Annotated in this window: 46 protein-coding genes, 1 tRNA gene and 2 pseudogenes; 23 read left to right on the plus strand and 26 right to left on the minus strand. The window is 70.6% G+C overall.

Going from position 1 to position 48,144, the window contains the following annotated elements:
• Positions 1 to 217 precede the first annotated feature (217 nt).
• Positions 218 to 442 (plus strand): annotated as a pseudogene (locus tag AB0H81_RS19910) (transposase); the annotation flags it as partial.
• A 180-nt stretch (positions 443 to 622) separates the two neighbouring features.
• Here the strand turns inward: AB0H81_RS19910 and AB0H81_RS19915 are convergent.
• Positions 623 to 1,441, minus strand: a complete 819-nt coding sequence (locus tag AB0H81_RS19915) for an ABC transporter permease (protein ID WP_358376305.1) — start codon at positions 1,439 to 1,441, stop codon at positions 623 to 625.
• On the minus strand, positions 1,438 to 2,382 hold the full coding sequence (locus AB0H81_RS19920; RefSeq protein ID WP_358376307.1) for an ATP-binding cassette domain-containing protein: 945 nt from the start codon (positions 2,380 to 2,382) through the stop codon (positions 1,438 to 1,440). The genes AB0H81_RS19915 and AB0H81_RS19920 overlap by 4 nt, the downstream gene beginning before the upstream one ends.
• Before the next feature lie 83 nt (positions 2,383 to 2,465).
• On the opposite strand from AB0H81_RS19920, the gene AB0H81_RS19925 reads away from it, so the two are divergent.
• On the plus strand, positions 2,466 to 3,251 hold the full coding sequence (locus AB0H81_RS19925) for a TetR/AcrR family transcriptional regulator (RefSeq protein WP_358376309.1): 786 nt from the start codon (positions 2,466 to 2,468) through the stop codon (positions 3,249 to 3,251).
• A gap of 1,491 nt (positions 3,252 to 4,742) precedes the next feature.
• Here AB0H81_RS19925 and AB0H81_RS19930 read toward each other — a convergent pair.
• Both AB0H81_RS19930 and AB0H81_RS19935 read right to left on the minus strand, forming a co-directional pair.
• The gene (locus AB0H81_RS19930) at positions 4,743 to 5,174 is read right to left on the minus strand and encodes an ATP-binding protein (protein WP_310707317.1); all 432 of its coding nucleotides are present in this window, start codon (positions 5,172 to 5,174) and stop codon (positions 4,743 to 4,745) included.
• Between the two features lie 2 nt (positions 5,175 to 5,176).
• Entirely contained in the window at positions 5,177 to 5,527 is a 351-nt protein-coding gene (locus AB0H81_RS19935) for an STAS domain-containing protein (RefSeq protein ID WP_101786510.1), read from the minus strand.
• Between the two features lie 357 nt (positions 5,528 to 5,884).
• On the opposite strand from AB0H81_RS19935, the gene AB0H81_RS19940 reads away from it, so the two are divergent.
• Positions 5,885 to 8,731, plus strand: coding sequence for a DEAD/DEAH box helicase (locus AB0H81_RS19940; protein ID WP_358376397.1), 2,847 nt, complete (start codon positions 5,885 to 5,887; stop codon positions 8,729 to 8,731).
• A gap of 581 nt (positions 8,732 to 9,312) precedes the next feature.
• Here AB0H81_RS19940 and AB0H81_RS19945 read toward each other — a convergent pair.
• From AB0H81_RS19945 to AB0H81_RS19985, 9 genes and pseudogenes are all read right to left on the minus strand, one after another.
• Complete coding sequence (locus tag AB0H81_RS19945) at positions 9,313 to 10,014, minus strand: Rv3654c family TadE-like protein (RefSeq protein ID WP_358376310.1); 702 nt, start codon at positions 10,012 to 10,014, stop codon at positions 9,313 to 9,315.
• Positions 10,015 to 10,299: 285 nt separating this feature from the next.
• Positions 10,300 to 10,680 carry a TadE family type IV pilus minor pilin gene (locus AB0H81_RS19950; protein WP_358376312.1) on the minus strand — a complete coding sequence of 127 codons (381 nt, stop codon included), beginning with the start codon at positions 10,678 to 10,680 and terminating at the stop codon, positions 10,300 to 10,302.
• Positions 10,677 to 10,967 (minus strand): DUF4244 domain-containing protein, encoded by a 291-nt coding sequence (locus AB0H81_RS19955; RefSeq protein WP_358376313.1) that lies wholly within the window; start codon positions 10,965 to 10,967, stop codon positions 10,677 to 10,679. Before AB0H81_RS19955 ends, AB0H81_RS19950 begins: the two co-directional genes overlap by 4 nt.
• A 417-nt stretch (positions 10,968 to 11,384) precedes the next feature.
• Positions 11,385 to 11,969 (minus strand): type II secretion system F family protein, encoded by a 585-nt coding sequence (locus tag AB0H81_RS19960; protein WP_358376315.1) that lies wholly within the window; start codon positions 11,967 to 11,969, stop codon positions 11,385 to 11,387.
• An 808-nt stretch (positions 11,970 to 12,777) separates the two neighbouring features.
• Complete coding sequence (locus AB0H81_RS19965; protein ID WP_358376317.1) at positions 12,778 to 13,494, minus strand: type II secretion system F family protein; 717 nt, start codon at positions 13,492 to 13,494, stop codon at positions 12,778 to 12,780.
• Between the two features lie 116 nt (positions 13,495 to 13,610).
• Positions 13,611 to 13,733, minus strand: a pseudogene (locus AB0H81_RS19970) (ABC transporter ATP-binding protein); the annotation flags it as partial.
• Between the two features lie 402 nt (positions 13,734 to 14,135).
• Positions 14,136 to 15,290 (minus strand): TadA family conjugal transfer-associated ATPase, encoded by a 1,155-nt coding sequence (locus AB0H81_RS19975; protein ID WP_358376319.1) that lies wholly within the window; start codon positions 15,288 to 15,290, stop codon positions 14,136 to 14,138.
• A 372-nt stretch (positions 15,291 to 15,662) separates the two neighbouring features.
• On the minus strand, positions 15,663 to 16,703 hold the full coding sequence (ssd, locus tag AB0H81_RS19980) for a septum site-determining protein Ssd (RefSeq protein WP_358376321.1): 1,041 nt from the start codon (positions 16,701 to 16,703) through the stop codon (positions 15,663 to 15,665).
• A 1,203-nt stretch (positions 16,704 to 17,906) separates the two neighbouring features.
• Positions 17,907 to 18,719 (minus strand): oxidoreductase, encoded by an 813-nt coding sequence (locus AB0H81_RS19985; protein ID WP_358376323.1) that lies wholly within the window; start codon positions 18,717 to 18,719, stop codon positions 17,907 to 17,909.
• Positions 18,720 to 19,013: 294 nt separating this feature from the next.
• Between AB0H81_RS19985 and acs the strand changes: the two genes are divergently transcribed.
• The 4 genes from acs (at position 19,014) to AB0H81_RS20005 (ending at position 23,174) form a co-directional block, all read left to right on the plus strand.
• Entirely contained in the window at positions 19,014 to 20,987 is a 1,974-nt protein-coding gene (gene acs, locus AB0H81_RS19990; protein WP_358376324.1) for an acetate--CoA ligase, read from the plus strand.
• A 357-nt stretch (positions 20,988 to 21,344) separates the two neighbouring features.
• Positions 21,345 to 21,815 (plus strand): phage holin family protein, encoded by a 471-nt coding sequence (locus tag AB0H81_RS19995; protein ID WP_358376326.1) that lies wholly within the window; start codon positions 21,345 to 21,347, stop codon positions 21,813 to 21,815.
• A complete protein-coding gene (locus tag AB0H81_RS20000; RefSeq protein ID WP_358376328.1) occupies positions 21,805 to 22,725 on the plus strand; it encodes an alpha/beta hydrolase in 921 nt (306 codons plus the stop codon). Before AB0H81_RS19995 ends, AB0H81_RS20000 begins: the two co-directional genes overlap by 11 nt.
• On the plus strand, positions 22,722 to 23,174 hold the full coding sequence (locus AB0H81_RS20005) for a DUF309 domain-containing protein (RefSeq protein WP_358376330.1): 453 nt from the start codon (positions 22,722 to 22,724) through the stop codon (positions 23,172 to 23,174). The genes AB0H81_RS20000 and AB0H81_RS20005 overlap by 4 nt, the downstream gene beginning before the upstream one ends.
• Here the strand turns inward: AB0H81_RS20005 and AB0H81_RS20010 are convergent.
• Complete coding sequence (locus AB0H81_RS20010; RefSeq protein ID WP_358376332.1) at positions 23,171 to 24,361, minus strand: MarP family serine protease; 1,191 nt, start codon at positions 24,359 to 24,361, stop codon at positions 23,171 to 23,173. The two genes, AB0H81_RS20005 and AB0H81_RS20010, sit on opposite strands and share 4 nt — an antisense overlap.
• An 81-nt stretch (positions 24,362 to 24,442) precedes the next feature.
• On the opposite strand from AB0H81_RS20010, the gene AB0H81_RS20015 reads away from it, so the two are divergent.
• Entirely contained in the window at positions 24,443 to 24,961 is a 519-nt protein-coding gene (locus AB0H81_RS20015; protein ID WP_358376334.1) for a HEAT repeat domain-containing protein, read from the plus strand.
• A 24-nt stretch (positions 24,962 to 24,985) separates the two neighbouring features.
• Here the strand turns inward: AB0H81_RS20015 and AB0H81_RS20020 are convergent, their stop codons facing one another.
• Together AB0H81_RS20020 and nth are read right to left on the minus strand one after the other, a co-directional pair.
• Positions 24,986 to 25,624: a CoA pyrophosphatase gene (locus AB0H81_RS20020; RefSeq protein WP_358376336.1), complete on the minus strand. Its 639-nt coding sequence runs from the start codon at positions 25,622 to 25,624 to the stop codon at positions 24,986 to 24,988.
• A gap of 73 nt (positions 25,625 to 25,697) precedes the next feature.
• Positions 25,698 to 26,399: an endonuclease III gene (gene nth, locus AB0H81_RS20025; protein WP_358376338.1), complete on the minus strand. Its 702-nt coding sequence runs from the start codon at positions 26,397 to 26,399 to the stop codon at positions 25,698 to 25,700.
• 11 nt (positions 26,400 to 26,410) lie between these two features.
• Here nth and AB0H81_RS20030 point away from each other — a divergent pair, with 11 nt between their 5' ends.
• Positions 26,411 to 27,142, plus strand: coding sequence for a Crp/Fnr family transcriptional regulator (locus tag AB0H81_RS20030; protein WP_358376340.1), 732 nt, complete (start codon positions 26,411 to 26,413; stop codon positions 27,140 to 27,142).
• A gap of 10 nt (positions 27,143 to 27,152) precedes the next feature.
• Here the strand turns inward: AB0H81_RS20030 and AB0H81_RS20035 are convergent, their stop codons facing one another.
• The 4 genes from AB0H81_RS20035 to AB0H81_RS20050 form a co-directional block, all read right to left on the minus strand.
• Complete coding sequence (locus AB0H81_RS20035) at positions 27,153 to 27,947, minus strand: MBL fold metallo-hydrolase (RefSeq protein ID WP_358376342.1); 795 nt, start codon at positions 27,945 to 27,947, stop codon at positions 27,153 to 27,155.
• A gap of 49 nt (positions 27,948 to 27,996) precedes the next feature.
• The gene (locus AB0H81_RS20040; RefSeq protein WP_358376344.1) at positions 27,997 to 28,809 is read right to left on the minus strand and encodes an NUDIX hydrolase; all 813 of its coding nucleotides are present in this window, start codon (positions 28,807 to 28,809) and stop codon (positions 27,997 to 27,999) included.
• A gap of 71 nt (positions 28,810 to 28,880) precedes the next feature.
• Positions 28,881 to 29,339 carry a RidA family protein gene (locus tag AB0H81_RS20045; protein ID WP_358376347.1) on the minus strand — a complete coding sequence of 153 codons (459 nt, stop codon included), beginning with the start codon at positions 29,337 to 29,339 and terminating at the stop codon, positions 28,881 to 28,883.
• Positions 29,336 to 29,491 (minus strand): DUF4177 domain-containing protein, encoded by a 156-nt coding sequence (locus AB0H81_RS20050; protein WP_217708645.1) that lies wholly within the window; start codon positions 29,489 to 29,491, stop codon positions 29,336 to 29,338. The genes AB0H81_RS20045 and AB0H81_RS20050 overlap by 4 nt, the downstream gene beginning before the upstream one ends.
• A gap of 77 nt (positions 29,492 to 29,568) precedes the next feature.
• Here AB0H81_RS20050 and AB0H81_RS20055 point away from each other — a divergent pair, with 77 nt between their 5' ends.
• The gene (locus AB0H81_RS20055) at positions 29,569 to 30,570 is read left to right on the plus strand and encodes an ArsA-related P-loop ATPase (protein WP_358376350.1); all 1,002 of its coding nucleotides are present in this window, start codon (positions 29,569 to 29,571) and stop codon (positions 30,568 to 30,570) included.
• Positions 30,567 to 31,715: an ArsA family ATPase gene (locus AB0H81_RS20060; protein WP_358376353.1), complete on the plus strand. Its 1,149-nt coding sequence runs from the start codon at positions 30,567 to 30,569 to the stop codon at positions 31,713 to 31,715. The genes AB0H81_RS20055 and AB0H81_RS20060 overlap by 4 nt, the downstream gene beginning before the upstream one ends.
• A 39-nt stretch (positions 31,716 to 31,754) precedes the next feature.
• Here the strand turns inward: AB0H81_RS20060 and AB0H81_RS20065 are convergent, their stop codons facing one another.
• Positions 31,755 to 32,051 carry a WhiB family transcriptional regulator gene (locus AB0H81_RS20065; protein ID WP_148036282.1) on the minus strand — a complete coding sequence of 99 codons (297 nt, stop codon included), beginning with the start codon at positions 32,049 to 32,051 and terminating at the stop codon, positions 31,755 to 31,757.
• 279 nt (positions 32,052 to 32,330) lie between these two features.
• On the opposite strand from AB0H81_RS20065, the gene AB0H81_RS20070 reads away from it, so the two are divergent.
• On the plus strand, positions 32,331 to 34,580 hold the full coding sequence (locus AB0H81_RS20070; RefSeq protein WP_358376356.1) for a transglycosylase domain-containing protein: 2,250 nt from the start codon (positions 32,331 to 32,333) through the stop codon (positions 34,578 to 34,580).
• 155 nt (positions 34,581 to 34,735) lie between these two features.
• Here the strand turns inward: AB0H81_RS20070 and AB0H81_RS20075 are convergent, their stop codons facing one another.
• On the minus strand, positions 34,736 to 35,191 hold the full coding sequence (locus tag AB0H81_RS20075; RefSeq protein ID WP_358376358.1) for a GatB/YqeY domain-containing protein: 456 nt from the start codon (positions 35,189 to 35,191) through the stop codon (positions 34,736 to 34,738).
• 89 nt (positions 35,192 to 35,280) lie between these two features.
• Here AB0H81_RS20075 and AB0H81_RS20080 point away from each other — a divergent pair, with 89 nt between their 5' ends.
• The 6 genes from AB0H81_RS20080 to AB0H81_RS20105 all read left to right on the plus strand — a co-directional run bounded on the left by AB0H81_RS20080 (position 35,281) and on the right by AB0H81_RS20105 (position 41,507).
• Complete coding sequence (locus AB0H81_RS20080) at positions 35,281 to 36,144, plus strand: metallophosphoesterase (RefSeq protein WP_358376400.1); 864 nt, start codon at positions 35,281 to 35,283, stop codon at positions 36,142 to 36,144.
• Positions 36,145 to 36,234: 90 nt separating this feature from the next.
• Positions 36,235 to 36,308: transfer RNA gene (locus AB0H81_RS20085), tRNA-Pro, on the plus strand.
• Positions 36,309 to 36,712: 404 nt separating this feature from the next.
• Entirely contained in the window at positions 36,713 to 37,504 is a 792-nt protein-coding gene (locus tag AB0H81_RS20090) for an alpha/beta hydrolase (RefSeq protein ID WP_358376361.1), read from the plus strand.
• Positions 37,505 to 37,523: 19 nt separating this feature from the next.
• Positions 37,524 to 38,693 carry a SpoIIE family protein phosphatase gene (locus AB0H81_RS20095; RefSeq protein ID WP_358376363.1) on the plus strand — a complete coding sequence of 390 codons (1,170 nt, stop codon included), beginning with the start codon at positions 37,524 to 37,526 and terminating at the stop codon, positions 38,691 to 38,693.
• Positions 38,694 to 38,763: 70 nt separating this feature from the next.
• Entirely contained in the window at positions 38,764 to 39,528 is a 765-nt protein-coding gene (locus AB0H81_RS20100) for an ABC transporter ATP-binding protein (protein WP_358376366.1), read from the plus strand.
• Complete coding sequence (locus tag AB0H81_RS20105; RefSeq protein WP_358376369.1) at positions 39,525 to 41,507, plus strand: FtsX-like permease family protein; 1,983 nt, start codon at positions 39,525 to 39,527, stop codon at positions 41,505 to 41,507. Before AB0H81_RS20100 ends, AB0H81_RS20105 begins: the two co-directional genes overlap by 4 nt.
• Before the next feature lie 16 nt (positions 41,508 to 41,523).
• Here the strand turns inward: AB0H81_RS20105 and AB0H81_RS20110 are convergent, their stop codons facing one another.
• Together AB0H81_RS20110 and AB0H81_RS20115 are read right to left on the minus strand one after the other, a co-directional pair.
• Positions 41,524 to 42,180 carry a response regulator transcription factor gene (locus AB0H81_RS20110; protein WP_358376372.1) on the minus strand — a complete coding sequence of 219 codons (657 nt, stop codon included), beginning with the start codon at positions 42,178 to 42,180 and terminating at the stop codon, positions 41,524 to 41,526.
• Positions 42,168 to 43,574, minus strand: coding sequence for a sensor domain-containing protein (locus AB0H81_RS20115; protein ID WP_358376374.1), 1,407 nt, complete (start codon positions 43,572 to 43,574; stop codon positions 42,168 to 42,170). Before AB0H81_RS20115 ends, AB0H81_RS20110 begins: the two co-directional genes overlap by 13 nt.
• Between AB0H81_RS20115 and AB0H81_RS20120 the strand changes: the two genes are divergently transcribed.
• Positions 43,555 to 44,079, plus strand: coding sequence for an AAA family ATPase (locus AB0H81_RS20120; protein WP_358376377.1), 525 nt, complete (start codon positions 43,555 to 43,557; stop codon positions 44,077 to 44,079). The genes AB0H81_RS20115 and AB0H81_RS20120 overlap by 20 nt on opposite strands.
• Positions 44,080 to 44,100: 21 nt before the next feature.
• Here the strand turns inward: AB0H81_RS20120 and AB0H81_RS20125 are convergent, their stop codons facing one another.
• Positions 44,101 to 44,598 carry an Lrp/AsnC family transcriptional regulator gene (locus AB0H81_RS20125; protein WP_358376380.1) on the minus strand — a complete coding sequence of 166 codons (498 nt, stop codon included), beginning with the start codon at positions 44,596 to 44,598 and terminating at the stop codon, positions 44,101 to 44,103.
• Between the two features lie 113 nt (positions 44,599 to 44,711).
• On the opposite strand from AB0H81_RS20125, the gene AB0H81_RS20130 reads away from it, so the two are divergent.
• From AB0H81_RS20130 to AB0H81_RS20140, 3 genes are all read left to right on the plus strand, one after another.
• The gene (locus AB0H81_RS20130) at positions 44,712 to 45,170 is read left to right on the plus strand and encodes a DUF2000 domain-containing protein (RefSeq protein ID WP_358376383.1); all 459 of its coding nucleotides are present in this window, start codon (positions 44,712 to 44,714) and stop codon (positions 45,168 to 45,170) included.
• Positions 45,171 to 45,346: 176 nt separating this feature from the next.
• Positions 45,347 to 46,072, plus strand: a complete 726-nt coding sequence (locus tag AB0H81_RS20135; RefSeq protein WP_358376386.1) for a glycosyltransferase family 2 protein — start codon at positions 45,347 to 45,349, stop codon at positions 46,070 to 46,072.
• A 139-nt stretch (positions 46,073 to 46,211) separates the two neighbouring features.
• Positions 46,212 to 47,183 (plus strand): 2-dehydropantoate 2-reductase N-terminal domain-containing protein, encoded by a 972-nt coding sequence (locus AB0H81_RS20140; RefSeq protein ID WP_358376388.1) that lies wholly within the window; start codon positions 46,212 to 46,214, stop codon positions 47,181 to 47,183.
• On the opposite strand, the gene AB0H81_RS20145 is transcribed toward AB0H81_RS20140, so the two are convergent.
• On the minus strand, positions 47,149 to 47,676 hold the full coding sequence (locus AB0H81_RS20145) for a DUF6886 family protein (protein ID WP_358376391.1): 528 nt from the start codon (positions 47,674 to 47,676) through the stop codon (positions 47,149 to 47,151). The two genes, AB0H81_RS20140 and AB0H81_RS20145, sit on opposite strands and share 35 nt — an antisense overlap.
• A 105-nt stretch (positions 47,677 to 47,781) precedes the next feature.
• On the opposite strand from AB0H81_RS20145, the gene AB0H81_RS20150 reads away from it, so the two are divergent.
• A partial coding sequence (locus AB0H81_RS20150; protein WP_358376394.1) for a hypothetical protein occupies positions 47,782 to 48,144 on the plus strand: 363 nt, incomplete at its 3' end.

Here is a 48,144-nt window from a genome sequence, read left to right on the forward strand (position 1 = left end):
TTGGTCGACTGCTGTCTTACCGGGAGCCTCTTCTCATGCCAACCGGTCCCAGCGCCGCCCCTGCTGACCTGCGCGATCAGGTTGGAAAAGCCTCAATCTTGCCTGAGCGATGCAATTCGGTAAGGCAGTCCAACTCCGGAGGCCAACTCCGGAGGAGATCCTGCCTCGTGAGCCGATCCGGTCTCGGGAGCGACGCGATGCCGAGGATGGCGCGGGCTGGCTGGCGTTCCTGCGCAGCCTTCTCGCCCGCGGCCTGCCGCAGTTGGTCATCTGCAACGCCCGCACCAGACTCGTCGCCGCCATCGGCGCCACCTCGGCCGGCGCGTCCTGGCAGCGCTGCCACACCCGCTACCTGCGCGACCTGCTCACCGTCGTGCCCAAGTCCGCCCAGCCGTTCGTCGCCACGTTGATGCGCACCATCTTCGACCAGCCCGACGCGGCCTTTGTCGAAGGGGTACGGCCGGAATACGCCAGAAAGACACCGCGCCCGGATGCCGACCGGACAGAGCTGCAGCTCTTTCCAGTTCTCGAAACCGCGTTGGCGCAGTTCAGGGCGCCGAGCATCGAACACGGACACATTCGGCGGCAACCTGACCTGCAGCGACACACAGCGCCTGGAGGTTCAGCGTCCTCTGCGCATATAGGCGCGGAGCGACAGGGGGACGAAGATCACCAGCAGCGCGGCCGACCAGAGCAGAACGGCTGTCACCGGATGCGTGAGTGGCCAGGCCATGTTTCCGGACGGGGCACCCGGGTTGCCGAACAGCTCCCTTGAGGCGGCGGTGAGCGCGCTGACCGGGTTCCAGTCGGCCAGGAAGCGTAGCCAGCCCGGCATGCCGTCGGTCGGGACGAACGCGTTGGACAGCATCGTGAACGGCAGGCCCAACGGCACCATCGCGTCGGCGACCTGGTCGTTCTTCACCGCCAGACCCACATAGACGCCCACCCAGCTCAGTGCGTACCGCAGCACGATCATCAGCAGGAACGCCTGGGCCGTGGGGATCAGGCCGCGGTGCGGCTGCCAGCCCACCAGCAGCCCCGCGCCCACCATGATGGCCAGCATCAGCAGGCCGGTCAGCAGGTCGGCGCCGGTCTGACCGAACGGCACCGCCAAGCGCGCCATCGGCATGGAGCGGAACCGGTCCATCACACCGCGGGAGGCGTCAGTGGCCATCCGCGTCATGACCCCCAGCCACGCGGAGAAGGTCACCATCGCGAACAGGCCGGGCATGAGGTACTCGCGGTAGTCGCCGCCGTTCGGCACCTGGATCGCGCTGCCGAAGACGTACCCGAACAGCACCACCATGATGACCGGGAAGACCAGCGCAGCGACGATCTGTCCGGGCTCTTGCCGCAGCCGGCCCAGTTCGCGGCCGACCAGGGTCAGGCCGTCGGTGAGTGTCCAGCGCAGGCGGCCCAGTGGTGAGGTGAGGGCGGTCATCGGACAGGCTCCATGCGGTTGGTGAGGCGCAGGAACACCTCGTCGAGGGTGGGGCGGCGCAGGCTCACATCGGCGGCGGCGACTCCAGCGTGGTCGAGCTCGCGCACGATGTCGGCGAGCCGGAGGCCGGTGGCAGGCAGGGCGACGCTGAGCCGGTCGGCGTCGGTCGTCGTGGGTTCGGTGCCGGCCAGGGTGTTCAGGACGGTCGCCGCCGCAGGCAGCGCGGCGGGGTCTTCGAGGGTGACGTCGAGGCGGTCGCCGATCGTGGCCTTCAGCTCGTCGGGCGTGCCGGTGGCGATCACCTGCCCGTGGTCGATGACGGCGATGGCGTCGGCCAGGCGGTCGGCCTCGTCCAGGTACTGAGTGGTGAGCAGGACCGTGGTGCCGTCCGTCACCAGCTCGCGGATGCTGTCCCAGATCTCGCCGCGGCTGCGCGGGTCCAGGCCGGTGGTGGGCTCGTCCAGGAAGAGCACGTCGGGGCGCAGGATGAGGCAGGTGATCAGATCGAGTCGGCGGCGCATGCCGCCGGAGTAGCCGATGACCGGGCGATCGGCGGCGTCCATCAGGCCGAAGCGTTCGAGGAGCTCGTCGGCCCGCTGGTGCGCCTGGCGCCGGGACAGGTGGTAGAGACGACCGAACATGCGCAGGTTGCCACGGCCGGTGAGCTTCTCGTCCACGGCGGCGTACTGGCCCGCGAGCCCGATCCTGGCCCGCACCTCGCCGGCGTCGCGGACGACGTCGTATCCGGCGATGCGGGCGTGCCCGGCGTCGGGATCGGACAAGGTCGCCAGGATGCGCACAGCGGTCGTCTTCCCCGCGCCGTTCGGCCCCAGCACGCCGCAGACCGTTCCCGGCGGGACGCTCAAGTTCAGGCCCCGCAGGGCGTGGGTGTCGCGGAAGGACTTGTGCAGCCCCTCGGCGACCACGATCGGATCCGTCATGACCACTCCATTGAGTACGTTGTACGCGGTCTCGGGAAGAGTAAGCGACTGGGTACTATGTACGCAACCAAGGGAGTGAAGCGGTGACCGACGCCGAGTACGTGAACATCTGGATGCGGCCCGAACGCCCGGCCTACGGGCCGAAGCCCACCTACAGTCGCGCGCAGATCACCGAGGCGGCGATCCGGATCGCCGACGCCGAGGGACTGGAGTCCGCCACCATGCGGCGGATCGCCGCCGAGATCGGCGCCGGCGCGATGTCCCTCTACCGGTACGTCCCAAGCCGCGACAACCTGATTGAGCTCATGGCCGACCAGGTGATGGGCGAGATCGACGTCACGGACATGCCCTCGGGCGACTGGCGCGCCGACCTGACCCGCTACGCCGAAGGGCTGCGGGCCATGTGGCTGAGGCACCCTTGGATCGCCGCCGTGCAGCGGTCACTCCCCAGCTTCGGCCCCAACCAACTGCTCTTGGTCGAACGGCTGATGGGAGTGCTCGACGTCTTCGTCCCCATCGACGAGAACCTCGGCCTCGTGGCCATGCTGAACGGCCACGTCGAAGGCACTGTCCGCGAGGAGATCAGCTCGGCCGAGGAATTCCGCCGCAGCGGGCTCAGCGAGTCAGAGTGGATGAAGCGGAGCTACCCGTACGTCGACCGGCTGGTGAAGAGCGGGGAGTACCCGATCTTCACCAAGATCGTGATGGAGGCGCGCCAGCCGCACCTGAGCCGCGAGGACCAGTTCCGGCACGGGCTGAAGCGCGTCCTCGACTGCATCGCCACAGCCCTCCCGTCAACGGCCGAGTCTCCGATGTCGGCGCACCAAGGAGGGCGGGAAGAACAGGACGGGCCGGGGGCAGGCTCGTAGTCGACCATCCGAGAGGGCGTCAAGAGCGATGCCAGGCGATACGCCCGCACTGCACGCCGGCAATCGTCCGGTTTCCGTGTCCCAGCCGCTTCAGGTCGAGGTCGACCTGCATCCGCCGCGCTCGGCAGACCCGGCCACCCTCGTGCCCGACGCCATCAGAGGCGGAGGCACCGTGGCGTTCAGCGCCGAGATCATGGCGGCCGCCTACGGCATATGCCAGCTCATCGTCGCGTTCACCCAGACCGGCCGCCAGCACCAGGGGCGCCCCCGCGCGGGCCGCCCTACGATCAACCGCCTACGCCATCTCTGCCGGGAGCGCGGCACAGAACATGTCAGGGCGTCAGCCCCTCGACTATGCCGCCCCGTAGTCGCAAGCCCTGACGTGTCCACCAGCCGGGCAAGTCCATCTCTTCTCTTACAACGCACCCCTCCACGCGCCGTACCGGACAAAACCGGAACGTGATCGTCATCCCGCCCTAGGAGGTCAACTCCTCCGTTCCCGCGGTGTCCGAGGAGCGTGCCCCTGGACCAGCCCTGGTCGGCGGGTGGGGCCCATCGTGCTGTGCCTGAAAGCTGGCTCGTCATGAGACGGGCCAGTCACAGAGCTAGCAGAGTCCCGTCCACACACACCCACACGCCAGCGTCGGCCCACCTACGTAGGCCCCAGCTGGGACCTTGATGCCAAGCCCACAAGCGCTCCCTACGCCCCCACACCCACCAAAAAGTCCTGTCAGCCCGCAACCACGTCCATGCTGCCCATACGTCGCCTATAGAGCAAAAGTGAGCAAGGGCCTCTCATGCGCACACCAACGAATCCCACCCTTAGGTGGTGTGCTGGACGGACGGGATGGGAGCGTGGGAGCGCGCAACCCCACGTACGCCCGAAGGCCGTACACACCCGAGCCCGCCCGCGCCCAGAACCTCGCGCCAGGGCAAGTCCACCCGTGCCCAAGAACCTGGGGCATGGCTGAAATCCAACCACGCAGGGGAACCTCGCGCACGGCGGCGCCCGGCCAGGCCCTGGGACCTCGCGCACGGCGGCACCCCGCCCAGACTCTGCGAGACCTCGCGCACGGCGGCACCCCGTCCAGGCATGGGAACCTCGCGCACGGCGGAAATCCGCCCGCGCCCGAACTCCAGCAAGCGCGAAACCCACTCACGCCCTCGCCGGCCGCCAGACGTTCAAGGACGACAGGCCGACGATCTAATGCAAACACCGCCTGGCTCGGATGACCACGTACCGCAAGCTCGGATGGCGGCGCAAGCGCTGCAAGCTCGGACGGCCGCGCAAGCGCTGCAGGCTCGGACGGCCACGCAAGCGCGTCGCAGGCTTGGATGACCGCGCCGCAGGTGGCGAGACGTGCCCGGCAGGCCGGCTGCCACGCCACATTGCGGGAAAGGCGATCGCGTGGGCACCGCACAATCGGTGCCCACGCGAAACACCAAGCATCACGCCGTCATGTGAAGCACCAGAAAGGGATCTACGGGGATCTACACGGGAAGGCGGCCGTTGGGGGCGGCAGGCCAGCTCATGCGGATGCGCATGCCCTTGGGACTGGGAAATACCTCGACATCGTCTGCCAGGCCCGCGATGACCGCGATGCCGAAACCCGTCGTGAACGAGTCGGAGAGCATCCCCAGGTCCAGGGGTTGCTCCGGCTTGATCTCGTCGCTGGGGGCCTGGTCGCTTACTGTTACCTCGAACCGTCCGGAGTCGTCACGCAGCTCGATGCGGATGGGCTCGCCCGGGCAGTGGGCGCGGTGGGCCTCCACCGCCCGAGAGCATGCTTCACCCACGGCGAGCCTGACCTCGTCCAGCAGCGACTCCTCCACGCCGGTGCGCCGGGCGATCGCCGTGGCTACCAGCCGGGCGGTCCGCACGTGCGCGGGGAGTGCACTGAACGTCAGCTCGACAGTGGCCATGACTACTTGTCTTTGCCGTGAGCTTCCTTGGCTTCGTCGACGGAAGCGTAGATCCCGAAGACCTTCGTCAGACCGGTGATCCGGAAGATCTTGAGGATACGCTCCTGCGTGCAGACCAGCTCCAGCGAGCCGTCGTGCGCCCGAACCCGCTTGAGCCCCCCGACCAGCACACCAAGGCCGGTCGAGTCCAGGAAGTCAACCTTCTCCATGTTGACGAGAAGGTGGAAGTTACCCTTGTTCACCAGATCGATGAGGAGCTCACGCAATCTCGGCGCAGTGTAGACATCGATCTCACCCTCGACCTCGACGATGGTGAGTCCGTCTTCGGTGCGGTGATCCAACTTCAGATCCACAGATCCTCCAGCGCCTCGCCTGCGAAAGTACCCTTATGAGCCTGGTCGTCCGGAGCATAGCCCCTGGCCGACCGACCCTGACGCGCGGCATTCAACCATGCGTCTCGCTTGTGTCTACACGAAATCACGATTCCCGACGACTTTGCCCACGGATGCAGACTGGAAACAGTGACTTCCACCGCTTCCTCCCCACACCGGCCAGGTCCACTCCTGCGGCACCTGCTCGGCGTTCCCGCACGTCACGAGCGTGTCACCCATGTGGAGCATGTTCCAGCACGTCAAGCCGGTCAAGCGGGATGGCCGAAATGGGCGCCGGAAGTCTTGGTTACGCGCTTGGCGAACCGTGGCATCACCGGCATGTGGCCCCATCAGCACGAAGCCGCCGACCTGGCCCATCGTGGCCGAAACGTGATCATTTCCACGGGCACAGCCTCGGGCAAGTCGTTGGCGTACCTGACTCCTGCGGTGGCCTCCTGTCTCGACGGCGGCACCGTTCTCTATCTGACGCCGACCAAGGCGCTGGCCGCCGACCAGCTCCGCGGGCTGCGCGAGCTGCGCATCGCGCAGGTCCGGGCGGCGACGTTCGACGGTGACACGCCGTTCGAGGAACGAACGTGGGTACGCCAGCACGCCAACTATGTCCTGACGAACCCCGACATGCTGCACCGGAGCATCCTTCCCCGGCACTCGCAGTGGTCGTCGTTCTTCCGCCGGCTGAGCCTCGTCGTGGTGGACGAGTGCCACGGCTACCGGGGAGTGTTCGGCTCGCACGTGGCCCAGATCCTGCGCCGCCTCCGCCGGGTCAGCACGCGGTACGGCTCTCGTCCGGTGTTCCTGCTGGCCTCGGCGACGGCCAGCGAACCCGGGGCGTTCGCCCGGCGGCTGACGGGGCTGGAGATGGACGAGGTGACCGTGGACGCCTCGCCCAAGGGCGCGACCACGTTCGCCCTGTGGGAGCCGCCCCTGACGGAGCTGCGCGGCGAGGGCGGCGCCCCGGTGCGCCGCACGGCGACAGCCGAGGCCGCCGACCTGCTGGCGGACCTGGTGCTGGCCGACATCCGCACGCTCGCCTTCGTCCGCTCGCGCCGCGGCGCCGAGACGGTCGCGCTGTCGGCCCGCGCCAAGCTCGCCGACGTCGCCTTCTCCCTCTCCACCGGGCGCCACGGCCTTCGCCCCGCCGGCTCCCACGGCCACCGAGCAGCCACCCCACCACAACTCCATGACCACCAGAACCTCCTGAACCCTCATGTGCACCTGAACGAGCTACCGGACCAGCGATCCCCAGAGGATGACTTCGCCCCGCTGTCGTCCACGACCGATCCCTCGACCGACCCCTCGACTGGTTCCTCGACCGATTCCTCGACCGATTCCTCGACTGGTTCCTCGACTGGTTCCTCAACCGATCCCTCGACGGACGGCCCGACCGCGGCCAGCTCATCCGCGCCAAGCTCGTCCGCACCCGGTTCGCCTGCACCCAGTTCACCCGCGCCCAGTTCGCCTGCACCCAATTCGCCTGCACCCAGTTCGTCCGCCCTGACTTCGTCTGCGGCCAGTCCGTCTGCGGCTGACTCATCCAAGGACGCCTCCTCCGCACGCAGTTCGACATCAGCCAATCCGCCCACGGCCAACTCGACGGCAGCTGGCTCGACGGCAGCCGGCTCGACGGCGGCCAGCTCGACGGCGGTCGGCGCATCCACTGGCAGCTCGACAACCGCGGGGGGACACCATTCCCCCGCACCAGATGTGAAGGGCCTCTCCTACCCGGCGGGCGCCCTCGGTTCAGCGGAAGGATCCACCGCCTCAGGGCCCCCTCGGGTGTCGTCCGGCACGCTGCCTGGCGCGTCGCCCGGCGTTGACGCCGACGTGGCGGATCTTCCGGGCAGAGTCGCCGCCTACCGGGCCGGTTACCTCGCCGAGGATCGCCGGGAGTTGGAGAAGGCGCTCCGTTCTGGCTCTCTCATGGGTCTGGCCACGACGAACGCCCTCGAGCTGGGCGTCGACGTCTCCGGGCTGGACGCCGTGCTGATCGCCGGGTGGCCCGGCACCCGCGCCTCCCTCTGGCAGCAGGCCGGCCGAGCCGGTCGCGACGGGCAGGACGCGCTGGCCGTCCTCATCGCCCGGGACGACCCGCTCGACACTTACCTGGTTCACCACCCGGAGGCGCTGTTCGGCCGGCCCGTCGAGGCCATCGTGCTCGACCCGGACAACCCGTACGTTCTCGGTCCGCACCTGTGCGCGGCGGCCGCGGAGATCCCGCTGACCGAGGACGACCTGACCATCTTCGGCCCCACGGCACCGGAACTTCTCGACGACCTGGCGGCCCAGGGCCTGCTGCGGCGGCGTCCCACAGGCTGGTTCTGGACCCGGCGCGAGAGGGCCACCGACCTCGCCGACATCAGAGGCGCGGGCGGCGCTCCGATTCAGGTGGTCGAGGCGTCCACCGGCCGGCTCCTGGGCAGCGTCGACGAACCGTCGGCGCACACGACGGTCCACACGGGCGCTGTGTATCTGCACCAAGGCGAGACCTTTCTGGTCGAACAACTCGATCTGGAAGCCGGGGTCGCGCTGGTCAGTAGCAGCGAGCCGGACTATGCGACGTTCGCCCGGGATGTCACTGACATCTCCGTGCTGTCCTCCCTCCGCTCACAAGCTCTGGGGCGCGGCCAGCTGCATTTCGGCGAGGTCGAGGTGACCCGCCAGGTCGTCTCGTACCTCAAACGACGTCTCCAGTCGGGTGAGACGCTCGGCGACGAGCCCCTCGACCTCCCGCCACGTACGCTCCGCACCCGGGCCGTCTGGTGGACGCTTCCCGCCTCGGAACTCGTACCGCTCGCCGAGGACGGTATCGACCTCGGCGGCGCCGCCCACGCCGCCGAGCACGCCTCCATCGGCCTGCTGCCCCTCTTCGCCACCTGCGACCGCTGGGACATCGGTGGCGTCTCCACCGAGTTGCACGCCGACACGGGCTTGCTCACTGTGTTCGTGTACGACGGACATGAGGGAGGGGCAGGCTTTGCCGAGCGCGGGTACGCCCGCGCGGCCGACTGGTTGACGGCAACGCGCGAGGCCATCGCCTCCTGCGAGTGCGAACGCGGTTGTCCTTCCTGCATCCAGTCCCCCAAGTGCGGCAACGGCAACGAACCACTGGACAAGCGCGGCGCCATCCGCCTCCTGAACACCCTCCTGGGCGCCGAATTGGGTTGAGTGCCGGGCCGGCTTGAGTGCGGTGCAGGATTGCGAGCGGCGCAGGGTCGCCTATGGGATGATCGTTGGTGGGGCGCGGTCACCACTCGCGCTGAGGCGGACCAGTCTGTGGGCGACCTCCGCAGGGGTTGGGCATGGGTTATCGCTGGTCGGGCTTCCTCAGGCTTGACGTGGCTTGAGGTCGCTTGGCGTGAATGGTCGGGGAACCATTCCTGTGGATGCTGAGTGAGCGGTGACCGCTTGGAATAGCGGCCTTGGCGCGTGGTGGATCGCTGCTCAGGTTGAAGCCGGTGGCGATGGTCGAGCACTGCTCAAGTTGAGGCGGGCGGCCGGAGGCCGATCTTCGGACAGAGAAGGCGGGCTTGTCAGTAGTCGGCCTCTGCCCAGGCCGGCTCGGATGGTTTGCTGAGGATCGCTGCTCGTGTCGGGTTGGATGGTCGGCGGTTCACCCCCACGGTCGTGAGGACCTGGACCACGGTCGTGAGGACCTGGACCACGGTCGCGCGGCATGAACCACGATCGCGAGGGCCTTGACCCACGGTCGCGAGGCATGAACCACGATCGCGAGGGCCTGGACACTTTCACCGGTGCGCCCATGGCTCAGGGACCTCGTCCATGGTTGGTCGGTCTCGCGTCATTGAGGGATCGTCCGCTTCGTCCGGCGATCTAGGACGATCCAGCACGCTTGGCGACTCTGCATGATCGATAGGTTGCTCCTGACGGCCCGGACCGGCGCGCGAGCGGCCCGTCAACGAACGTTGCCCCACGAATGGCAGTCGAGCCGTCAGGGATGTCCATACATCGGCTGTCTCATCGTTCATCTGGCATTTGATTAGCTTTGCGCCGTTCTCCGCGGCCACGACGGCCGCCCGCCGGCACGCCTCGCCGGGGTCCGCGATCACCAGCTCGGCCGCGGCCAGGGCGCTCAGATCCGCAGCGGCGTTCACCCTATGGCGGGCAACTCGTGCGGACGCCGCAGCGGCGAACGCCATGGCGACCGACATCAGGATCCCCATGAGCGCGACACCCCACAAGGTCGCCGAGCCTCGGTCTCGTCCACCGATTCGCTGATCTAGGGGGGACACATCACGCCTTTCTCCCATGCGTCGGCACTGCGCCTTTGTCTTCCATGTGTTGGCTGTCTTCCATGTGTTGGCGGTGCGTTTCTTGACTCCCATGCGTCCACACCGTGTCTCTTGTCTTCCACGCATCGACACCGCGCCCCTTGACTCCCATGCGTCGACGGTGCGGCTCTCAGCTTCAGACCCGCACTGACCAACCATTCACTGTTGTGGCTTGTCGGGCTTCACTGTTGTGGCTTGTCGGGCTGTGTTGATCACTCTCAGCAGCACTCGGGTGGATGAGGTGCTTGTTGTTCTCGGTGTGGTGGCGTGAAGGGCTGGATTGGGAGTTGGAGCGGTGGTGGCTGCGGTGATCGATAGTTGTTGGCGAGTTCCCCGCCGGTTCTCGTCTGTCTCCGCTGCTTGTAGGCGAGTTTCGCCCTTTGTAGGTGGTATTGGCGCCGGTTTTTAGGTGGGCCGCCACCACCGCGCCGAGGCTCGTCCTCTTCAGTTTTCGGTGACCGCGGAGGCGGTGGCCGACACCTGTACTGGCGGGAAGGCCGCACCCCAAGCAGGCCGTACGTCCACTGCGACCTTCACGTGCGTACGCTCCGGACCTCGGATCACCTCCACGCGGGCATCCGGCCGGGTCGCCGAGCGGACCACCTCGCGCACTTCGTCCACAGGCTCCCCTCGAGCGGCTGCCCGCGCTCCCACACGGGCCGCGTCCACGCACTCCAGCTGCGTTTCCACGGCCTGGATCGCCCAAAGCGCTGCGGCCAGCACGACCATCAGAGCGGGTAGGACTGCCGCCGTCTCGGCGGTTACCGACCCCCTGGACCTCGATCGCGTGAATCGCCGCGCGGCAGACGATTGGGGCAGGGTCACGTGCCCGTCTTGAGCGCGCGGTCGATGAGCGACGAGAGCATCTCCTGCACCTCAGGGCTGCTGACCACCTTGAACAGCAGCGCCGCGAAGGCACAGGCGGCGATGGTGCCGACGGCGTACTCGGCTGTGGACATGCCCCGATCGCGGTTGGCCACCGCGTAGTGCGCCCACGCGGCGAGCCGGCGCCTCGCACGGCGGCGCCCTTCGGCGGCCATTTGAGAGGCGGTCGTCGGCTCCTCGGGGACCGGAGCGAAGGTCTCTCGCGGGGTGATGGGGTCGCACATCATGCCTCCAGGTGGCTCGGTGCCGGGGTGGGCCCGGCGTTGCGGTCCAAGCGTCGCGGGGATGGGTGGGTGGGCGATCCGCCGAATGGCGTTCTGTGGATGGGGGAAGCGAAGGGGATTTGGCTGTGGATATCTGTGCCGAAGTCTCCGAGGTGGAAGGCATGATGGGAGGCCTTACGCGCTGCGGGACTGCGGGACTGCGGGACTCACTGCGGGACTGCGGGAGAGTGTGTGGGCCTGCGGCATGTGCGCAATACAGATGTCTGGTGGAGTGACCGTGTCCCCATGTGACTGGCAAGCGCCCGACAGCCGACACGTGGGTATCGGGGCGGACTGACACGATCGACATGACTGACGCGGACGCACGGTGCCCATGTCCGGTGAGGCGACGCCCCAGTGTCGCGACGGCCGGCGCCCGGGTCAGGGGAGAACGATCGTGGATGCCAGGCCGGCCACAACCGGGATGATGCCGAGCAGGACGAATGCTGGGAGGAAGCACAGGCCGAGAGGCGCCACCGCTTTGACGCCGACGCTTCGGGCAGCGGCGACCGAGGTGGCCCGGGCGGCCTCGCGAGCGTCGTCCGCCACGCGCATGAGGACGTCCGCGACGGGGGCGCCGCTCGCGGCGGCCCGGGTCATGGCTCGGGCCAGCTGACCCGTTGACGGGTCCCTCGCGAGGTGGGCCCAGGTCGGCTCGGGGTCGGCGCCGAGCCGGAGTTGTGTACTGACCCAGGTGAGGCGTTGACCGAGTGGGCCTGCCACCGCGTTGGCGGCGATCTCGGTGGCCGCGCCGACGGGGCGGCCACCGATGAGGCAGGCGGCCATCAGGTCTGCGGCGAACGGCAGATCGGCGATGATCTGCTCGTGAGCGCGTCGGGTCGCGGGGTCCTGTCTGCGGTGCAACGCGACGCCGACTACAGGGATGGCCAGCAGGCCGGCTGCGACTCCTGGGGCGCCGCCGATCATGAGGGCGGTCATGACGCCTGCGGCCAGGCTGATGATCACGGCGCGGCGGTCTGGATGTCGTGAAGTGGGGCCGGAGGGTGTAGCCAACCAATCGGGAAGGGGTAACGGATCTTCGGGGTAGAGCGAATCCGTGTTGAGCCTTTGGGGCGCATCGTTCCTTTTGTGGGGAGTCAGGGTCGCTTTCTGCGGCGCTGGCTTGTCGGCTTCGGGAGCGGTTCCGGGTGATGGGCGTAGTTGGGCCAGCCGCTCAGCGGGGGTCGTTGGGGAGATGTACAGCCACACGGCCAGGCCGACGCACAGAGCGGATAGGAGGGGCAGCATTCGCAGGTCCGATTCGGTCGGAGCGGGTGTTGATGGGCAGTCGTGGGTGTACGGGTGCTGGCGTGTTCGCCTCGCTGCGTGAGTCCGCGTTCTTTGGACAGGGATGGTCTTGGAGTCGCTGCGAGATTGTTCATGTGGCCGGTGAGGGCTCAGGTTCACGTCGCTACCTCAGTGGCGCTTCTCTCAGGGTGCTGGTGTTCGCGACGCGTTGGTCGCGGTGTGGATGTTGGGGTCCGCGTCGCACACGGTTGGAGTACATAGTCCGCAGACATGGAGTGCATAGTTCGCGGGCGCCATGGGGCGGGTTATGTAGATGGTGGTGTGGCGTCATGGCGGCAAGTACGTCGCCGGTGCGGTGGTGAGGCTGAGCTACATCCATCAGCACAGGTGGAGTCGGGCTGACGCCGGGGGTCTGTGGTTGCCGCGGGGCTCAGGTATGTAGACGGGTGTGTATTCCTCTGGCTGGTGCTCATCAATGTTGATGAGGGAGGGACGTCGGCTCGTCTACTGGTACGGACCGCCCTGGTCATGACGCTTGAGCTCGTACGGCCATGCGGTGGGTCCACCACAGGCCGCAGACGTCCAGGGTGATGCCGGCCACGAGGCAGGCCAGGCCGGGAACGCTGCCGAACAGGAAATCCAACGGCTGCATGTCCAGGCCCGCGGCCATGAGGATGCCAAGGGCCGGCAGAGCGGCGAGCATCCTCGCGGTGGTGCGGGGGCCGGCGAGTTGGGCGGCGACGTCCTGCCTGTGAGCCTGGGCGGTGCGTAACGTGCTTCCGACCCGGTCAACCAGCGCTGCCAGACCGGCTCCCGCCGTCACGCTGACCTCCCAGCACGCGGCCAAGCGGCGCAGTCCCTCGCCTCCTATGGCCGGCGCAGCTGAGGTGAGGGCGCTCGCCACGTCTCCGCCGTCTCGGGCCGCTGCGACGACGGGCCGCAGTGCGTCCGCGTCGGGGAAGTCCACGGCTTCGAGGGCTCTGGTCAGGGCCTCGCCCGGGGTACGGCCTGCTGTGAGCTCGGCGGTCAGGGACTGGCACAGTTCGATCGTGGCCCGGCGCCAGGCGTCGGCGCGCCGGGCCGGGCTCGGGCGCGTCGCCAGCCGTCGTACGGACTGCCACAGGAACAGGCGCCCAGGCGAGGTCGGCGAGACCATACGACGCAGCCGGGTCGCGGCGGCCTCAGGACCCGTCCACAGCCAGACGGCGATGGTCGCGCACATCGCGGCTGTAAGAGCCATCATCGGGTGCCTCTTCCTTCCTGCCGGATGTCTCGTTCAAGGGACGTCCTTGGGGGCTTCTGGGATTGATTCGCCGGCTGCTTCGCGGTTCTGGGGATCGCGTCGGGGGCCTCACGCCGTCTGCCGCACCCGGACTCGCCGGCCAGGCCGAGGATTTCGCCGTCGGCCACGGCGAACGACACCCCGTCGAGCGCCCGCACCTCGCCGCGCAGCGTCCGGTAGAAGACCCACAGGTGGTGCATGGCAAGCTCGATGTGCCTCACGTACTCGACGTACTCGACGTGCCCTGCATGCACCTGGCCAGCAGATGGTCTGGCGTGCCGGACGTTCCCGGTATGCCGAACGTGCACCCTCAGCCAATGGGTCCGAGGTGCCGCAGGGCCAGGCGTGCTGGACGTGTGCCCTGGCCAGCCGGCGTCCGGCATGGTCGGCGTGCGGTGTGCCTGGACGCGTCGGCTGGGTTCTCCGTCCTCGTGCATGCCACTGGCGGAGGCATGCACCGGCGCACGCCTGTCCGTACCTGTGGCGATGCGGCGCGACTCCGTGCGAGGGGTGTGGAATCACGGGGGTAGGGGTGGGTGACGGTTGTCGGCCTGCGACGTGGGCGGCTGGCACTTGTGGGCGCCAGGTGGGAGTGGCCTCGGTCACGGTGGTGTTCTTGCTGCCAGGGCGTCGTAGCCGGGGCCGAAGTGGGAGCGGCCGTGCCGATCGAAACTCAGGGCTGGGACGGCCTCCACGAAGCCTGTGGGCGTGCGGGTCAGGAGGCAGATTTCCGCCACCCGGCGGCGGCCGTCCGTGCGTCCGCGCGTCAGGTGCACCACGACGTCGAGCGCCGCGGCGAGCTGGCTGTGGACGGCCTCTCTCGTGAGCCCGGCGGCGCAGCCGAGCGCCTCCAGCCGTGGCGGCACGTCCGCCGCCGCGTTGGCGTGAAGTGTGCCGCAGCCGCCCTCGTGGCCCGTGTTGAGCGCCGCCAGCAGGTCGACCATCTCCGCGCCTCGAACCTCGCCCACCACGACCCTGTCCGGGCGCATGCGCAGCGCCTGCCGTACGAGATCGCGTAGCCCCACCCCTCCCGCTCCCTCCAGGTTGGCGGGACGGGACTCCAGACGTACGACATGCGGGTGCAGAGGGCGCAACTCGGCCGAGTCCTCCACCAGGAGCAGGCGCTCGCGCGGGTCGGCCAGCGACAGCAGGGCCGAGAGCAGGGTGGTCTTGCCCGTGCCGGTGCCGCCCGTCACCAGGAACGCGAGCCTCCCCGACACCATCGACGTCAGCACGGGGACGGCAGCGAGCGGTACGGTGCCCGCCTCGACGAGGTCCGCCAGCGTGAACGTGCGCTTGGGCGGCAGGCGCAGTGACAGGCAGGTGCCGCCGGGAGCCACCGGCGGCAGGACGGCGTGCAGGCGGACGCCCCCGGCGAGCCGGGCGTCCACGTACGGAGAGGCGTCGTCGAGTCGTCGGCCCGCCGCGGCGGCCAGGCGCTGGGCCAGCCGGCGCACGGCGCCGTCGTCGGTGAAGGCGACCGAGGTACGGCGCAGCCCATGGCCCGCGTCGACCCATACCTCCCTCGGGCCGTTGACGAGGACGTCGGTGACGTCTGGCTCGGCCAGCAGGGGCTCCAGCGGGCCGGCGCCGATGAGGTCGGCGCAGAGCGCCCGGGCCACCGCCAGGATCTCGGCGTCGCCGTACACGGACCTCTCCGCCCGGAGCGCCACGGCGACCTGGGCGGCGCTGGGCTCGACGCCTGCCCTCGCCAGGCGCACCCGCACGGCTTCTACGAGGTCAGGGGAAACGGTCATCGGTCCGGGGGTTCCTTTCTGACTGAGATGTACATCTCTTCTGTTCTGTTCTGGGGTGGTGAACTGTTCTGTTCTGGGGTCGTGATCTGGCGTTCTGGGGTCGTGCGTCTCTGCGCTGGTACGCCTGCGTGCTCGTGCGCCTTCGTGCTGGTGCGCCCCAGGCTCGTGCGCTGGGAGCTGGGACTGGTGCTCGTGTGTTGTGATCTTGTGTACGTGCGTTACGGCTCTGTGCTTTGCGCTTCGCCTCTTCGCGCTGTGGCTCTGCGCCTCCGGCTCCGACTGGGCCCTGCCGCGCTGTGCCGCGCGTGTGGATCATGCGGGAAGGAGGCGTGGGAGAGATGGGCGTACGGGTCGCGGTGTCAGGTGCGTGGCTCACGCGGGGAGGAGCTTGTGGAGGAGGGAGGCGCACGCGGCGCCCAAGGGCGTGCGTGGGCCGAGTTTCGGGAGCTCGCCGTGGTTGAGAGTGGCGGTGAGGCGGGGCTGGTCGGGGAGGCGGCCCGCGACGGGGATGTGGAGCGAGGTGGTGATGACCTCGTCCTCCAGCACTCCTGGGCGGACCACGGCGCGGACGTCGGCGGTGTGGTGCGCGGTCTCCTCAAGCACCCGGGCGGCGGCGAGGACACCTCTGACATCTGCCGTGACCACTAAGAGGGTGGCGCTCGCCCTGGCCAGGGCCTCGGCGGCTGCCTGGTCCACGTGGCGGGGCAGGTCCACGACGACGAGGTCGAAGCCTCGGTGGCCGGCTTCGAGGACGGAGCGCATCGCCTGGGCCGGGATGCGCCGTACCTCGTCGCGGGGGAAGGAGAGCACGCTGAGCTCTCCGAACGCCGGAAGCGCCGCCTGAAGCGCCGTCGAGCTCACCCGGCCTTCCCGTGCCACGAGGTCGGCCCACCGGGCGCCTCGCGCCTCCTCATGGCCGATCAGGGCGTCTATGCCGCCGCCCAGGGGGTCGGCGTCGACCAGAAGCGTGCGCAGCCTTTCCTGGGAAGCTCTGAGCGCCAGGCAGGAGGCCAGGAGGCTCGCCCCCGCGCCTCCCCGGCCACCGATCACGCACAGGACGCTTCCGGCGCGCGGCTCCGGTTCCATGGCGTCGGCGAGCTCCTCCACCAGGCGGCGCTCGCCCGCAGGCAGGGCGACGACCGCCTGGGCGCCCACCGCTACACACTTGCGCCAGTTGTCCGGGTCGCCGGGTTCCTGGACGACCAGCAGCACGCGATCTCTGGCGGGTGGCGAGGCGGCGGCCACCGCGTCGGCCAGGTCGTCTCCCACGATCACCAGCGGTGCGGGGTTCCAGAGCGGACGGGCGTGGGCGGGGGCATGGGCGACGTCCAGTTGCGCGCCGGCCGCGGCGGCTATGCGGACGAGGTCGTCGAGGAGGTCGCGGTCCTCGGTGATGACCAGTGGGCGGTGCATCGGGGCCTCCCTGGGGTCGGGAGGTCCACCCTGGCGGGGAGGGGTGGTGGGTGGTGGGGGGCGAACGCGGTTCTGTGGATGGTGGCGTTGAGGGGATGCCGCCTGTGGATAACGCAGGAGTCAGGCGCCGACGGATGACGCCAGGCGAGCGCGGGCGCGGGACTAGCAGGGAGGCTGGTTGTCGGCTACTGGCCGTCAGCGCGCGGGCGACCCGTCAGACCCAGGCGACCGGTCACAAGGGGGTGGGCGCTTGCCGGGCAGGCGTACCCCCGGGATGGGGGTGGGCGTCGGGAAAAGGGGCGACCCCCGCCGGGGGGGAGAGCGGGGGTCGCCTGATCGGTCCGGCTCCGGGGGGGTAGAGCCGGTCCCGTTTCAGAAGAAAGCTTTCATCACATGACCGGAGCATGGCAAGGGACTCGCAAAGCAATCCCGTGCACACTCACTCCAGTTTCTGCGATACCTCCGTATGCTGCCCGATCAACGCGAGTTACGTCGAGGAGCAATCTCGCATTTTCGCCAAGTTTTTTTCCATCCAGCATAACGATCACATAAAGACGATCACTCTACGTGATCGTCACGGATTGGTAACCGGCAGGTATGATCGCTCCCTCGGAAGGGGCTTCACGGACTTGGCAAAGCTCTTGTTCCAAGGGGTTCCCATCAGGGCGGATCCGACGTACAAAGGTGACACGGACCACTTGTCCGGGTGCGTCATCTGGGCACCCACGCGCGACCAGCCGCGGGAGGCGCGTCGAGACGGGCTTGACCCGATCCGACGAATAGAGGTGCACGCTTGGTAACCCAGCGTGACGTACCGGCAGACGGCGTCTCATTCCTGAGACGCCGTCCGCTATGTTCCACGCCGGTGCAGGCCAGTCGATGGCCGCCGCCGAGGACAGGGGAGGGCCGATCGGGCGGCCGGTACCTCGCAACCATCTCCCGGTCACTCGCGGGGGCCAAGGGCGACTCGCGCGGGCCAAGGTCACATGCGCGGGCCACAGTCACCGTGCAGGCAACGGTCAGTCGCGCAGGTCACGGTCAATGATGCAGGTCACGGTCAGTGAGTGCGGGCGTGCAGGCCGGCGATCTCTTGCGGGCCGGCATCACAGGGCGTACACGGGCGGGTCATCGCCGGCCGCCCAGCGGGCTCACCAAGATCGCGACCGCCGAATACGCACGCGATTCCCACGGTCACGCACCGCGTCAGCCGCGCTGGAGCGCCTCGCAGATCGCGGTCGCCTCCCGTACGCCAAGGGTCACCGCGGAGGCACACTGTCGTACCCATTGCGCCACCCCTTCGCTCGTCCCCGTCAGGTAGGCGCGCAGCCCCTCCCCGTACGGCAGCTCCAGGTGCCCCACCTCGACGGCCGCCAGCGACTTCGGGTCCAGGCCGTACTCCACCAGCGTCAGCCGCTCCGCGGCGCGCGCCACCACGCCGTCCGCCGTGCCGAACGGGCGCAGCACGGCCAGTTCGGCGTGCACCACGGCCGCCAGGACGATCGCGGGCGCCTTCGTGGGCGTCGCCAGCAGCTCGAACAGGCCCTCCATCCGGGCGCCGGTGTCCTTGGCGTCCGGAGCGGGGCCGAGGCCGAGCGGATCGCCCGGCTCATCGGCCGCCCGCCCTGTACGCGGGGAGTCGGGGGCCTCGGTGCGTGGCCGGCCCAGGCCGGCGGCGTCGGCCAGGCCGGCGGCGGCCACCGTGTGCAGCCGGGCCAGGACCTGCCGCGGCGCCTTCCGCCAGGTCGGGCCGAGCCGCCCCAGCTCGGCCGACGCGCGCAGCGCCCCCTGCACGACCGGGTCGTGCGCCTGGTCCCGGCGCAGCACGTCGAGCGGCACGTCCACGCCCTCGATGGCCGCCGAGGCCCGCGCGCCGCGCAGCGACGACTCCGCGGACACCGTCGGACTGGCACGGCGCAGGACGCGGTGCCGGTACAGCAGGTCGACGGCCCGCCGGGCCTCCTCCACCGCCTCGGGGACGCCGGGGAGCCGCGCTATGACGGCCAGTGGGTCACTCACGGAACCCGACCTTACCCGTGAGTACTACCTGGTCCACGGGCCAACCCCCTGGAATACGGCGCCGGACTGCACGGCCCGGCGGAGGGGGCCCATAAAGCTCCGCCATTTTGGCTCGTTCCAGCTTTGTTCCATTTCGAAGTGGCAACGTTTCAATAGCTTTTGCCATGCATTTCCGATAATCACGCCCCGGTCTACGCCTCTTGGTACAGACCTGTCTAGACCTCTTGTGTGCGCACCCCGTGAGCTGGTGAAGTGGGACACGACCTAACAACCTGGCCATAGAAGGAGCACGAGGTGGCCCCGGAGACCCCTGGCACCGAGCCCCAGGCGCTGTCGAACCTCCTGCAGGAGAACCGCCGGTTCGCGCCCCCAGCCGACCTGGCGGCCGCCGCGAACGTGACCGAGGCCGCGTACGGCGAGGCCGCCGCCGACCGCCTTGCCTTCTGGGAGGGCGCCGCCGACAGGCTGACCTGGGCCAAGCGCTGGGACACCACGCTGGAGTGGAACCCGCCGTTCGCCAAGTGGTTCATCGGCGGTGAGCTGAACGTCGCCTACAACTGCGTGGACCGCCACGTGGAGGAGGGCCGCGGCGACAAGGTCGCCTACTACTGGGAGGGCGAGCCCGAGGGCGACACCCGTGTCCTGACCTACGCCGACCTGCAGCGGGAGGTCTCCAAGGCCGCCAACGCGCTGCTGGAGCTGGGCGTGGGCAAGGGCGACCGGGTGGCGATCTACATGCCGATGATCCCCGAGCTGCCGATCGCGATGCTCGCGTGCGCGCGGATCGGCGCGGTCCACTCGGTGGTGTTCGGCGGCTTCTCCGCCACGGCGCTGAAGAGCCGCATCGACGACGCCGACGCCAAGCTGGTCATCACCTCCGACGGCGGCTACCGCCGTGGCGCGCCGAGCGCGCTGAAGCCGACCGTGGACGAGGCCGTCGCCGAGTGCCCGCAGGTGGAGCACGTCCTGGTCGTACGCCGCACGGGCCAGGAGGTCGCCGTCAACGAGCGCGACGTGTGGTGGCACGACGTGGTGGACCGGCAGAGCGACCAGCACGCCCCGGAGGCGCACGACTCCGAGCACCCGCTCTACATCCTCTACACCAGCGGCACGACCGGTAAGCCGAAGGGCATCCTGCACACCACGGGCGGATACCTGACGCAGACCGCCTGGACGCACGATGCGGTGTTCGACCTCAAGCGCGAGAGCGACATCTACTGGTGCACCGCCGACATCGGCTGGGTCACCGGGCACTCCTACATCGTGTACGGCCCGCTGGCCAACGGCGCCACCAGCGTGATCTACGAGGGCACCCCCGACACCCCGCACCGGGGCCGGTTCTGGGAGATCGTCCAGAAGTACAAGGTCACGCTGCTCTACACCGCTCCGACGGCGATCCGGACGTTCATGAAGTGGGGGGACGACATCCCCGCCAAGTTCGACATGTCCAGCCTGCGGATCCTCGGCTCCGTCGGGGAGCCGATCAACCCCGAGGCGTACGTCTGGTACCGCGAGCACATCGGACACGACCGTTGCCCGGTGGTCGACACGTGGTGGCAGACCGAGACCGGCGCCATCATGATCAGCCCGCTTCCCGGCGTGACCCACGGCAAGCCGGGCGCCGCGATGCGCCCGCTGCCGGGCGTCGTCGCGGACGTGGTGGACGACCAGGGCAACAGCGTCCCGAACGGCGGCGGCGGGTTCCTCGTGGTGCGTGAGCCGTGGCCGTCGATGCTGCGCACGATCTGGGGCGACGACCAGCGCTACATCGACACGTACTGGAGCCGGTTCGAGGGCATGTACTTCCCCGGCGACGGCGCGAAGAAGGACGAGGACGGCGACCTGTGGCTGCTCGGCCGGGTCGACGACGTCATGCTGATCTCCGGCCACAACATCTCCACCACCGAGGTGGAGAGCGCGCTGGTCAGCCACCCGAAGGTGGCCGAGGCTGCCGTGGTGGGCGCGACCGATCCGGTGACGGGGCAGGCCATCGTGTCGTTCGTGATCCTGCGGGGCGGCGCGGAGGAGAGCGACGACATCGCCGCCGAACTGCGCAACCACGTGGCCAAGACGCTCGGCCCGATCGCCAAGCCGCGTCAGATCCTGGTGGTGCCCGAGCTGCCGAAGACCCGGTCCGGCAAGATCATGCGGCGCCTGCTGCGTGACGTGGCCGAGAACCGCAGCATCGGCGACGTCACCACGCTGGCCGACAGCACGGTGATGAACCTCATCTCCGAGAAGCTGCCCAGCGCCAAGGCCGAGGACTAACCGAAACCACCCCAAAGGGCCGCTGATCACGAAATTTCGCGAGATCGGCGGCCCTCGCCGTGTCCCGCCACCAGCGGCTCCCGGCACGCCTCGGTCAAGTCCCGTCCCCGGCACCGCCCCGGCCGAGCTGGCCCCCCGTCCGCGGCGTTATCGTCTCCGATGGGGTAAGAACCGTCACCAGCGGGCCCTCCCGGCCGGCGGCACCGTTTCGGCGAAGCCGCCTCGCACAGGTACCGCAAGCAGGTACGCAAGCGGCGCTCCTCGTACGGACCCACAAGCATCGCGTACGGGGCCGCAACCGGGGCAAAGCGCTGGATGATGTTTGACACGGCCACCAGGCCTCGATAGGAGACGTTCATGCCGCAGACTCCCGAGGAAGAATCCCTGGGCTCGCTGGTCGCCCAGGCGAGCAATCACATCTCGACCCTGGTCCGTTCCGAGATCGAGCTGGCCAAGGCCGAGTTCAGGTTCGACGCCAAGCGGGTCGGCACGGCCGGCGGGTTGTTCGCCGCCGCCGCGTTCATGGCGCACCTGTGCCTGATCCTCGCCTCGTTCACGATCGCGTACGCGCTGTCGCACTGGCTGCCCGACTGGCTGTCCTTCCTCATCGTGACCGTGTTCTACCTGCTGGTCGCGGCATTGCTGGTCTTCATCGGCGTCCGCCGGCTCAAGGGGCTGGCCGGGATGAAGCGCACCGCCCGTTCGATCAAGGGACTCAAGGAGATCGCCTCGCCCGAGGAGGCGGAGGCCGGCCTCGCGGCCACCACGGGGCCGTCGGCCGGCCAGGTCGGGCTGCACCGGGAGCCGGTGGGCCGCGATGGCACCTGACGAGTCGGCCGTCCACATCGACGGCCCCTGGAAGCACCGGCAGGTTCACGCGGGCGGCACCCGCTTCCACGTCGTGGAGGCGGGAGACGGGCCTCTGGTGCTGCTGCTGCACGGGTTCCCGCAGTTCTGGTGGACGTGGCGGCGCCAGTTGCGCTCGCTCCCGGAGGCGGGCTACCGGGCGGTCGCGGTGGACCTGCGCGGCTACGGCGGCAGCGACAAGCCGCCGCGCGGTTACGACCTGCCGACGCTGGCGGCCGACGCGACGGGCCTGATCCGGGCGCTGGGCGAGACGGGCGCGATCGTGGTCGGCCACGACTGGGGCGGACTGCTCGCCTGGACGATGGCCGTGCTCGACGCCAAGTGCGTGCGCCGCCTGGTGACGGTCTCCGCCCCCCATCCCGTACGGCTGCGCGGCGCCCTGCTCACCGACCCGTTCGGCCAGCTCCGGGCCAGCAGCCACCGGCTCAGCTTCCAGCTGCCGTTCCTGCCGGAGCACCGGCTGACCCGCAAGGGCGCGGCCATGGTCGGCAGGCTGCTCGACGAGTGGTCCGGGCCGGGCTGGCCCGACCCCGAGACGGCCGGCGTCTACCGGGAGGCGTTCGGCATCCCCACGGTCGCCCACTGCGCACTGGAGTACCACCGGTGGTTCGGCCGCTCCCAGCTGCGTCCCGACGGGCGGCGCTACGCCCGGGTGATGCGCACCGAGATCGAGGCGCCGACCCTCCAGCTCCACGGCGCGCTCGACACCTGCCTCCTTCCGCGCACCGCCCAGGGGTCGAGCCGCTACGTGGCCGCCCCCTACCGGTGGAAGCTGCTCGAAGGCGCCGGCCACTTCCCGCACGAGGAGACCCCCGACCTGTTCGACGCCGAGCTGCTGGGCTGGCTGTCGGACCCGGAGCCCGACCGATGAGAGATCGCGATCCCGAGGGCCGGCCGCGCAGCGCCAGGCCGCGCGACGCCTACGGCAGGCCGCTGCCGTACGGCGCGCCCGGCATGCCGCGCGTGCCCGACGACTACGCGCCCACGACCGAGCAGGCGCTGGCCGACGGCCGCCGCTTCCTGCGCGAGGGCCTGCCGTTCAACGCGCACGAGGTGTTCGAGGGCCGCTGGAAGTGCGCGCCCGAGCCGGAGCGGGAGCTGTGGCAGGGGCTGGCGCAGATCTGCGTCGGCCTGACGCACCTCCAGCGCGGCAACGGGCGCGGCGCCCTGACGTTGTTCGACCGGGGCGCGGCCCGCGTGCAGGCGTACGGCGAGCCGTACGACGCGGTGGGCCGCAGCGCCTCGGCCCTGGGCCCCGACACCGACCCGGAGCAGGCGATCACGCTGATCCTGAACGGCCTGCCCGTGGAGAGCTCCTAGTCGCACTCCTGGGTGCCGGCGGGCGTGGTGTCGTTACGGCCCTGGTCGGCGTCGGACCTGACCTCGGTCGCGGTCAGAACGTAGCCGGTGTCCTCCTGGCTGACGGCCGCGGCGAAGATCACGCCGTACACCTTGCCGTCGACCGTGAGCAGCGGCCCGCCGGAGTTTCCGGGCAGCACCTTGCCGCGGATCGCGTAGACCTGCCGGATGACGTTGCTGGCGCGGTAGATGTCGGGCCCCTCGGCTTCGAGGCGGCTGCGGATGCGGGCCGGCTCGGCGGTGAAGCCCTGCCCCTTGGGGAAGCCGGCGATGATGGCGTTGTCGCCCTTGCCGGCCTCGCCCTCGAAAGGCAGCTGGGGCAGGCCCAGGCCGGGCACGTACAGGATGGCGATGTCGCGCTTCGGGTTGTAGCGCACCACGGTGGCGGAGCGGCGCCGGTTGGTGGAGTCGATGACCGTCAGGTCGCGCGTCACGCCGGCCACGACGTGCGCGTTGGTCATGATGCGGTCCTTGGCGTAGACGAAGCCGGTGCCCTCGATGTGCTTGTTGCAGCTCTCGGCGTTGCCCTGGACCTTGACGATGGCCCGCTGGGCGCGGTCGAGCCCGGCGCCCTTGAGGATGCTGCGCGGCGCGGGCGGGACGTCGATGATCTGGCCGGCGCCGATCGCGTCGAAGACCGGCGGGAACTCCGAGCGGTCGATGAACTTCTTGAACGGCTGCTGCCAGTTGCGCGCGGCCTGCGGGATGGCCTCGTCGACGGTGGTCAGCAGCATGGAGCTCTTGACCTGCTCGACCAGCGGCGCGAACGACGTGGACACGACCAGCGACCCGATCAGCCAGGCGATCACGAGCACCGACAGGGCGCTGGCGAACGTGCCGCCGACGGCGTCGGCCACCTTGGCCGGCTCCCAGGTGACGTGGCTGCGCACGACGGCGCCGATCGTCGAGGAGGCGAACTGCCCGATCGTCGCCGACAGGAACACGATGACGATCGCGAGCAGGGCCTGCGGGGTGTCGCCGTCGACCACGGCCTTGGAGATGGGCGGCGCGATGAACACGCCCAGTACGGCTCCGCCGACGAAACCCACGAAGCTCATGGCGCCGATGATGAACCCCTGCCGGTAACCCGACACGCCGAAGGCGATCACAAGGCCGATCAGGATGAGGTCGAGCAGATCACCGCGCACGCTTCAAAGGTAACCAGCGATAGGGTCAAGTGTGCACGTCTTGCCGGAGCACAGCGTCCCCTCCTGACTACCTTGAGCGTTATGCCACCGTTGGAGGGAACCGTCCGCGGCCTGGTCGAGACGGCTCTCGCCGACGCCGATCCCGACGGGCCGCTGCGGTGGCACGTGATCTCCGAGTTGTGGCAGCGGGCCGACCTGGAGTCGTTCGTCGAGGCCAGGCGACTGTGTGAGGCGGGCACGGTCAAGGAGCGCCTGCTGGGCGTCGACGTCATGGGCATGCTGCGGCCGTTCGCCGACCGGGCCCTTCCGGTGCTGCGCCGCCTCGCGGCGAGCGAGGACGACCCGATGCTGCTCTACTCGGCGCTCATCGCCTTCGGCCACCTCGCCGACCCGCGCGCGCTGCCGTCGGTGATCGCCCTCGCCGGTCACGCCGACGCCAGGGTGAGGTACGGCGCCGCGTACGCGCTCCAGCACGTGCTGGGCGACCCGCCGGACCAGGCGGGCCTGGACGCGCTGCGCACGCTCGCGGCGGACGGCGACGCGGACGTGGCGGCTTGGGCGGCCCTGGGTGTCGCCCTCGCGATGGGCGAGGACGTCTGAGACCGCCGGAGACCCCTCAGGGCGTCAGCCGCGGGCGAGGACGTCGGGCGGCATGGGCTCCACCCGGTCGCGGTCCCACGGCCGCTCCAGCCCGGCCTCGCGCAGCACCACGTCCAGCACCATCGCGGTGAACCCCCACACGAGCATCCCGCGCACCCGGAACGCCGGCCCGGCGAAGCCACGCGGATGCCGCAGCGTGAACCGGTTGCCCGGATCGACCAGCTCCGCGATCGGTACCCGCTCCACGGAGTCGACCTCGTCGGGGGAGGCCGCGTGGACCGCGGAGGGCTCGTGCCACCAGCCGACGACGGGGGTGACGCGGTTGTCGCTGCGCCAGACGTACAGCTCGGGCATGGAGCACAGCACGGTGACGCCGGCCGGTTCGAGGCCGGTCTCCTCGGCCGCCTCGCGCAGGGCGGCGCCGACCGGCCCTCCGTCGCCGGGGTCCACTCCGCCGCCGGGGAAGGCCGGCTGACCCGCGTGCCTGCGCCCGCGGGTGCTGCGCTGGATGAGCAGCACGTCGGGCCCGAGCGGGCCCTCGCCGAAGAGCAGCAGCACCGCCGCCGGGCGACCGCCCCGCTCGGGCGGGCGCAGCCCGTCGGGGACGGGGATCCGTACGGCCTGCGCGGCCAGTCTGTCGAGCCAGTCGGGGACCACGATCACGCCATCTCCAACACGCCGCCCCGCGCCGGGCTTCCCGGTCCCGTCGAAAGGGCCGGTCACGAGAGGGGGCCGGTCACGAGAAGGGGCCGGAGCGGACGAGCTTGGCCGCCTGCGCCGCGTCGGTCGGGCCGGCGCCGTACGAGGGGCAGAGCGCGGCGAGCGGGCACACCCCGCAGGCCGGACGGCGGGCGTGGCAGATGCGGCGCCCGTGCCAGATGAGCCGGTGGGAGAACACCGTCCACTCCCGCTTGGGGATGAGCTCGCCCACGAAGTGCTCGATCTTGACCGGATCGGTCTCGTCGGTCCAGCCGAAGCGGCGCACGAGCCGCTGGAAGTGCGTGTCCACGGTCAGGCCGGGCACGCCGAAGGCGTTTCCGAGCACGACGTTGGCGGTCTTGCGGCCGACGCCGGGCAGCGTGACCAGGTCCTTCAGCTTGCCGGGCACCTCGCCGCCGTAGCGCTCGCCCACGGCCTTGGCCATGCCGATGATGCTGTTGGTCTTGGCCCGGAAGAACCCGGTCGAGCGGATGATCTCTTCCATCTCGGACGGGTCGGCAGCGGCGTAGTCCTCCACAGTGGGATACTTCGCAAAGAGGATGGGAGTCACCATGTTCACCCGTTTGTCCGTGCACTGAGCGGACAGGATCGTCGCGACCAGCAGCTCGAGCGGGGTACCGAAGTCGAGCTCGCAATGTGCGTCGGGGTAGGTTTCCGCAAGGATGCGATTCATCCTGCGGGCACGACGGACGAGGGCGAGCCTTGACTCTTGGGGCATTCCCCTAGCCTATGTGCGGCGCCTTCAGTGGGGTGCGTCACAATGGCAGCAGAGGAGGCAGAGTGAACACCGAAGATGTGCTGGGTAAGGCCCCCCTGTTCGCCGCGCTCGATCGCGAGAGCGCAGCGGCGCTGCGCACGAGCATCACCGAGGTCCAGCTGTCGAAGGGGCAGACCCTCTTCCACGAGGGCGAGACGGGCGACCGGCTCTACGTCGTCCTCGAAGGCAAGATCAAACTCTCGCGTCAGTCACCCGACGGCCGCGAGAACCTGCTCAGCGTGCTCGGCCCCAGCGAGATGTTCGGCGAGTTGTCGCTGTTCGACCCCCGGCCGCGTACGGCCAGCGCCACGGCCCTGACCGAGGTGCGGCTGGCCGGGCTCGGCCACGACGACCTGCGCCCCTGGCTGACCGGCCGTCCGGAGGTGGCGCTGCACCTGCTGCGCGCCCTGGCGCAGCGGCTGCGCCGCACCAACGACGTGCTGGCCGACCTCGTGTTCACCGACGTGCCCGGACGGGTGGCCAAGCAGCTCCTCGACCTCGCCGAACGGTTCGGCACCAAGACCGACGACGGCCTGCGCGTCCACCACGACCTCACCCAGGAGGAGCTGGCCCAGCTCGTCGGCGCCTCCCGCGAGACCGTCAACAAGGCGCTGGCCGACTTCGCGCAGCGCGGCTGGCTGCGCATCGAGGCCAAGGCCGTGGTCATCCTCGACATGGACCGGCTCTACAACCGCTCCCGATAGCCGCGGGCGATCAGTTCGGCTGCTCCAGGTAGTCGAGCTGTGCCCGCACCGACATCTCGGCGGCGGGCCAGAGCGACCGGTCCACGTCCGCGTAGACGATCGTGACGATCTCGCGCGGCGTGCGCGCGCCCCGCGCCATCGCCGCCCTGATCTGGTCGAGCCGCTCGCGCCGGTGGGCGATGTAGCCGTCGAGCGCGCCGATGGGGTCGGGCAGCACCGGCCCGTGGCCGGGCAGCAGCGCCCGCGCCTCCAGGCTCTCCGCCGCCGCCCGCAGGCGGTCGAGGCTGCGCAGGTAGTCGGCCAGGCCGCCGTCCGGCGCGACGACGGTGGTGCCCCGCCCGAGCACGGTGTCGCCGGTGAGCATCGCCCGGTCGGCCGGCAGCCAGAAGCACAGCGAGTCGAACGAGTGCCCCGGCGTGCCGTACACGTGGATCTCCACGCCCCCGGCGGTGACGACGTCGCCGTCGGCCAGTCCCTCGCCGCCCAGCCGGTGACGCGGGTCGAGGGCCCGTACGGGGGCGCCGACCAGCTCGGCGAAGCGCCGGGCGCCGCCGCTGTGGTCGAGATGACCGTGGGTGAGCAGGATCTCGCTCACCCTGCGCTCCCCCAGGCGCTCCCGGACCCGGCTCAGGTGCCGCTCGTCGTCCGGGCCCGGATCCACGACGACCACCTCGTCCGGGCCGCCGACGACCCACGTGTTGGTGCCGTCGAGGGTCATGGCCGACGGGTTGGGCGCGAGGAGGTTCTCGGCGTGCTCGGTGCGGGAGCCGTCCGGCGTGCCGATCGGGATGTGCAGGCCGCTCACGCGACCACCGGCCGCGGGTCGCTCACGCGATCGCCGGCGGCGGCTCCGCTCATGCGACCACCAGCCGCAGCTCGCCGCCGACCTCCACGACGCGCGGCATGATCGTGACGATCTCGCGCGGGGCGGCCAGCACGGCGTCCACGCCGTCGTGGGCCGCCAGCTCGGTCAGTGTGCGGTACGTGGGGGGCATCAGGAAGATCTCCCCCGCGCGGGCCAGGTCGAGGGCCTCGGCCGGGCGTCGCCAGGTGGCGTGGTCCGCCTCACCGCCCACGTCGCGGGCGCGCTGGCCCTCGGGGAGGACGGCCGCGAAGAACCTGGTGTCGAAGCGCCGCGGCTCGATCTCCGGGGTGATCCAGTGGGCCCACGGCTTGAGCAGGTCGGAGCGGAGCACGAGCCCGCGCCGGGACAGGAAGTCGGCGAAGGCGAGGCTCCGGTCGACGAGGGCGAGCCGGTCGGCCTCCCAGTCGTCGCCGGTGGTGTCGGCGACCACGGACCGCTCGTCGGGGCCGGCGAGGAGCACCCCGCACTCCTCGAAGGTCTCCCGTACGGCCGCGCACACCAGCCCCCGCGCGACCCTCTCGTCCGCGCCGAGCAGCCGTCCCCACTCCGCGGTGGACGGGCCGGCCCAGGCGACGGCGTGGTCGGTGTCGCGCGGGTCCACGGTGCCTCCGGGGAAGACGTGCGCGCCCGCGGCGAAGGCCATGGTGGTTTTCCGCCGCAGCAGGTAGACCTCGGGGCCGTCCCGCCCGTCGCGCAGGATCACCACGGTGGCGGAGTCGCGCGGCGGCACGGGCGCTACCCGACCCGACAGGACGTCCCTGGCACGCGCGGCGAGATCGCCCGGAAGCGGAAGACCAGTCACATGACCTCCTTCAGAACACCACTCGGTCATCGTGACATATCCGGATCCGGGGGTCTTTGTCGCAGGAAACCTCAGGAGACCTCGGCGATCAGCTCCACCTCGACCGGCGCGTCCAGCGGCAGCGAGGCGACCCCGACGGCGCTGCGCGCGTGCCGGCCCGCCTCACCGAGCACCTCGGCCAGCAGCTCGCTCGCGCCGTTGGCCACCTGCGGCTGCCCGGTGAAGCCCGGCTCGCTCGCCACGAACACGACGGCCTTGACGATCCGGACGATCCTCCCCAGGTCGCCCACCTCGGACTTGAGCGCGGCGAGGGCGTTGAGCGCGCAGATCCGCGCCATCTCCCTGCCCTGGTCCACGGTCAGCTCCGCGCCCAGCTTGCCCACGAACGGCAGCTTGCCCTCGACCATGGGCACCTGGCCGGAGGTGTAGACGAGGTCGCCGGTGCGCACGGCCGGCACATAAGCGGCCAGCGGCGGAACGACCTCGGGCAACGTCAGGCCGAGCTCGGCCAGCTTCTCCTCCGGGGTCACTGCTTCTCCCTCTTGAAGTAGGCGACGAGCTGCTCCGGCGAGGCGCCCTGCACGATCTGGACCAGCTCCCAGCCGTCGGCGCCGAAGTTGTCCAGGATCATCTTCGTGTTGTGGATCAGCACCGGAGCGGTGAGGTACTCCCATTTCTTCATGGGGGTCACACTAGTGTGAGCAATCTCAAACGGTGGTCGTCGGCTGGCCGCAAGTGACCGTTCGGTAGCCTCGAGACGTGGAGTCTCGGGACACCGATTGGGACGGCGTGCGCCTGCACGTCGTCACCGGCAAGGGCGGAACCGGCAAGACGACGGTGGCCGCCGCCCTCGCCCTCGCGCTCGCCGCCGGTGGCCGCAAGGTGCTGCTGGTCGAGGTGGAGGGCCGCCAGGGCATCGCGCAGATCTTCGATCTGCCGCCTCTTCCGTACGAGGAGCGCAAGATCGCCGTGGCGCCGTCGGGCGGCGACGTCTACGCGCTGGCCATCGATCCCGAGGAGGCCATGCTCGAATACATGGAGATGTTCTACGGCATGCGCCGGGCCGGTCGCGCGCTGACCAAGATGGGTGTCGTCGACTTCGCCACCACGGTCGCCCCCGGCTTTCGCGACGTGCTCGTCACGGGCAAGACCACCGAGGCCGTGCGCAGGCGCGGCAAGAACGGCAAGCGTGTCTACGACGCGGTCGTGCTGGACGCCCCGCCCACGGGCCGCATCACCCGGTTCCTCAACGTCACCCAGGAGGTGGCCGGCCTGGCCAAGGTCGGCCCGATCAAGAACCACTCCGACCTGGTCAGCGGCGTCGTGAAGTCCCCCGAGACGGCGGTCCACTTCGTCACCCTGCTGGAGGAGATGCCGGTGCAGGAGACGCTCGACGGCATCGCCGAACTGCGGGAGGCCGGCCTGCCCGCCGGTGGCGTCTTCATCAACATGGTGCGGGAGTCCCAGCTCCCCCGTACCGCTCTTGACAAGGCTGTCAAGGGCGGATTCGACGTCACCGAGTTGGTGCTGGGCCTCAAGGCGGCCGGGCTCGCCGACGGCGCCGACGCCGCCTCCGTGGCCGAGGCGCTGGCCGGCGAGGTCGTCGAGTACGCCCACCGCGCGGCGCTCGAACACGAGGAACGCGAGGCGCTGGCCGAGGTGGCGCTGCCGCGCTACGAGCTGCCGCTGCTCGCCGACGGCGTCGACCTGGCCGGCCTGTACGAGCTGGCCGAGAGCATCCGCACCCAAGGAGCAGCGTGAAGGACGCGAAGAGGTCCGCGGCCAGGCCCGTGCCCCTCGACATCGACGCGATCATCGACGACCCGGGCACCCGGATCATCGTCTGCTGCGGCGCCGGAGGCGTGGGCAAGACCACCACGGCCGCCGCCCTGGGCCTGCGCGCCGCCGAGCGCGGCCGGTGCGCAGTCGTGCTCACCGTCGACCCGGCCAGGCGGCTGGCGCAGTCCATGGGGCTCACCGAGCTCGACAACACGCCCCGGCTGGTCAGCTCGCACGAGGGCGGCGGCCAGCTCTTCGCCATGATGCTCGACATGAAGCGGACGTTCGACGAGATCATCGAGGCGCACGCCGACCCGGAGCGCGCCCGGCAGATCCTGTCCAACCCCTTCTACCAGTCGCTGTCGTCAAGCTTCTCCGGCACGCAGGAGTACATGGCGATGGAGAAGCTCGGCCAGCTCCGCCGCTCCGACGAGTGGGACCTGATCGTGGTGGACACGCCGCCGTCCCGCTCCGCGCTCGACTTCCTGGACGCGCCCGAACGGCTCGGCAGGTTCCTCGACGGCAGGTTCATCCGGCTGCTGACCGCCCCGGCCAAGGCCGGCGGGCGCAGCGCCTTCAAGCTGCTCAACGCCGGGTTCGGGCTGGTGGCCGGCGCCATGACCAAGCTGCTCGGCGCGCAGGTGCTCAAGGACCTGCAGACGTTCGTCTCCGCCCTCGACGCCGTCTTCGGCGGCTTCCGGCAACGCGCCGAGCTGACGTACAAGCTGCTCCAGGCGCCGGGCACGGCGTTCGTGGTGGTGGCCGCGCCCGAGCGTGACGCGATGCGCGAGGCGTCGTACTTCGTCGAGCGGCTCGCCGAGGAGCGCATGCCCCTCGCCGGCCTGGTGGTGAACCGCGTCCACGACGCGCCCGCGAACGGCCTTTCCGCCGCCCGCAGCGCCGCCGCGGCCGAGGACCTGGAGTCGCGTGGCGAGCACGAGCTGACCGCCGCCGTACTGCGGCTGCACACCGGCAGGATGCAACTCGTGGCCCGCGAGCACCGGGAGCAGGAGCACTTCGTCTCCGCGCACCCCACGGTGCCGGTCGTCCAGGTTCGCGCCATGTCCGAGGACGTCCACGATCTCGCGGGTCTGCGCCAGATCGGAGAGCTCCTGGCGAGCGCATGAGTACGGCCGGCGTGGTACGCCGGCCGTACTCCGGGCAGCTCAGCCCGCGATCAGCTCATTGGTGCGCTCGTACTCTTCCTTGGCGGACTCGAGCAGCTCGCGCCACGAGTCCACGTCAGGCCGCCGCCGGAGCAGGGCCCGGCGTTCCCGTTCCGTCATACCGCCCCACACCCCGAACTCGATGCGGTTGTCCAGCGCATCGGCGAGGCATTCGGTACGGACCGGGCATCCTCGGCAGATCAGCTTGGCCCTGTTCTGTGCGGCACCCTGGACGAACAACGCGTCCGGGTCCGCACCACGACAGGCGGCACGGGAGGTCCAATCCGTGATCCACATTTTTCGACCCCACTCCCCTTAGGTGGTCAGTCGTCATTTGGGGCCGACGGGCGCGGGCGCCGAGCCTCCGTATTCAGTTGCCGCAGAGGAGAACGTACGCAACTAGACGTTCGGGCCGACAGACCCCAGAGGACCAATTTCTCGCCGCCCCGTTGACCGGGAATGACTAGTCACCCCCGCCAGTCAAGGCGAAATGGGGCCGAGTTACCGATAAGGTCACCCTTTCGACGTACCCTGGATGCTGTGCAAGCTCAGGGTAAAGATCAATCCTCACCGTTCGTGAACATCGTGCGCCTGATCGCCGCCGGCGCGGCGGCCGGCGTGCTGACGGCCGCGATCGCGCTGCCCGCCGTCGGCGGGGCGGGAATCACCGCGAACACGGCGATGAAGGAGATCAACCTCAAGCCTGAGAACCTCGACGAGCCTCCGCTTCCCGAGCGCACGCTCCTGCGCGACTCCAACGGCAAGCAGATCGCGCAGTTCTACTACGAGAACCGCCAGTCGGTGACCTTGGACAAGGTGGCGCCGATCATGCAGACGGCGCTGATCTCGATCGAGGACTTCCGCTTCTACCAGCACGGCCCGATCGACGTCGAGGGCACGGCGCGCGCGCTGGTCAAGAACATGACGACCGGCGGCGTCACCCAGGGCGGCTCGTCGATCACCCAGCAGTACGTCAAGCAGGTGCTGGTCAACAAGGCCGAGACGCCCGAGGAGCAGCAGGCGGCCATCGCCCCGACCGTCTCGCGCAAGCTCAACGAGCTGCGTTACGCGATGGCGATGGAGAAGAAGTACTCCAAGAACCAGATCCTGGAGAAGTACCTCAACATCGCCTACTTCGGCGCGGGCGCCCACGGCATCCAGGCCGCCTCCCGGAGGTTCTTCGACAAGCCCGCCGCCGAGCTCAACCTCGTCCAGGCCGCCACCCTGGCCGGCGCCGTGCAGAACCCCGCCCGCACCGACCCGAGCATCGGCAAGAAGGCCCAGAAGCTGCTGCTCGACCGGCGCAACACGGTCCTCGACCGGATGGCCCAACTCGGCAAGATCACTCCTCAGGAGGCGGCCGAGGCCAAGAAGAAGAAGCTCGGCTACAAGGGCATCGCGGCGCGGGGCGGCTGCGAGGTGAGCAAGTACCCGTACTTCTGCATGTACGTGCAGAACGAGATCCTCAACAACGACGCCTTCGGCAAGACCCCGCAGGAGCGCCTGAAGCTGCTCCAGCGCGGCGGCCTGGAGATCAAGACCACGATCGACCCGAAGATGCAGGCGGCCTCCGAGAAGGCGATCAAGGAGTACGTCAGCACCAAGGACAAGCCCGCCGCCTCGCAGGCGATGATCGTGCCGGGCACGGGTGAGATCAAGGCCATGGCCGCCTCGCGCAAGTTCGGCGGCAACAAGAAGAAGAACGAGGTCAGCTACAACATCGTCGCCGACGCCAAGCACGGCGGCGGCGTCGGGTTCCAGCAGGGCTCGACCGCCAAGGCGTACACCCTGGCCGCGGCGCTGGAGGAGGGCTACAAGTACGGCGACGGCTTCCCGTCCCCGGCCGGCTACAGCGCTCCCAGCTACGGCGCGTTCCGCGACTGCAAGGGCAACCGGGTCGGCGACCCGAAACACGAGGTGCGCAACTCCAGCGAGGGCGGCGGCGGCTTCAAGACCCTCCAGACCGGCACCTGGGGCTCGGTCAACACGTTCTTCATGAAGCTTGAGGAGCGGGTCGGCCTGTGCAAGGTGGTCGAGCTGGCCAAGCGGCTCGGCCTCAAGCGCGCCGACGGCGGCAAGCTCGGCGAGTACGAGACGTTCACGCTCGGCATCAACGAGGTCGACCCCGTCACCGTGGCCAACAGCTACGCCGTCTTCGCCTCCCGCGGCCAGTACTGCAAGCCGCTCGCCATCACCGAGATCAAGGACCGGTACGGCAAGGTCAAGCAGTTCAAGCCCAAGTGCTCGAAGGTCATGGACCCCGAGGTCGCCGACGCGGTCAGCGGCATCCTGTCGGGCGTCTTCACCAAGGGCACCATGCAGGAGGTCGGCGGCATCGGCCGCGACGCCGCCGGCAAGACCGGCACCACCGACGACTACACCGCCGCCTGGTTCGCCGGCTACACGCCGAACCTGGCCAGCGCGGTCAGCCTCGGCGACCTGCGCGGCGCGTTCAAGCACAAGCTGATCGGCGTCACGATCGGCGGGCGCTCCTACTCCTACGTGTACGGCGCCACGATCTCCGGCCGCATCTGGAAGCAGGCCATGCTGGGGGCGCTCAAGGGCGTCGAGGCCGCCGAGTTCACCCCGGTCAACCACGAGCGCTTCGGCGGCTGCGGCGACAACTGCGCGCCCAAGCCGAAGAAGAAGCGGGAGGACGAGGGCCCGGCGGACCCCTTCGACCAGTTCCGTGACCAGTTCGACAACGGCGACCAGGGCGATCCGGGCAACGGCCGCCGACGTGGCCGCGGCGGCGAGAACGGCGTGACCGACACCCGGCAGACGCCGATGACCATCACCGAGGACCAGATGAGGCGCGGCCGCTGAGCCCGCCCCGCGCTGATCCAGCCGGAGGCCTCCGCTCCTTGGGGCGGAGGCCTCTCGCATGCCCGCCACAGGCCCGTACGCGACCGCCAGGGGCCCGCCCGGGGCCGCCCTGAGGCCCGCACGGGGCCGCCGTAGGGTTCGCCCGGGCCCGGCGCCTACTGGGACAGGCGCGCGCGGACCGCGGCGGCGACGCGGCCGCCCTCGGCGCGTCCGGCGACCTTCGGGTTGACCGCCTTCATGACCTGACCCATCGCCTGGGGCCCGGCCGCGCCCGTCTCCGCGACGGCCTCGTCGACGAGCGCCTGGAGCTCCTCGTCGGTGAGCTGCGCGGGCAGGTACTCCTCCAGCACCGCCATCTCGGCCAGCTCGGCGTCGGCCTGCTCGGCCCGGCCGGCGCCGCGGAAGGCCTCGGCGGCCTCGCGCCGCTTCTTGGACTCCTTGGTCAGCACCTTGACGACCTCGTCGTCGGAGAGCTCCCTGGCCTCCTTGCCGGCGACCTCCTCGACGTTCACCGCGGCCAGTGCCATCCGAATCGTCCGGAGACGTACCTCGTCCCGGGCCTTCAACGAGGCCGTGAGATCGGCCTTCAGCTTGTCCTTCAATGCGCTCATGACGTCCATCTTGCCGTCTGGCCGGACGGCACGTGCCGGTTGTCGGGCATCATGAGTACGTGAGGAAAGCTGTCGCGGTACCCCTGTCCATGCTCGGTCTCGGCCTGGCCGGGCTGGGTTACGCCTCCGTCGTCGAGCGCAACTGGTTCCGGCTGCGCCGCTTCGACGTGCCGGTCCTGGAGCGCGGCCGGCGGCCGGTGCGGGTCCTGCACCTGTCCGACCTCCACCTGACGCCGCGCCGCGACATGCTCATCAAGTGGGTGCGCTCGCTCGGCGCGCTGGAGCCCGACCTCGTCGTCAACACCGGCGACTCGATCGCCCACCCCGACGCCGTCCCGTCGCTGCTGTACGCCCTGGAGCCGCTGCTGTCGCGCCCCGGCCTGTTCGTGTACGGCTCCAACGACCTGTACGCGCCCAAGCCCAAGAACCCGGCCCGCTACCTGTGGCGCACGTCCAAGAACGACCGCCGCCAGCACGTGCCGTCGCTGCCGTGGGAGGAACTGGGCGCCGGCATGGCCGCCGAGGGCTGGCTCGACATGAACAACACCACGGCCCGGATCAAGGTGGGCGACCTCGACGTGGCGGTGGCGGGCATCCACGACTCCCACATCGACCTCGACCGCTACGACCGGGTGGCGGGCCCGGCGCCGGCGGACGCCGACCTGCGGCTCGGCGTCATGCACTCGCCGGAGCCGCGCAACATGACCCGTTTCGCGGCCGACGGCTACCAGCTCCTGCTGGCGGGCCACACCCACGGCGGGCAGCTCTGCATCCCCTTCTACGGCGCGCTGGTCACCAACTGCGGCATCGACCGGGCCCGGGTCAAGGGCCTGAGCCGGCACGACTCGGCCTGGCTGCACGTCTCGGCCGGTCTGGGCACCTCGCCGTACTCCCCAGTGCGCTTCGCCTGCTTCCCGGAGGCGACGCTGCTCACCCTCGTCCCCCGCCGCTGACCCGGCCCGGCGAAGGTCCGGCTCCGACGGCGTCACAAGCACCCGCGAAGTCCGCTAGACTTTCCCAAGCACGCGCAAGACGGCGTGCATCGGGGTGTAGCGCAGCTTGGCAGCGCGCTTCGTTCGGGACGAAGAGGTCGTGGGTTCAAATCCCGCCACCCCGACAGAGGTAAAGGGCTTGATCCGCTAAGCGGGTCGGGCCCTTTTCCGTTTCTGGAAGTCGATGCGAGACGATCGGGGCGCAGCAGTCCAAGCCCCTGTCCTTCCGCGGGATGACCATGAAGATCCCCGCCGACTTGAAGGTGCACCACAAGGGGACACGGTCGTCGTGGTGACCGGCCTGTTGTGCGAGAAGGCGGAGGCGTTCGCCCCGGACTGCGAGAGCTTCGGATCGCCTCCAAGATCCTCGTGGTGGACGCCTGGAACACGTACGGGCTGTCGAGTGCGCTCAAGCGGGCCACCTGGAGCTGACCCGCGCGAGGGTTCACGGTGCCCGTGGGAGCTGGAGGCACCCTTTGCTATCACCTGGCGATATTTGGGTGATTTTCATCGCCTATGCTCGGGAATCATGAGCGTGCTGGAACGCAACCACGTCAAGGTCTCGGGCCGTCCCGACGGCAAGCCGCTGGTGTTCGCCCATGGCTTCGGCTGTGATCAGAACATGTGGCGCCTCGTCGCGCCCGCCTTCGAGGAGGCGTACAAGGTCGTGCTCTTCGACTACGTCGGCGCCGGACGCTCCCACCTGTCGGCCTACACCCCGGAGCGGTACTCCAGCCTCCACGGCTACGCCCAGGACGTCCTCGACATCTGCCACGAGCTGGACCTGTCCGAGGTGAGCTTCGTGGGCCACTCCGTGAGCTCCCTCGTCGGCGTGCTGGCCGCCAACGCCGAGCCGGACCGCTTCGCGAACCTCGTGCTCGTCGGCCCCTCGCCCCGCTACATCGACGACGACGGCTACACCGGCGGCTTCAGCGCCCAGGACATCGAGGAGCTGCTGGAGTCGCTCGACAGCAACTACCTCGGCTGGTCCAGCCAGATGGCGCCGGTCATCATGGGCAACCCGGACCGGCCGGAGCTTGGCGAGGAGCTGACCAACAGCTTCTGCCGCACCGACCCGGACATCGCCAAGCGGTTCGCCCAGGTGACGTTCATGTCGGACAATCGCGCCGACCTGGAGAAGTGCCGCACGCGTGCGCTCGTCCTCCAGTGCGCGAACGACGTGATCGCCCCCGAGGTCGTCGGCCGGTACGTCCACGCGGCCCTCCCCGGCAGCGAACTGGTGCTGATGCGCGCCACCGGCCACTGCCCGAACCTCAGCGCCCCCGAGGAGACGATCGCGGCGATCAAGGCGTTCCTGTGACGCGGCCTCCGGGGCCCCTGTGGACCTGACGGGCGGCTTCGAGGAGCTGTTCGAGGACGCGCCGTGCGGCTTCCTCGTGACGGACGCCGACGGCGCCATCCGCCGGGCCAACCGGACCTTCCTCGCCATGACCGGGCACCGCGCCGAGGACCTGGTCGGCCGGGCACGGGTCCAGGACCTGCTGGCCGTGGGCGACCGGATCTTCTACGAGACGCACTTCGCGCCACTGCTCGCCCTCCAGTCCTCCGCCCGCGAGATCGCCGTCGACCTCCGCCGCGCGGCCGGCGGCCGGCTGCCGGTCCTGCTCAACGCCGTCATGAAGGACGAGCCCACCGGGCCGCGGGAGATCTGGATCTGCGTCTTCGCCGCCACGGACCGGCGCAGCTACGAGCGGGAGCTGCTGCTCGCCCGGCAGCGGGCCGAGCAGTCGGAGAAGGAGGCCCGCGACCTGGCGGGCATCCTGCAGGCCAGCTTCATCCCGCCCAGCCTGCCCCGGATCGACGGCCTGGACCTGGCGGGCGTCTACCGGCCCGCCGGTCTCGGCGACGAGGTGGGCGGCGACTTCTACGACATGTACGAGACCCGCGACGGCTGGGCGCTGGTCATCGGGGACGTGTCGGGCAAGGGCGCGGAGGCGGCGGTCGTCACCAGCCTGGCCCGCTACACCCTGCGCGCCGCGCCCGCCCGCGAGCCCGCTCCGTCGGGAATCCTGGCGTCGCTGCACCACGCGGTGGTCAGGGAGAGGACCGACCGCTTCGTCACGGTCGCGTACGCCCAGGTGGCGCTCGCGCCCGGCGGCGGCTGCCTGCTCACGCTGAGCCTGGGCGGGCACCCGCAGCCGGTCCACCTCACCGGGGCGGGCGCGTCCCGGGTGGGCCTGCACGGTACGTTGCTCGGCATGCTGCGCCGGCTGAAGCTCAGTGACGTCACCGTGGAGGTCAGGCCCGGCGAGAGCGTCGTGTTCTTCACCGACGGCGTCATCGAGGGACGGCGCGACAGCGAGCTGTTCGGCGAGGACCGGCTGGAGCGGGTGCTGCTGGAGGCGCGGGACGAGAGCGCCTCGGGCATCGCGGACCGGCTCCTCCAGGAGGTGTCCGCCTTCCAGTCCGGCGTGCTCAGTGACGACGTCGCCATCGTGGTGCTGAAGGTGCCGGCAGGCCCTCCAGGTTCAGATCAGCGCGATCGGTAGTGCGCGCACCACCTCCAAAGCTCTCGTCGCCGCCCGTGTGCCCCGGGACGGCCCGCACTTGACTGGCGGCATGAGACGAACAGCGTCCCCCTCCGAGCGCACCGCCACCTCGGATGCCGTGCGCCTGATCGGGCTGACCCGCACGTACGGCGCCGCGCCTCACGAGGTGGCCGCGCTGCGCGGCGTCAGCACGACGTTCCCCGCCCGCTCCTTCACCGCGATCATGGGCCCGTCGGGCTCCGGCAAGTCCACGCTGCTGCAGTGCACGGCGGGGCTGGACCAGCCGACCGACGGCCAGGTGCTCATCGGCGGCGTGGACCTGAGCGCGCTCAGCGAGCGGGAACGCACGGAGCTGCGCCGCGACCGCCTGGGTTTCGTCTTCCAGTCGTTCAACCTCATCGCCTCGCTCACCGCCGCGCAGAACGTGGCGCTGCCGATCCGGCTGTCGGGCAGGCGCCCGCCCAAGGAGTGGATCCGCGAGGTCCTCACGCTGGTCGGTCTGGGCGAGCGCACGCATCACCGTCCCGCCGAGCTGTCGGGCGGCCAGCAGCAGCGCGTGGCGATCGCGCGGGCCATCGCCGCCCAGCCCGAAGTGATCTTCGCGGACGAGCCGACCGGCGCGCTCGACAGCCGCTCGGGCCGGGAGGTGCTGGCGCTGCTGCGGCGGCTCGTGGACGAGCGCGGCGACACCGTGGTGATGGTGACACACGACCCGTTCGCCGCCTCGCACGCCGACCGGGTGCTTTTCCTGTCCGACGGCGCGCTGGTGGACGAGCTGCGCTCCCCCGACTCGCGCTCGGTCGCCGCGCGCCTGGCCGAACTGGAGTCGGTGTGAACGCCGCGTCCGCCGCCACGGCCGTCCGGGACCTGCCCGTCGAGCGGGGCGTCCGCGCGCGCACCCTGATCGCGGTGGCCTGGCTGACGCTCCGCCGCCGGATGTCCGGGTTCGCCGGCGCGGTGGTGGCGCTGGCCCTCGGCGTCGCCTTCGCCGGCGCCGCCACCTCGATGCTCGCCTCCGGCGCCGCCCTGCCCCCGCACACCCCGGAGTCCGTACGGCGGGCGGTCGCGGAGTCGGGCGCGCTGCTCGTCATGCTGGCCGTGATCGGCGCGTTCGTCACGATCTTCGTGGTGGCCGGGACGTTCGCGTTCATCGTCGCCCAGCGCCGCAAGGAGCTGGCCGCGCTGCGTACCGTCGGCGCCACCCCGCACCAGGTCAGAGGCATGGTGATGGCCGAGGCGACGCTCGCCGCGCTGGTGGCCTCCACGCTGGGCGTGCTGCTGGCGCCGGTGTTCATGTCGGCGATGGCGTGGTTGCTGCGGGGGCAGGAGCTGCTGCCGGAGGGGTTCGCGCCGTCCGTGTCCGGCGGGGCGCTGGCGGGCTGCTTCGCGCTGGGTGTGGCCGTCGGCCTGGTCGCCACGGTCGCCGCGGCGCGCAGGGCCGCGGCGGTCCGCCCGGTCGAGGCGATGCGCGCGGCGGCGCTGGCCGACCGGCCGATCGGCAGGGGGCGCTGGCTGGGCGGCCTGGCGGCGCTGGCCTGCGGCGGCGGCATGCTGGCGCTGGTCCCGATCGCCCCACCGGACGGCCGGATGCCGCTGACGATGTTCGTGTCGATGCCGCTGGTGATCGGTTTCGCGCTGCTGTCACCGGCGTTCGCGGCCTGGGCCGGCGCGCTGGTGGCCACCCCGCTGGCGCGCTGGACGTCCGCGACGGGCGAGCTGGCCCGGGAGAACGTGCGGATGGCGGCCCGCCGCGCGGCCGCCACGGCCGCTCCCGTGCTCGTCACGGTGGGGCTGGCCGGGTCGCTGCTCGGCGGGACGATGCTGCTGGATGAGGCGATGGCCGCGGACGCGCGCCAGGTGTGGCGGTCGCATCTGGTGGTGTCCGGGCCGGGGGCGGCCGAGGCGGCCGGTTCGCTGCGCGGCCTGCCCGGTGTGGCCGCGGCGGTGACCGTCGCGTCGGCCGACGTGGAGGTGTTCGCCAACCGGACAGTCCGGACGGTGAGCGCGATGGGGGTCGATCCAGACGGCGTGTCGGGGGTAATGAACCTCGCGCGGGTGGAGGGTGACCTGGACGCGTTGCGGTCCGGAGCGGTCGCGGCCGACCGGGCGCAGGCCGAGACGTTCGGGTGGAAGCTGGGCGAGCAGGTGGAGCTGACACTGCCCGGCGGCAGGCGGGCCCGTCCCCTGCTGGTGGCGGTGTTCGACGGCTCCCCGCTGGGCGGCGGGGTGCTGGTGTCCCGCGACCTGCTCACCCGGGGCGCACGCTGGACCGCGGTCCACGTGACCCTGGAGTCCGGGCGGCCGGCTCAGGTGGACGCCGTGCGGACCGACATCGGCGAGCGCCACCCCGCGCTCCGGGTGGACGGCACCGAGGAGATCATGGCGGTCATGGCCGGCGCGCGCCAGGAAGGCATGCGGATCGGCGCGATCGCGCTGGCCGGGTTCGCCGTGGCGTACACGCTCGTCGCCGTGGCCAACACCTCGGCCCTGTCGTTCGGGGCGCGCAGGGGGGAGTTCGCCAGGCTGCTCTTCCTGGGGGCACGCAGGGCGCAGGTGCTGCGCATGGCGCTGTGGGAGGCGCTGTGCGTGGCGGCCACCGGCGTGCTGCTCGGCGTGGCGGTGACAGGCGTCGCGGTCCTCGGGCTACGCGGGGTGCTCGGCGGGCTCGGGCTGGAGGCGCCCACGGCCTTCCCGTGGACAGAGGTGGGGATGGTGGCCGGGGCGTGCGTGCTGGTGGTGCTCGTGTCGGCGCTCGTCCCGACCGGGCTGACGCTGCGCCGCGCCATGTCGGTGTCGGACTCGGCGGCGGCCTGACGCCCGCACGGGCGCGTCAGCCCCCGCCGTCGCGCAGGTAACGGAGCACCGCCGCGACCCGGCGGTGCTCCTCGTCGCTGGGGTCGAGCAGCAGCTTGGCGAAGATGTTGCCGACGTGCTTGAGCACCGCCGCCTCGCTGACCACGAGCACCCTGGCGATGGCGCCGTTGGACTTGCCCTCGGCCATCAACGCCAGCACGTCGCGCTCGCGCGGGGTGAGGCGGTCGATCCCCTCGCGGTCGCGGCGGTCCTCCAGCAGCCTGACCACCACTTCCGGGTCGATGGCGGTGCCGCCCGCGGCCACCCTGCCGACCGCGTCGAGGAAGTCCTCGATCTCGCCGACGCGGTTCTTCAGCAGGTAGCCCACGCCCCGCCCCGAGCCGGACTCCAGGAGTTCCAGCGCGTAGGACCGCTCGACGTACTGGGACAGCACCAGCACCGCCACCTTCGGATGCTCGGTCCTGATGCGCAGCGCCGCCCGCAGCCCCTCGTCGCGGAAGCCGGGGGGCATCCGCACGTCCACGACGGCGACGTCGGGCAGCCGCGCGTCCACCGCCGCCAGCAGCTCGGTGGCGTCGCCGACCGAGGCGACCACCCGGTGCCCGAACCGCTCCAGGATGTGCCGCAGCCCTTCCCGCAGCAGCACCGAGTCGTCCGCGATCACAACGTCCACGAAACCTCCACGCGCAAGGTGGTCCCTCCGCCTTCCGGACTCGACAGGCTGACCGTGCCACCGACCGCGGCCACCCGGTCGGCCAGCCCGGTCAGGCCGGTGCCGCCCCGGCTGTCGGCCCCGCCCGCGCCGTCGTCACGGACCTGCAGGACGGCCCGGCCGGGCGCGCCACGCAGCAGCAGCTCCGCGCCGCCGGCGCCGCTGTGCTTGGCCAGGTTGGTCAGCGCCTCGCACCCGGCGAAGTAGACGGCGGACTCCACCGGCGCGGGCGGCCGCTCGTCCATGCCCACCACACGTACGGTCACCGGCACCGGGCACCGCCTGGCCGCCTCGGTGAGCGCCCCGGCCAGCCCGCGGTCGGTGAGGATGGCCGGGTGAATGCCTCGCACCAGCGCCTGCAGCTCCTCCAGGGTGTCGCGTGCCTCGGTGTAGGCGCGGTCGACGAGCTGCCTGACCTCCGCCGGCTGTGCCGACAGCTCCATCCGGACCAGACCCAACGTCATGATCAGTCCGGTGAGCCGCTGCTGGGTGCCGTCGTGCAGGTCGCGTTCGAGCCGCCGCCGCTCGTTGTCGAACGCGTCGGCAAGCCTGGCCCGCGACCGGTCGACCTCGACCAGCCGCAGCTCCAGCTCCTCGTCCGCCGGCTTGGTCAGCAGCGTGCGGGCCAGCGCCCCCTCGGCCGCGGCCACCCCCGTCACCAGGTAGGCGGCGACCACGCCCAGCAGCAGCCCGACGGCGGCGGCGCCCCACGCGAGCGCCGGATCGGAGATCACTTTCTGCCAGGACGGGTTCACCGGCGCCGAGCCGGGCAGCCGGCCCCACACGGGCGCCAGCAGCGGCCCTCCGGCCACCAGGGCGAGCACCACCACGAACACCGCGTTGAGCGGCCCGAGCAGGCACAGCAGCAGGCCGTGCCCGGCCTCCCGCCAGGTCGCGGCCTCCGCCAGCAGCGTCCGGGTGCCCGACGCGGCCCGGCCGTGCGGCGAAGGCGCAGGGCGGTGGTCCACCAGCCGCAGCCGGACCCGTTCGGCCCGGCCGAGAGCCACCGCCCACCGGGGCAGCAGCTTCAGCACCGGCACGCCCACGAGGATCGGCGCCGTCAGCCCCCCGGCGACCAGCAGGACGAGCGCGCCCGGCAGCCAGACGGCCGCGACCAGGAATCCGCTCAGCAGGTACGCGGCCGAACGCCAGGGCACGGACGACAGCGGAACCCGCAGGGGCGCCCGCACGAGGCTCTCCCACGGCCCGCCCTCGATGCCCACGGCCCTCATCCTAATGATCGGGACCAGCCTGGTCGCCTGGTGCTCGGCGACGACGAGTCGATCGTGGCGCTCAAGGCGCCGGACGGGGCGACGGCGGGGAAGGAGCGGGTTCGTGAAGGGTGTCGTGCTCATCACCGGGATCATGGCCGCGGGCAAGTCGACGGTCGCGCAGGCGCTGGCGGAGCGGCTGCCCCGCTCCGCGCACGTCCGCGGTGACCTGTTCCGTCGCATGATCGTCAACGGCCGGGCCGACATGACACCCGATGACGCCGGGGAGGCGCTTCGCCAGCTCCGGCTGAGGTACCGGCTCGCGGCCGCGGCGGCCGACCTGTACGCGGCGGAAGGGTTCACGCCCGTCGTGCGGGACGTGGCGCTGGGCGAGGACCTGGCGCACTTCGTGTCGCTGATCACGGCCCAGCCGCTGCGGGTGGTCGTGCTCGCGCCCGACGCGGCCGCGGTGGAGCGGCGTGAGGCGGAGCGTCCCAAGACCGGGTACGGCGCCTGGACGGTCGCCGACCTCGACGGCGCCCTGCGCGACGAGACGCCGCGGGTCGGCCTGTGGCTGGACACCTCGCGCCAGAGCCCGGCCGAGACGGTTGACGAGATCCTGGCCCGCGCCGACGAGGCCCTGGTCTGATCCCTTCTGCGCCCACGGCGCTCAGCGGGGCTTGCGGCCCGTGCGGGGGCGGCTCGGCCGGTCGGGCTCCAGCACCTCCAGCGACGTCCTGCGGATGTGGTCGTAGACGAGCGAGGTGCGCACGTCGGCGATGTTGCGGTGCCGCGACACGTGGTCGAGGACGAAGTCGCGCAGGTGCCCGGTGTCGCGCACGGCCACCTGGATGATGAAGTCGTCGCCGCCCGACACCACGAAGATCGCAAGCGTCTCGGGCAGCGCCGTGATGTACTCGCGGAACCCCTCGACCGCCTCCCGGATCTTCGGGTGCAGCCGTACGTTGATCAGTGCCTGGACCGGGCGGCCGATCGCGGCCAGGTTGACCTCGGCGTGGAAGCCCTCGATCACCCCGTTGGCGCGCAGCGAGCGCACGCGTTCCAGGCAGGTCGAGGGGGCGATGCCGATGCGCTCGGCCAGCTCCCGGTTGGTCTGGCGGCCGTCGCGCTGGAGCTCGGCGAGGATGGCCGTATCAAGTTCGTCCATGTGCGCACTCCTCGGCGATCTTCCGAACTTTCTTCGGAAGGAGCCTATCTGTTGTGTCAGGTCAGCGGCGTTGCTGTGAAACTCGCTCCATAAGTTCGGAGGAAGGAGCTTGCATGACCGTGCTCGCACACATGGACCACCGCCCCGACCTGCCCACCAAGGAGCTCCCGGTCAAGTGGGTCATCGTGATGGACCGCGACCTGCCCCGCGGGTTGCAGGCCAACGCCGCGGCATGCCTGGCCGCCTCCACCAGCCAGGCGGTGCCGTCGATCCTGGGCTCGGGCGGCGAGGACGCCTCCGGCGGGGCACACGCCGGGCTGCCGTGGACCGGATGCACGGTGCTGGCCGCGTCGTCGGCGATCGTCCGCCGGATCAGGGACGACGCCGCGCGGACGGCCGGAGTGGTGATCGCGGACATGGCGGCCATCGCGCAGCGGACCAACGTGTACGACGACTACCTCGCGGAGCTGGCCCGCACCGGCGCCGAGGACCTGTCGTACTACGCGGTGAGCGTCCTCGGGCCGCGCGCGGACGTGGACCGCCTGACCGGCCGGTTGCCGCTGCTTCGCTAGAGGCGCACATTCGGCCGGTGAAGTCAAGGTCGTGCGACCGGGCCTCCGCAACCCCCTCCCGCGAGTGTGTCACCAGGTCACAGGATGGTGAACATGCCCTGATGGAGCATGGATTACCATGATCTCGTTAAGGCGAAGTCAAGCGGCTTGCATGCGCCGGGTTGCACGGTCTAGGCATGAACAAGGGGCCATTCACCGCCAGCGTCACCGTCGTCGTCCCCGCGATGAACGAGGCCGACAACCTGCCACACGTGTTCGCGACCCTGCCCGCCTGGATCGACGAGGTCGTCCTCGTCGACGGAAACTCCAGCGACGACACCGTCGCCGTGGCCCGCCGGCTGCGCCCCGACCTCCGGGTGGTAACCCAGACCGGACGGGGCAAGGGAAACGCCCTCATCGAAGGCTTCGCGGCCGCCTCCGGCGACATCATCGTCATGATCGACGCCGACGGCTCGACCGACGGCCGGGAGATCTTCTCGTTCGTCGCCGCCCTGGAGGACGGGGCCGACTTCGCCAAGGGCTCCCGGTACGCCCCGGGCGGCGGCTCCGACGACATCAGCCCCCTGCGCTCCCTGGGCAACCGGGCGCTGACGGGGCTCACCAACTGGCTGTACGGCACCCGTTACACCGACCTGTGCTACGGCTACAACGCCTTCTGGGCCCGGCACCTGGACGCGATGGGCCTCGACTGCGACGGTTTCGAGATCGAGACGCTCATGAACGTCCGCGCCGCCCAGACCGGACTGCTCATCGCCGAGGTCCCGAGCCACGAGCGCAGCCGCATCCACGGCGAGAGCAACCTGCACGCCGTCCGCGACGGCTGGCGGGTGCTCAAGACGATCGTGCGCGAGCGCTTCCGCGGCGCGGCCACCCCTCGGGCCCAGGTCGCCCTCGCGAAGTAGTCCCGAAGGCGGCCGGGCAGCCGGGGGCTCACCGTCCGACGGCGACCGCGCGAGCCCGGCCACTCGCGCCGGAGACCGGGCGCGCTCGCGCGGCGGCCCGGTCGGCGGCCGCGAATCCGGGGGTGACATCCTCGGACCCATGCGCTACATCGTGATCGGAGCGGGAGCGGTCGGCGGCACCATCGGGGCCCGTCTCTTCCGGGCGGGGCACGAGGTGCTGCTGATCGCCAGGGGCGCCCACTACGAGGCACTCAGGACGCGCGGCCTGCGCCTGCTCACCCCTGAGTCCGACGAGACCCTCCTCATCCCTGCCGCCGACGGCCCTGTCGCCACGCGCGACGACGACGTGCTGGTCGTCGCCACCAAGTCGCAGGACACCGTCGCCGCCCTCGACCCCTGGCCGCGCCATCTGCCGGTGCTCTGCGCCCAGAACGGCGTCGAGAACGAGCGGACCGTGATGCGCAGGTTCGAGCGCGTCTACGGCATGTGCGTGTGGCTGCCCGCCCTGCACCTCGAACCCGGCACGGTCGCCGCCTACGGCATGCCCCACTCCGGCATGTTCCACGTCGGCCGTTATCCCCAGGGTGTGGACGACCTGACCCGGCAGATGGTCGCCGACCTGTGCAAGAGCGACTTCGTGGCGCTGGCCCAGCCCGACGTGATGCGCTGGAAGTACGGCAAGCTGCTCGGCAACCTCGGCAACGCCGTCGAGGCCCTGTGCGGCCACGAGCCCGGCGTCGACGCGCTGTACGAGCGGGCCCGCGCCGAGGGCGCCGCGGTGCTGGAGGAGGCGGGCATCCCCTACACCGGCCAGGAGGAGGAGAGCGCGCTGCGCGGCAACCGGGTGGACGTGCGGCCCATCGGCGGCGCCGACCGCGGCGGCGGATCGTCCTGGCAGAGCCTCGCGCGCTCGAGCGGCAGCATCGAGACCGACTATCTCAACGGCGAGATCGCCCTGCTCGGCCGCGAGTACGGCCTGCCGACCCCGGTCAACGAGGTGCTCCAGCGCGAGGCCGGCCGGTTCGCCCGCGAGAAGCTGCCGCCCGGTTCGATGCCGGTCGAGCGTCTGACCGCACTCATCGACGAGCGTTCCGCAGCCGTATCCCGCTGAACCCGAGCGTGCTGGACGTCACCTCGGCCCAGAACGGCCAGAGCCGGTCGAGCACGCGGAGCTGGATCCCGGCCCGCTCGTGCAGCGCCAGCAGGTCGCCCACGGGCTCGGGCGGGCCGAGGGGCTCCACCGGCACACGGGCGACCACGGCGTGGGCGTGCTCGCCGATGGGCGCGAACGGCTCGGCCGGCAGCCGGTACGCGTACAGGCGAACCTCCATGATCGCGCGCAGCCAGCCGTACTCGACGGCGTGGACCCGGTCGCCGCAGCCCGCGCCGACGACCCGATCGGCGTCGGCGTCGATGGTGCCGGGGACGCGCCAGGCCATCGCGCGCGGGCACTGTCGCGGGAACCAGTAGTCGGGGCAGCGCTCGGGCCCGACCGCCCAGACGTACGGCTCGACCTGCGCGGACGTGGGCGCGACGTGCGGCACGAACCGCTCGATCGTGGGGTCCTCGGAGAAGTGCAGCACCTGTCCAGGCTCGGGTCTCATGAGCGCCATCATGACCTGGAACCCCTACGGGATCGGGCCTGCGCCGCATATCGGCCGTGCCGATGGGCAGAAGGGACTCACTCAGACGACAAGGGGTGAGTCCGGATGACCTTGCTAGGCCTGGTCCTGGTCCTGCTCGCCGGTGGTGCCGTCGTCCTGGTGGCCACCGAGGAGACGTCCAGGTACATCCTGTTCGGTTACACGTTACAACTCGATCATGTCCAGATGTTCGCGGCCGGGGCGATCACCGCCGCGGTGCTGCTTCTGGGCCTGTGGATGATGGTGGTGGGCACGCGCAGGACCGCGCGGCGCCGCCGTCGGATGCGCGCCGACCGCGCGCAGGCCTCCGACCGGATGGCCCGGCTGGAGGACGAGAAGCGGGAGCTGGAGCGCCGGCTCGAGCGTGAGCGCGCCGCCGAGCGCGCCGCGACCGGGCACGCTGAGGCGGACCGCGCGGCCGGCGAGCGT

The sequence above is a fragment of the Nonomuraea sp. NPDC050691 genome, from assembly GCF_040654455.1.
Classification (GTDB): Bacteria; Actinomycetota; Actinomycetes; order Streptosporangiales; family Streptosporangiaceae; genus Nonomuraea.

What these genes read in the sequence shown, in the direction of transcription:
- AB0H81_RS19920 (WP_358376307.1), bottom strand. Translation starts at nt 2,382, where the DNA reads ATGACGGATCCGATCGTGGTCGCCGAGGGGCTGCACAAGTCCTTCCGC.
- AB0H81_RS20065 (WP_148036282.1), bottom strand. Translation starts at nt 32,051, where the DNA reads ATGTGGATCACGGATTGGACCTCCCGTGCCGCCTGTCGTGGTGCGGAC.
- AB0H81_RS20005 (WP_358376330.1), top strand. Translation starts at nt 22,722, where the DNA reads ATGAGAGATCGCGATCCCGAGGGCCGGCCGCGCAGCGCCAGGCCGCGC.
- AB0H81_RS20030 (WP_358376340.1), top strand. Translation starts at nt 26,411, where the DNA reads ATGTGCGGCGCCTTCAGTGGGGTGCGTCACAATGGCAGCAGAGGAGGC.
- AB0H81_RS20100 (WP_358376366.1), top strand. Translation starts at nt 38,764, where the DNA reads ATGAGACGAACAGCGTCCCCCTCCGAGCGCACCGCCACCTCGGATGCC.
- AB0H81_RS20140 (WP_358376388.1), top strand. Translation starts at nt 46,212, where the DNA reads ATGCGCTACATCGTGATCGGAGCGGGAGCGGTCGGCGGCACCATCGGG.
- AB0H81_RS20080 (WP_358376400.1), top strand. Translation starts at nt 35,281, where the DNA reads ATGCTCGGTCTCGGCCTGGCCGGGCTGGGTTACGCCTCCGTCGTCGAG.
- AB0H81_RS20145 (WP_358376391.1), bottom strand. Translation starts at nt 47,676, where the DNA reads ATGAGACCCGAGCCTGGACAGGTGCTGCACTTCTCCGAGGACCCCACG.
- ssd (WP_358376321.1), bottom strand. Translation starts at nt 16,703, where the DNA reads ATGCACCGCCCACTGGTCATCACCGAGGACCGCGACCTCCTCGACGAC.
- AB0H81_RS20000 (WP_358376328.1), top strand. Translation starts at nt 21,805, where the DNA reads ATGGCACCTGACGAGTCGGCCGTCCACATCGACGGCCCCTGGAAGCAC.
- AB0H81_RS20090 (WP_358376361.1), top strand. Translation starts at nt 36,713, where the DNA reads ATGAGCGTGCTGGAACGCAACCACGTCAAGGTCTCGGGCCGTCCCGAC.
- nth (WP_358376338.1), bottom strand. Translation starts at nt 26,399, where the DNA reads ATGCCCCAAGAGTCAAGGCTCGCCCTCGTCCGTCGTGCCCGCAGGATG.
- AB0H81_RS20135 (WP_358376386.1), top strand. Translation starts at nt 45,347, where the DNA reads ATGAACAAGGGGCCATTCACCGCCAGCGTCACCGTCGTCGTCCCCGCG.
- AB0H81_RS20050 (WP_217708645.1), bottom strand. Translation starts at nt 29,491, where the DNA reads ATGAAGAAATGGGAGTACCTCACCGCTCCGGTGCTGATCCACAACACG.
- AB0H81_RS19965 (WP_358376317.1), bottom strand. Translation starts at nt 13,494, where the DNA reads ATGATGGCTCTTACAGCCGCGATGTGCGCGACCATCGCCGTCTGGCTG.
- AB0H81_RS19930 (WP_310707317.1), bottom strand. Translation starts at nt 5,174, where the DNA reads ATGGCCACTGTCGAGCTGACGTTCAGTGCACTCCCCGCGCACGTGCGG.
- AB0H81_RS19995 (WP_358376326.1), top strand. Translation starts at nt 21,345, where the DNA reads ATGCCGCAGACTCCCGAGGAAGAATCCCTGGGCTCGCTGGTCGCCCAG.
- AB0H81_RS20075 (WP_358376358.1), bottom strand. Translation starts at nt 35,191, where the DNA reads ATGAGCGCATTGAAGGACAAGCTGAAGGCCGATCTCACGGCCTCGTTG.
- AB0H81_RS20015 (WP_358376334.1), top strand. Translation starts at nt 24,443, where the DNA reads ATGCCACCGTTGGAGGGAACCGTCCGCGGCCTGGTCGAGACGGCTCTC.
- AB0H81_RS20125 (WP_358376380.1), bottom strand. Translation starts at nt 44,598, where the DNA reads ATGGACGAACTTGATACGGCCATCCTCGCCGAGCTCCAGCGCGACGGC.
- AB0H81_RS19915 (WP_358376305.1), bottom strand. Translation starts at nt 1,441, where the DNA reads ATGACCGCCCTCACCTCACCACTGGGCCGCCTGCGCTGGACACTCACC.
- AB0H81_RS20115 (WP_358376374.1), bottom strand. Translation starts at nt 43,574, where the DNA reads ATGAGCACGACACCCTTCACGAACCCGCTCCTTCCCCGCCGTCGCCCC.
- AB0H81_RS20130 (WP_358376383.1), top strand. Translation starts at nt 44,712, where the DNA reads ATGACCGTGCTCGCACACATGGACCACCGCCCCGACCTGCCCACCAAG.
- AB0H81_RS19940 (WP_358376397.1), top strand. Translation starts at nt 5,885, where the DNA reads ATGTGGCCCCATCAGCACGAAGCCGCCGACCTGGCCCATCGTGGCCGA.
- AB0H81_RS19945 (WP_358376310.1), bottom strand. Translation starts at nt 10,014, where the DNA reads ATGGTTGGTCAGTGCGGGTCTGAAGCTGAGAGCCGCACCGTCGACGCA.
- AB0H81_RS19975 (WP_358376319.1), bottom strand. Translation starts at nt 15,290, where the DNA reads ATGACCGTTTCCCCTGACCTCGTAGAAGCCGTGCGGGTGCGCCTGGCG.
- AB0H81_RS19955 (WP_358376313.1), bottom strand. Translation starts at nt 10,967, where the DNA reads ATGATGTGCGACCCCATCACCCCGCGAGAGACCTTCGCTCCGGTCCCC.